The following is a 52,198-nucleotide window of genomic DNA, read 5'->3' as shown; positions in this document are numbered from 1 at the left end:
TGGCAGCCCGTAGGAACCGTATTGCTGAATCCTGATCGAGAACAACAGTACGATAAACAAGCAGCATGAATTAAAGGTCAGACGCGACAACCACCTTGAAAAACGCCGAGCAAGAGCAAGAGCAAGAGCAAGAGCAAGAGCAAGAGCAAGAGCAAGAGCAAGAGCAAGAGCAAGAAGTGTGAAGTTAGTTGTTTGACACTTAGTTTTATATTGGCTGTTCCCGCGATGGGATTGAGAGTTTAATTACACATTCAACTAGCGACAGCTGCGCCAGTCCAGGCGCCGCCCGTATCTTGCGCGATTTCAGGAGGCCGAGCGCAGGCCTTGCGGAGGGAGGCGACGGCCATGGATGGCCGTCGAGCACTGCGGGCCATGGATGGCCCGTCAGTGCGGTCCTCCCGGGAGCAAGGCCGGAGCGAGGGAACCCCGGAGCGAAGCGCAGGGGCCGGATGAATGAGCGCGCGGTTTTGCTTACTTTTGCCAAGACAAAAGTAAGTCGCCGCAAGGCGAAACAGCGATGTCAGCGTCGCCGCTGAAAAAGAATCCGAACACAACCCTAAAAACAACCAAGAACCAATCTAACATCAATAAAAAAACCCGCATCACTCTCGCGACACGGGCTCTTCAAAATCCAAACTCAAACCACCCAGATCACCGCTCCAGCAGAATCCGCAACATCCGCCGCAGCGGCTCCGCAGCCCCCCACAGCAACTGGTCGCCAACGGTGAAGGCCCCAAGATACTGCGACCCCATGTTCAGTTTGCGCAGCCGCCCAACGGGCACGTTGAGAGTCCCGGTCACACTGGTAGGACTCAGCTCCTGCATGCTGATCTCACGCTGGTTAGGCACCAGTTTCACCCAGGGATTATGCTGGCTGATCATGCCTTCGATATCCGCCAAAGGCACATCCTTGTTCAGCTTGATGGTCAGCGCCTGGCTGTGGCAACGCATGGCGCCGATCCGCACGCAGATGCCGTCGACCGGGATCGGGCTCTTGAAGCGACCGAGGATCTTGTTGGTCTCGGCCTGGGCCTTCCACTCTTCGCGGCTCTGCCCGTTCGGCAGCTCCTTGTCGATCCACGGAATCAGACTGCCGGCCAGCGGCACGCCGAAGTTGTCGGTCGGGAAGCCCTCGCCACGCATGGCCTCGGCCACCTTGCGATCGATGTCGAGGATGGCGCTGGCCGGGTTGGCCAGGTCATCGGCGACCGCCGCGTGGATACCGCCCATCTGCTTGATCAGCTCACGCATGTTCTGCGCGCCGGCGCCCGAGGCCGCCTGGTAGGTCATGGCGCTCATCCACTCGACCAGGCCGGCTTCGAACAGGCCGCCCAGGCCCATCAGCATCAGGCTGACGGTGCAGTTGCCGCCGATGTAGTTCTTGGTGCCCGCGTCCAGCTGCTGGTCGATGACCTTGCGGTTGACCGGGTCGAGGATGATCACCGCGTCATCCTGCATGCGCAGGGACGAGGCCGCGTCGATCCAGTAACCCTGCCAGCCCGCTTCGCGCAACTTGGGGAAGACTTCGTTGGTGTAGTCGCCGCCCTGGCAGGTCAGGATCACGTCGAGGGTCTTGAGCTCGTCGATGCTGTAGGCGTCCTTGAGCGGGCCAGTGTCCTTGCCCACGCTCGGGCCTTGGCCACCGACGTTGGAGGTGGTGAAGAACACCGGCTCGATCAGGTCGAAGTCCTGCTCTTCGAGCATCCGCTGCATGAGCACGGAACCGACCATTCCACGCCAACCGATCAGACCTACACGTTTCATCGCAACTACACCTTTGCTAAAAGTGGGCCGCCACCGGGAGTTTTTGGTGGCGGGCCAGAGAGATTACAGATTCCGCAGCGCTGCGACTACTGCGTCGCCCATTTCCTGCGTACCCACCTTGCGGCAGCCCTCGGAGAAGATGTCGCCGGTGCGCAGGCCCTGGTCCAGCACCCGGCTCACCGCCTGCTCGATCGCCTCGGCGGCGGCCGTCTGGTTGAAGCTGTAGCGCAGCATCATCGACACCGAGAGAATGGTCGCCAGCGGGTTGGCGATGCCCTGCCCGGCGATGTCCGGCGCCGAACCGTGGCACGGCTCGTACATGCCCTTGTTGTCGGCATCCAGCGACGCCGACGGCAGCATGCCGATGGAACCGGTGAGCATGGAAGCCTCATCCGACAGGATGTCGCCGAACATGTTGTCGGTCACCACCACGTCGAACTGCTTGGGCGCGCGCACCAGCTGCATGGCGGCGTTGTCCACGTACATGTGGCTCAGCTCGACGTCCGGGTAGTCCTTGGCCACCTCTTCGACCACTTCGCGCCACAGCTGGCTGGACGCCAGGACGTTGGCCTTGTCCACCGAGCACAGTTTCTTGCCGCGCACGCGGGCCATGTCGAAGCCGACACGGGCGATGCGGCGCACTTCGCTCTCGCTGTACGGCAGGGTGTCGTAGGCCTGGCGCTCGCCGCCTTCCAGCTCGCGCTGGCCGCGTGGCGCGCCGAAGTAGATGCCGCCGGTCAGCTCGCGGACGATGAGGATGTCCAGGCCGGAAACGATCTCGGGCTTGAGCGACGAGGCATCGGCCAGTTGCGGATAGAGGATGGCCGGGCGCAGGTTGGCGAACAGGCCCAGTTGCGAACGGATCTTCAGCAGGCCGCGCTCCGGACGGATGTCACGCTCGATCTTGTCCCACTTCGGGCCGCCCACGGCGCCCAGCAGCACGGCATCGGCCTGGCGCGCGCGCGCCAGGGTCTCGTCGGCCAGGGGCACGCCGTGCTTGTCGATGGCCGCGCCGCCGATCACGTCGTGGGTGAGGCTGAAGCCGAGCTGGAACTTGTCGTTGGCCAGTTCCAGCACCTTGACCGCCTCGGCCATGATTTCCGGACCGATGCCGTCACCTGGGAGAATCAGAATCTGCTTGCTCATGCGTTCCTCTATCCAATCAAGCGGCGCGCCTCGCAGGCGCGCCGAAGTACTTCAGTGTCCAATGCCCCTCTGCGCGGGGCAAGCAGTCAATCACGCGTCGCGGAACAACCAGGGCTGGCTGGCGCGGTGCTTGCCCTCGAACGCCTTGATCGCGTCGCTGTCCTGCAGGGTCAGGCCGATATCGTCCAGGCCGTTGAGCAGGCAGTGCTTGCGGAACGCGTCGATCTCGAACTTCAGCACCTTGCCGTCCGGGCGGGTCACCGCCTGGGCCTCGAGGTCGATGGTCAGCTGGTAACCCGGGTTGGCCTCGACCTGCTTGAACAGCTCGTCGACCTCGGCAGCGTCGAGAATGATCGGCAACAGGCCGTTCTTGAAGCTGTTGTTGAAGAAGATGTCGGCGAAGCTCGGCGCGATCACGCTGCGAAAACCATACTCATCGAGTGCCCATGGGGCATGCTCGCGGCTCGAGCCGCAACCGAAGTTCTCCCGCGCCAGCAACACGCTGGCACCCTGGTAACGCGCATGGTTGAGCACGAAGTCCTGGTTCAACGGGCGCTTGCTGTTGTCCTGGTAAGGCTGGCCGACGTCCAGGTAGCGCCACTCGTCGAACAGGTTGGGGCCGAAGCCGGTGCGCTTGATCGACTTGAGGAACTGCTTGGGGATGATCTGATCGGTGTCGACGTTGGCACGATCCAATGGCGCGACAAGACCGGTGTGCTGGGTAAAGGCTTTCATGCTGCGCTCCCTTGGATCAACTCGCGGACATCGATGAAGTGGCCGGTCACCGCGGCGGCGGCGGCCATGGCCGGGCTGACCAGGTGGGTACGACCACCGGCGCCCTGGCGGCCTTCGAAGTTGCGGTTGGAGGTGGACGCGCAGTGCTCGCCGCTCTCCAGGCGGTCCGGGTTCATCGCCAGGCACATCGAGCAGCCCGGTTCACGCCATTCGAAACCGGCCTCGAGGAAGATCTTGTCCAGCCCTTCGCGCTCGGCCTGGGCCTTGACCAGGCCCGAACCCGGCACCACCAGCGCCTGCTTGACGTTGGCGGCGACCTTGCGGCCCTTGGCGATCTCGGCGGCGGCGCGAAGGTCTTCGATGCGCGAGTTGGTGCACGAGCCGATGAACACACGGTCGAGCTTGATGTCGGTGATCGCCTGGTTGGCGGCCAGGCCCATGTACTTGAGGGCGCGCTCGATCGAGCCGCGCTTGATCAGGTCGGGCTCGGCGGCCGGGTCCGGCACGCGCTGGTCGACGGCCAGGACCATCTCCGGCGAAGTGCCCCAGCTGACCTGCGGCTTGATCTGCGCGGCGTCGAGCTCGACCACCGTGTCGAACACAGCATCGGCGTCGGACACCAGGCCTTTCCAGGCCTCGACGGCCTGCGTCCACTGCTCGCCCTTCGGCGCGTACGGACGGCCTTCGACATAGGCGACGGTGGTGCCGTCGACAGCCACCAGGCCTACCCGGGCACCGGCTTCGATGGACATGTTGCAGATGGTCATGCGGCCTTCCATCGACAGCTCGCGGATGGCGCTGCCGGCGAACTCCATGGCGTGGCCGTTGCCGCCGGCGGTGCCGATCTTGCCGATCACGGCGAGGACGATGTCCTTGGCGGTGACACCGGCGGGCAGTTCACCCTCGACGCGCACCAGCATGTTCTTCATTTTCTTGGCCACCAGGCACTGGGTGGCGAGCACGTGCTCGACCTCGGAGGTGCCGATGCCATGGGCCAGGGCGCCGAACGCGCCGTGGGTGGAGGTGTGCGAGTCGCCGCAGACCACGGTCATGCCCGGCAAGGTCGCGCCCTGCTCCGGGCTGATGACATGGACGATACCCTGACGCTCGTCATTCATCTTGAATTCGACGATGCCATATTCGTCACAGTTCTCATCGAGGGTCTGCACCTGAAGGCGCGACACCTGGTCGACAATGGCCTCGATACCGCCCTTGCGCTCCGGCGTGGTCGGCACGTTGTGGTCGGGGGTGGCGATGTTGGCGTCGATGCGCCAGGGTTTGCGGCTGGCCAGGCGCAGGCCTTCGAAAGCCTGGGGCGAAGTCACTTCATGGATGATGTGGCGGTCGATGTAGATCAAGGACGAGCCGTCATCGCGGCGCTTGACCTCATGAGCTTCCCAGAGTTTGTCGTAGAGCGTTTTGCCAGCCATCAGACTGTTCCTCATCAGCGTCTTTCTATGCCAAAGACCCCTTGGCTTGTACGGACGATGCTATGGCGATAGATTGAATAACTCAAATTCATAATTTTCATGCTTTGCATAACCATCAGGAATTCAAATAGATGGACCTGGCCAACCTCAGCGCCTTCATCGCCATCGCCGAAACCGGCAGTTTTTCCGGGGCGGGCGAACGCCTGCACCTGACCCAGCCGGCCATCAGCAAGCGCATCGCCGGCCTCGAGCAGCAACTGGACGTGCGCCTGTTCGACCGCCTGGGTCGCGAGGTCACGCTCACCGAGGCCGGCCGCGCCCTGCTGCCCCGCGCCTATCAGATCCTCAACGTACTCGATGATACCCGCCGCGCCCTGACCAACCTCACCGGGGCGGTGGGCGGTCGCCTGACCCTGGCTACAAGCCATCACATCGGCCTGCACCGCCTGCCGCCGCTGCTGCGTGCCTTTACCCGCCAGTACCCGGCGGTGGCCCTGGATATCCAGTTCCTCGACTCGGAGGCGGCCTACGACGAGGTGCTGCATGGTCGCGCCGAAATTGCCGTGATCACCCTGGCGCCCGAGCCGCACCATTTGGTGCGGGCCGTGCCGGTATGGGACGACGCCCTGGACTTCGTCGCCTCGCCCGAGCACCCGCTGGCCAGCAACGGTGCGGTCAGCCTGGCCGACGTGGCGCGCCATCCGGCGGTGTTCCCCGGCGGCAACACCTTCACCCACCATATCGTCCAGCGCCTGTTCGAAAGCCAGGGCCTGGTGCCGAACATCGCGATGAGCACCAACTACCTGGAAACCATCAAGATGATGGTGTCGATCGGCCTGGCGTGGAGTGTGCTGCCACGTACTATGCTCGATGAACAAGTGGCGCCCATCGCCCTGCCCGGCATACAGCTGTCACGCCAGCTAGGCTACATACTGCATACCGAACGCACGCTGTCGAACGCGGCCAGGGCTTTCATGGCCCTGCTCGACAGCCATGCAGGGTCCGCCTGACCGCTCGTCAGCACGGCATGACATCCACAAGGACGCGTTTTCCGCCAAAGGTCTGGTACCGATGCCCAAATCAGCAAACCGCTTTCCGCGCCTGCCACGCATCCCTGCGGCTGATCCCCAGGAGTCGGAGCTGGCCTGGCAGAACGCTCCCCAGCTGCTGGCCGCGCTCAACGGTGCGCGCCTGGGCGCCTGGCTGTGGGACATCGAGAGTGGCCGGGTGAGCTGGTCACGGGGCACCCAGGCACTGTTCGGCTTCGATCCGCAGCGCCCGCTACCCAACGACGTCGACTACCTGGACCTGCTGCCCGAGGAAGACCGCGCCCGCACCCGCCAGGCGTTCCAGGCCGTGGTCAACGGCGAGCCGGTGGAGCAGGCCATGCGCCACCGCATCCGCTGGCCCGATGGCAGCGTGCACTGGCTGGAGATCAACGGCAGCCTGACCCACGATCCCCATGGCCGGCCGCAGATGATCGGGGTCATCCGCGAGATCACCCGCCAGCGCGAGCGGGAAACCGCGCTGATCAACTCGGAAAAGCGCTTCGCCACCCTGTTCCACCTCAGCCCCAACGCCATCCTCCTGACCCGCCGCCACGACGGCCTGATCATCGAGGTCAACCAGCATTTCGAGCACATGTTCGGCTGGCCGGGAGCCCAGGTGGTCGGCAAGACCAGCCTGGAGCTTGGCCTGTGGGTCAATCCCGAGCAACGCCACCTGGTGATGGACGCCACCCGCGCCGGCAACGGCCCGTTCACCCTGGAAGTGCAGTTCCGCGCCACCAGCGGCAAGATCCACGACGGCATCCTCTGCACCCAGGGCATCGAACTCGAAGGCGTCACCTACCTGATCAGCACCTTCGTCGACACCACCGAGCGCAAGCGCGCCGAGCAGGCGCTCAAGGACAGCCAGGAGCGCCTCGACCTGGCCCTGGACTCGGCCCAGCTCGGCACCTGGGACTGGCATATTCCCAGCGGCATGCTCTACGGCTCGGCCCGCGCCGCCCAGCTACACGGGCTGGACCCGGTGCCGTTCCACGAGTCGTTCGAGGCGTTCTTCGAAGGCGTGCCCGAGCACGAGCGCAGCGTCATGCGCCAGGCCTACCGCAGCCTGCGCGAGGGGCCGGCGGGCAATTACCAGATCACCTACCGCGTGCAGCTGGACAACGGCGCCTCGCGCTATATCGAAAGCCGCGCCCGGCTGTACCGTGACGATCAGGGCAACCCACTGCGCATGGCCGGCACCCTGCTCGACATCACCGACCAGGTCGAGCGCGAACAGCGCCTGAGCGCCTCGGAAGAAAAGTTCGCCAGCCTGTTCCAGGTCAGCCCCGATCCGATCTGCGTGACCCGCCAGGACACCGGCCAGTTCATCGAGATCAACCCGGCCTTCAGCCAGACCTTCGGCTGGAACCCGGAGCAGATCCTCGGCCATACCGCCGAGGAGATCGGCCTGTGGGCCGAATCGGCCGAGCGCGCCCAGCGCATCGAGCGGGTAATCCGCGACCAGGCCCTGAGCAACGTGGCAGTGGTGGTCAACCACCGCAACGGCACGCCGCTGACCTGCGTGATCTCCAGCCGCCTGATCAGCGTCGACAGCCAGCCCTGCAGCGTCACCACCCTGCGTGACATCACCCAGCAGCAACGCGCCGAGGCGGCGCTCAAGGCCAGCGAAGAGAAATTCGCCAAGGCCTTCCACTCCAGCCCCGATGCCATCACCATCACCGAACGCCAGAGCGGGCGCTATGTGGAGGTCAACGACGGTTTCAGCCGGCTGACCGGCTACAGCCCCGAGGAAGTGGTAGGCCGCACGGTCTACGAGATCGGCATCTGGGCCGACGACAAGCAGCGCTCTGCCCTGCTCAACGAGCTGCGTGAGCGTGGCCGGGTGCATCACCGCGAGATGCTCGGGCGCAACAAGCGTGGCGACATCCTCACCGTGGAGGTCTCGGTGGAGCCGATCAGCCTCAACGAGACCGATTGCCTGCTGATCAACGCCCGCGACGTCAGCCTGCTGAAGAACGCCCAGGCGCAGATCCGCCACCTGGCCTACCACGACCCGCTGACCAACCTGCCCAACCGCGCCCTGCTGATGGACCGCCTGAGCCAGCAGATCGCCTTGCTCAAGCGCCACAACCTGCGCGGTGCGCTGCTGTTCCTCGACCTCGACCACTTCAAGCACATCAACGACTCGCTGGGCCATCCGGTGGGCGACACGGTGCTGAAGATCATCACCGCCCGCCTCGAGGCCAGCGTACGCCTGGAGGACACCGTGGCGCGCCTGGGCGGCGACGAGTTCGTGGTGCTGCTCAGCGGCCTGGAGGGCAGCCGTGAGGTGGTGGAGGCCCGGGTCCGCGAGCTGGCCGACACCCTGCGCGAGCTGCTGGCCGAGCCGATGTCGCTGGACGGCCAGCGCCTGCAGGTGACGCCGAGCATCGGCGTGGCGCTGATCCCCGACCATGGCGCCACCCCCGCCGACCTGCTCAAGCGCGCCGACATCGCCCTGTACCGGGCCAAGGACTCCGGCCGCAACACCACCCAGCTGTTCCACACCACCATGCAGAAGGCCGCCAGCGAGCGCCTGCGCATGGAGAGCGACCTGCGCCTGGCCCTGGCCCGGGGCGAACTGGCCCTGCACTTCCAGCCCCAGGTCGATGCCCGCGACAACCGCATCGTCGGCGCCGAAGTGCTGCTGCGCTGGCACCACCCGCAACTGGGCCAGCAGCCGCCGGCGCAGTTCATCCAGGTGCTGGAGGAAAGCGGCCTGATCCTCGAAGTCGGCAGCTGGATCCTCGACGAGGCCTGCGATGCTTGCGCGCGCATGCTCGCGGACGGCCTGATCGACGCCGACGACTTCAGCCTGTGCGTCAACATCAGCCCACGGCAGTTCCGCCAGAACGACTTCGTCGAACGGGTACTGCGCAGCCTCGACGACTACCGCCTGCCGCGGCGCATGCTGACGCTGGAGATCACCGAAGGCATCGTCATCCAGAACCTGGAGGACACCATCAGCAAGATGCGCGAGCTCAAGGGCTACGGCGTGAGCTTCGCCATGGACGATTTCGGCACCGGGTATTCCTCGCTCACCTACCTCAAGCGCCTGCCGGTGGATGCGCTGAAGATCGACCAGACCTTCGTGCGCGACGCGCCGGTCGACCCCAACGACGCCGAGATCGTCCGCGCCATTGTCGCCATGGCCCGCAGCCTGGAACTGGCGGTGATTGCCGAGGGGGTGGAGCTGAGCGAGCAACTGGAGTTCCTTGAGCGGCTGGGCTGCCACCTGTACCAGGGCTACCTGCACAGCCGGCCGCTGCCGTTGCCGGAGTTCCGCCAGATGCTGCTGGAGGCGCCGGCGGATTACTGACTACTCATGGTATTCAGGATTTACACGATCCCTGTAGGAGCGGCCTTGTGTCGCGAAAGGGGTGCGAAGCGCCCCCAGGATTCGTGTATCAAGCTGATATCGCCGGGGCTGCTTCGCAGCCCTTTCGCGACACAAGGCCGCTCCTACAGGGTCCGCACAAAACAAAAAAAGGGCACCCGAAGGTGCCCTTTCTTTCATCCCGCCGAACTCAGTTCAGCGCCGGCTTTTCGCCGTTGATCGGGATGCGCTTGGCCTTGGCTTCTTCCGGCACGATGCGCAGCAGCTCGATGCTGAGCAGGCCGTTGGCCAGGCCCGCGCCCTTGACCTCGATATGGTCGGCCAGGCGGAACGACAGCTTGAAGGCGCGCTGGGCAATGCCCTGGTGCAGGAAGGTGACGCCTTCGCCTGTGTTGTCGCGCTTGCCGCCGGTCACGGTCAGGACGCCTTTTTCGACCTGCAGGTCGAGGTCCTGCTCCTGGAAGCCGGCTGCGGCAACCACGATGCGGTAGTGGTCATCGCCATGCTTTTCCACGTTGTAGGGCGGGTAGCTGCTACCGGCCTCGTTACGGGCGGCGGCTTCGAACAGGTCGTTGAAACGGTCGAAACCGACGGAGTTGCGAAAAAGCGGTGCGAGAGAGAAAGCGGTAGTCATGGTCATTAACTCCTGAGATTCAGCAAGTAAAGTCACTACGCGACCCGACTTCGGCATCGCGTACTCAAGAGATATGTCCGGGCAAACGGCTTTCAAGGGCTGGCCTGAAAAATTTTACGACTGGGCATGGCTTCGTGGGAGCGGGCTTGCCCCGCGATAGCGCCAGCTCAGGCGACACAAGCCTCGACGGCCTGCATCTCCACCCCCAGCAACCTACTGATCCGCTGGCAGTCATCCTCCCGACGCAACTCGGCGAACAACGCCACCGCCTCGGGATAGCCACGGGTCAGCATCGCCAGCCACTGCTTCATCCGCCCCGGCGCGTAGCGCGGCGACAGTTTGTCCTGGGCCTGGCGCCAGAACTCGCGCAACAGCGGCAGCAACTCGTCCCAGCTCATCGGCTGGTACTCGACGCCATCGCGGGCCGCGGCAATCTGCAAGGCCAGGTCCGGGCGCGACACCAGCCCGCGCCCCAGCATGATGTCCTTGGCACCACTGACCTCGCGGCAGCGCCGCCAGTCGTCGACCGTCCAGATCTCGCCATTGGCGAACACCGGCACCGCGACCACATCCTGCACCCGCGCCACCCACTCCCAATGGGCCGGTGGCTTGTAGCCCTCTACCTTGGTCCGCGCATGCACCACCAGGTGCGCCGAACCGCCTTCGGCCAGCGCCCTGGCGCAGTCCAGCGCGCCGTCGGGACTGTCGTAGCCCAGACGCATCTTCGAGGTCACCGGGATATGCGCCGGCACCGCGCGACGCACCTCGCGGACGATGGCATGCAGCAGCTCGGGCTCCTTGAGCAGCACCGCCCCGCCCCGGGACTTGTTGACGGTCTTGGCCGGGCAGCCGAAGTTCAGGTCGATGACCGGCGCACCCAGCTCGCAAGCCAGGGCCGCGTTTTCGGCCAGGCACACAGGATCCGAGCCGAGCAGTTGCACGCGCATCGGCACGCCGGCGGCAGTGCGGGCGCCCTGGCGCAGCTCCGGCGCCAGCTTGTCGAACGACGACGCCGGCAGCAGACGGTCGCAGACGCGGATGAACTCGGTGACGCACCAATCGATGCCGCCCACCCGGGTCAGGACGTCGCGCAGGATGTTGTCGACCAGCCCCTCCATCGGGGCCAGGGCAATTTGCATTTCAGGGTCTCGCCACGAAAAAGGCGGCAGTCTAGCAAAAAACCGCCGCGCTTCAGCGGCCGGTCAGCGCCGGACCGTAGCCGTCGAGGAATTCCGCCGGCATGCGCTTGGGCTTGCCGCTGGACAGTTCGATGCAGGCGAAGGTGGTCTGCGCCCGCAACAGGGTCACGCCGTCACTCGGGCGCTTGAGCTGAAAGCGCCGGGTCATGCGCAGGCGCTGGTCCCAGTCGACGATCCAGGTGGCCAGCTGCAGCTCGTCGTCCTCGTAGGCGGCGGCGAGGTAGTCGATTTCATGGCGGACCACGGCCATCGCCCGGTCCAGCCGGCGATACTCGGCCAGGTCCAGCCCCAGGCGCTGGGAATGGCGCCAGGCGCAGCGCTCCAGCCAGGTGACATAGACGGCGTTGTTGGCGTGGCCGAGGCCGTCGATGTCCTCGCTGCCGACGCGTAGGTCGATGATGAATGGTGCTGCCAGATCCCAGCTCATGCCCGCTCCCGGTGTTCAGTGACGGGCAGAGTGTAACGGATGCTCAGGCGCTTTGCCGCGCGCGCTGGCTGGAGCGTGCCAACAGCTCCATCACCGCCTCGCCCAGCCGCGGGTCGGCCAGCACCCGCTGATGACCGCCCTCCTCCAGCAGCAGCAGGCGGCTGTCGAACCAGGCCTGGTGAATGACCGGCGCCTCGCTGGCCGGCACCACCGGATCGTCCTCGGCGTGCACCACCAGCCCCGGCATATCCAGCTGGTAGCCACTGACATCCAGGCGCGCCACCTGGACGCCGACATCACGCTCCACCTGGCGGATGAACGCGGCCCTGGCCCGGGCCGGCAGGCCAAGACGCCGGGCGAAGCCGCGCAGCACGCCAAGCAGGCGTGCCGGCGCGGCGATGCTGACCGCCGCATCAGTGCGCAGCCCCCATTGCAGGGCCAACAACAGGCTGGCGCCGCCCATGGAATGGCCAATTACCGCCCGCAACGGCGGCAGCTCGGCGGCGGCCTCCAGCAAGGCGCGAGCGAACGCCACCACATGCGCCTGCTCGCCGGGCGAGCGCCCATGGGCCGGCCCTTCCAGCGACACCACGGTGTGGCCGCTGTCGACCAGCCGCTCGATCAACGCCGCGAACTGAGTCGGGCGCCCTTCCCAGCCATGCATCAGCAACACCGTCGGCCCCTGTCCCCAGCGCAGCGCCGACAGCCCGAAACGCAGGGTGATGCGCTCGGCGCGGGCCAGCAGCGGCAGTTCCCAGGGCTTGGGCGGCAAGCTGCGCGGCGTCATGAAGGCACGGCGCATCTTGCCGGCGACATGCTCGGGGACCAGGTGGCCGAGGGTGCCATTGACGCCACGAATCCAGCTCAAAGTAGTCATCGCCTTGCTCCAGGGTCAGGTTGCTCAGATCACCGCCGACTTGGCGGCGCGCAGGATACGGTCGGACAGCTCGCCGTGGCCCAGGGCACGGGCCACGGCCAGGCCGCCCACCATCAGGGCGAAATCGGCAAGCGCCTTGTCGATGTCTTCGGGGCGATCGACCATCTGTGCGGTCATCAGCTCGATGTGTTCGGCCAGCACGTTGCGAAACGCCTCCGGCAGGCGTTGCATCTCGCTCAGTGCATTGGGGATCGGGCACGCCTGCACCTCGGAATCACGGTGCTTGCGCGACAGGTAGAAGGCCGCGACCAGGGCCCGGCGCTCTGCACCATCAAGGGCAGGATCGAGCTGGCCGAGCAAGGCGCGGCGCTCACCCAGCAACTGACTGAACGCCTCGAGCATGAGCTCGTCCTTGCTGTCGAAGTGGGCATAGAAGCCGCCGACTGTCAGCCCCGCGGCGCCCATGACCTGGCTGACGCTCGGCTCGGCCGGCCCCTGCTGGACCAGCGCGCAGCGGGCGGCATCGAGGATGCGTTCGCGGGTCTTGCTCTTCTTGTCGCTCATGGCTCACCTCAAAACATTATGGTCATCATATTATGCTCATAATATTTTCTGGCAAGCGGAATCTGCGGCCATTGATCGGCGCAGCGACATTTTTCGGGAGGCTTAAAAAACAAAAGGCCCATTCAATAATCGAATGAGCCTTATAAGTCCTGCAAAACGCAGGTAAAAAATTGGCGTCCCCTAGGGGACTCGAACCCCTGTTACCGCCGTGAAAGGGCGGTGTCCTAGGCCACTAGACGAAGGGGACTTTAACCTTCGTGCCGACTCGCTATTGCGAATCGTGGCGAATTGGTGGAGCTAAGCGGGATCGAACCGCTGACCTCCTGCATGCCATGCAGGCGCTCTCCCAGCTGAGCTATAGCCCCGAGTAAAACAAATGACTCATCGATCTGGATGATGAGCCATTCAACGCCCGCAAACGCGGGTAAAAGTGGCGTCCCCTAGGGGACTCGAACCCCTGTTACCGCCGTGAAAGGGCGGTGTCCTAGGCCACTAGACGAAGGGGACGTAACCTTCGTGCCGACCCGCTTTCGCGAATCGCGGCAAAATTGGTGGAGCTAAGCGGGATCGAACCGCTGACCTCCTGCATGCCATGCAGGCGCTCTCCCAGCTGAGCTATAGCCCCGGATTTCTAGCCTCGCGGCCCAGCGACATCATGTAACATCGCTTGTGCAAAACTGGCGTCCCCTAGGGGACTCGAACCCCTGTTACCGCCGTGAAAGGGCGGTGTCCTAGGCCACTAGACGAAGGGGACGAACCTTCTTACCTTCAAGACCCGTTTGCTGGAACCGGTCTTGCCTGACGGCCTTGGCCATCAGTCGGAATTTGGTGGAGCTAAGCGGGATCGAACCGCTGACCTCCTGCATGCCATGCAGGCGCTCTCCCAGCTGAGCTATAGCCCCACAATGTCGCTTTGAACCGAAGCGCTGGCTGGGTGCCTGGCGTTTCGTTTTCGTTCATCGCTGTGGACGGGGCGCATATTAAGATCGGATTGCAGGGCTGTCAAACGAATTTTTGAAAATATTCAAAATTTTTTTCACAGATAACAATCACTTACCGCCCTGCCCTGCTGAATCAGAGCGCCGCTCCCTTGTAGGAGCGGCCTTGTGCCGCGAAAGGACCGCAACGCGGTCCCACAATCTGTGCATTGACGCAGAATCGCCGGGGCCGCTTTGCGGCCCTTTCGCGGCACAAGGCCGCTCCTACAGGGGGCAGCGATAGCCGCCATCAGGCGATATTCGCCAGCAGCTTCTCCCACTCCTTGTTTTCCTTCTTCGACACGCCACCGAGCAGGTCGATGGCCTGGCGCAGGCGGTAGCGGGTCAGGTCGGGGCCGAGGATTTCCATGGCGTCGAGCACCGACACCGAGCTGGCCTGGCCGGTGATCGCGGCGAACATCAGTGGCATGGCATCGCGCAGCTTGAACTCCAGCGACTCGACCACGGCCTGGATGCAGCCGGTGATGCGGTCCTTTTCCCACTGGCGCAGGCTTTCCAGCTTCCACAGGATCAGCTGCATCACCTGGCGCACCTGGTCGGCCGACAGCTTCTTGCTCTCGAACAGCTTGGCGTCGAGCTTGAGCGCGCCTTCGAAGAAGAAGCCACCCAGCGGGGCGACCTGGCTGAAAGTCTCGACCCGGCCCTGCACGTGCGGGGCGATCTTCATCATGTAGTCGCTGTTGAACGCCCACTTCTGCACGCGCGCGGCGAACTCTTCCACCGGCAGCTCGCGCAGCCACTGGCCGTTCAGCCACGACAGCTTCTCGATGTCGAAGATCGGCCCGCCCAGGGAGATGCGCGACAGGTCGAAGTGCTCGACCATCTCGGCCAGCGAGAACTTCTCGCGCTCGTCCGGCATCGACCAGCCCATGCGGCCCAGGTAGTTGAGCATCGCTTCGGGCATGAAGCCCATGCGCTCGTAGAAGGTCACCGAGGTCGGGTTCTTGCGCTTGGACAGCTTGCTCTTGTCGGGGTTGCGCAAAAGCGGCATGTAGCACAGCTTGGGCTGTTCCCAGCCGAAGTATTCGTACAGTTTGATCAGCTTGGGCGCCGACGGCAGCCACTCTTCGCCGCGCAGCACGTGGGTGATGCCCATCAGGTGGTCGTCGACCACGTTGGCCAGGAAGTACGTCGGCAGGCCGTCGTTCTTCATCAGCACCTGCATGTCCATGCGGTCCCACGGGATCTCGACGTCGCCACGGAGCATGTCCGGCACCACGCAGACGCCTTCGTTCGGCACCTTCATGCGGATCACGTGCGGCTCGCCAGCGGCCAGGCGGCGCTGCACTTGCTCGTCGCTCAGCAGCAGGGCACGACCGTCGTAGCGCGGGGTTTCGCCGCGGGCCATCTGCTCGGCACGCATCTGCTCCAGCTCTTCTGCGGTGCAGAAGCAGTAGAAGGCGTGGCCGGCGTCAACCAGCTGCTTGGCGTACTTGGCATAGATCTCGCCACGCTCGCTCTGCCGGTACGGGCCGTGCGGGCCGCCGACATCCGGGCCTTCGTTCCATTCGATGCCGAGCCAGCGCAGGGCGTCGAAGATCTGCTGCTCCGACTCGCGGGTCGAGCGCAACTGGTCGGTGTCTTCGATCCGCAGGATGAACTCACCGCCGTGCTGCTTGGCGAAGCAGTAGTTGAACAGGGCGATGTAGGCGGTGCCGACATGGGGGTCGCCAGTGGGCGATGGCGCGATACGCGTGCGAACGGTGGTCATGGAGAGTCTCGAACAAAGAGAAACAAAGGCGGGATGTTAGCAGGGAGCGGGCACCGGGCTCCAGCAATGGCGTGATCGTCACTTGTGAGGGTGCCGCCGGCCACTGTTATATTTGCTTACATTTTTGCAACGACAGCCTCCCATGCCCACTCCACTCAAACGTCGCCTGCTGGTCTTCATCACCCTGGTGCTGCTGGTAGGCCTTGCCTTCCTGGCCCACTGGTACTTCAAGGGGCGCTTCTACGAGAGCACCGACAACGCCTACGTGCAAGGCGAGATCACCCGCATCTCCAGCCAACTGGGCGCGCGCATCGACGAGGTGCGGGTCGAGGACAACCAGCATGTGAGCAAGGGCGACCTGCTGGTGCGCCTGGAAGCCGCCGACTTCGAACTGGCCGTCGAGCGCGCCCGCGCCGCCCTGGCCACCCGCGAGGCGGAACTGGCCCAGGCGCGCAGCCGCCTGACCCAGCAAGGCAGCCTGATCGCTGCCGGCCAGGCCCAGGTCGCCGCCAACCAGGCCACCCTCGACCGCTCGCAGCTGGACCTCAACCGCGCCCAGGCCCTGCGCAAGCCCGGCTTCGTCTCCGAAGAGCGGGTCACCACCCTGTCGGCGGAAAGCCATGTCGCTCGCTCTCAAGTAGACAAGGCCCAGGCCGACCTCAAGGGGCAGCGCCAGCAGGTCGACGCCCTGAACGCCGAACTCAAGCGCCTCGACGCGCAGATCGCCAACGCCCGCGCCGACCTGGCCCAGGCCGAGCTGAACCTGACCCGCTGCGCGATCCACGCGCCGATCAGCGGCACCATCGGCCAGCGCAGCGCCCGCAACGGCCAGGTGGTGCAGGCCGGCGCCTACCTGCTGTCGATCGTCCCCGACGAGGACATCTGGGTGCAGGCCAACTTCAAGGAAACCCAGATCGGCCGGATGCACCCCGGCCAGCGCGCCGAATTGCTGTTCGACAGCTACCCCGACACCCCGATCGAAGGCCGCGTGAACAGCCTGTTCGCCGCCTCCGGCGCGCAGTTCAGCCTGCTGCCGCCGGACAACGCCACCGGCAACTTCACCAAGGTGGTGCAGCGCATTCCGGTCAAGCTGACCTTCGCCGCCGACAACCCGCTGCATGGGCGCATCCGCCCGGGCATGTCGGTCACAGCCACGGTCGACCTGCGCGATGGGGATGCGGATGGCCGGTGACGCGCTGCTGCGCCCCACCGCGGAGCCGACCCGGCGCGACTGGATCGCGGTGATGAGCGTGATGCTCGGCGCCTTCATGGCGGTGCTGGACATCCAGATCACCAACTCGTCACTCAAGGACATACAGGGCGCGCTGTCGGCAACCCTGGAAGAAGGCTCGTGGATCTCCACCTCCTACCTGGTGGCCGAGATCATCATGATCCCGCTGACCGCCTGGCTGGTGCAGCTGCTCTCCGCCCGGCGCCTGGCGGTGTGGGTGTCGCTGGGTTTTCTGGTGTCGTCGCTGCTGTGCTCGATGGCCTGGAACCTCGAGAGCATGATCGTGTTCCGCGCCCTGCAGGGCTTCACCGGCGGCGCGCTGATCCCGCTGGCCTTCACCCTGACGCTGATCAAGCTGCCCGAACACCACCGCGCCAAGGGCATGGCCATGTTCGCCATGACCGCCACCTTCGCCCCCTCCATCGGCCCGACCCTGGGCGGCTGGCTGACCGAGAACTGGGGCTGGGAATACATCTTCTACATCAACATCCCGCCGGGGCTGGTGATGATTGCCGGCCTGCTCTACGGGCTGGAGAAAAAGGAGGCGCACTGGGAGCTGCTCAAGAGCACCGACTACGCCGGCATCGTCACCCTCGGCCTGGGCCTGGGCTGCCTGCAGGTGTTTCTCGAGGAGGGGCATCGCAAGGACTGGCTGGAATCGAGCCTGATTGTCAGCCTGGGCAGCGTCGCCCTGCTCAGCCTGATCCTGTTCGTGATCCTGCAGTTCTCCCGCCCGAACCCGCTGATCAACCTGCGCATCCTCGGCAACCGCAACTTCGGCCTGTCGAGCATTGCCAGCCTGGGCATGGGCGTCGGCCTTTACGGGTCGATCTACCTGCTGCCGCTGTACCTGGCTCAGATCCAGGGCTACAACGCCCTGCAGATCGGCGAGGTGATCATGTGGATGGGCGTGCCGCAGCTGTTCCTGATCCCGCTAGTGCCGCAATTGATGAAGGTGATCCCGCCCAAGGTGCTGTGTGCCCTGGGCTTTTGCCTGTTCGGCGCGGCCAGCTTCGGCTCCGGGGTGCTCAACCCGGACTTCGCCGGCCCGCAGTTCAACCAGATCCAGGTGATCCGCGCCCTTGGCCAGCCGATGATCATGGTGACCATCTCGCTGATCGCCACGGCCTATATCCAGCCCCAGGACGCGGGTTCGGCGTCGAGCCTGTTCAACATCCTGCGCAACCTGGGCGGCGCCATCGGCATCGCCTTGCTGGCGACGCTGCTGGATGCGCGGACCAAGGAGTATTTCGACTACCTGCGCGAGGCACTGGTACCGAGTAACCCCCAGGTGGCGGAGCGGATGGCGCAGCTGGCCGAACGGCTGGGCAGTGATAGCGCGGCACTGGGCAAGCTGTCCGAGATTACCCACCAGCAGGCCTTGATCATGGCCTACAACGATGCCTTCCATTTTGTCGGGATCGGGCTGGCGGTGAGCATGTTGGCGGTGTTGCTGACGCGCACGTTGCCGCAGGGGTTGAAGGCGGGTGAGGCGCACTGAGGAGGCTCATATCACTGTAGGAGCGGCCTTGTGTCGCGAAAGGGGCGCGCAGCGGCCCCAGGTTCTGAGCCACCATCGAAATTGCCGGGGCTGCTGCGCAGCCCTTTCGCGACGCAAGGCCGCTCCCACAGGGGGACAGTTCCCTGCGCGACAGCGCAGCCCGACGGGCTGGACGATCTCCTACAGGGGTTGTGCAGGGGTTTAGCTGGCCAACAGCCGCTCGCGCAGCTTGCCGATCTCGTCGCGCAACTGCGCGGCGGCCTCGAATTCCAGGTCGCGGGCGAACTGGAACATTTTTTCTTCCAGCTGCTTGATGCGCTTGGTGATCTGCGCCGGGGTCTGCAGCTCGGCCTCGTAGCGCTCGGCCTCCTCCGCCGCCTTGGCCATGCCCTTGCGCTTCTTGCTACGTGCTCCCGGTACCGTGGCACCTTCCATGATGTCGGTGATGTCCTTGACCACACCCTTGGGCACGATGCCATTGGCTTCGTTGAACGCCACCTGCTTGGCCCGCCGCCGCTCGGTCTCGTCGATGGCGCGCTGCATGGAGCCGGTGATGTTGTCGGCGTAGAGGATCGCCTTGCCGTTGAGGTTGCGCGCTGCGCGGCCGATGGTCTGGATCAGCGAGCGCTCGGAGCGCAGGAAACCTTCCTTGTCGGCGTCGAGGATCGCCACCAGCGACACTTCGGGCATGTCCAGGCCCTCGCGCAGCAGGTTGATCCCCACCAGTACGTCGAAGGTGCCCAAGCGCAGGTCGCGGATGATCTCGACCCGCTCGACGGTGTCAATGTCCGAGTGCAGGTAGCGCACCCGCACATCGTGATCGGCCAGGTAATCGGTGAGGTCCTCGGCCATGCGCTTGGTCAGCGTGGTGGCCAGCACCCGCTCGCCCAGGGCCACGCGCTTGCCGATCTCCGACAGCAGGTCGTCCACCTGGGTGAGCGCCGGGCGCACCTCGACCTGCGGGTCGACCAGGCCGGTGGGGCGCACCACCTGTTCCACCACGCGGCCGGCGTGTTCGGCTTCATAAGGGCCGGGCGTTGCGGAAACGAAGATGGTCTGCGGGCTGACCGCCTCCCACTCGTCAAAGCGCATCGGCCGGTTGTCCAGGGCCGACGGCATGCGGAAACCGTACTCCACCAGCGTCTCCTTGCGTGAGCGGTCACCCTTGTACATGGCCCCGACCTGGGGAACGCTGACGTGGGACTCGTCGATCACCAGCAGCGCGTCATCCGGCAGGTAGTCGTAGAGCGTGGGCGGCGGCGCACCGGCCGGGCGCCCGGAGAGGTAGCGCGAGTAGTTCTCGATGCCGTTGCAGTAGCCCAGTTCGAGAATCATTTCCAGGTCGAAACGGGTGCGTTGCTCAAGCCGCTGGGCCTCCACCAGCTTGTTGTTCCGGTGCAGAAATTCAAGGCGCTCCTTGAGCTCCTCCTTGATGCCCTCCACCGCTTCCAGCAGCGTCTCTCGAGGGGTCACGTAGTGGCTCTTGGGGTAGAGGGTGAAGCGCGGCAGCTTGCGGATCACCTCGCCGGTCAGCGGGTCGAAGGCGGCGATGTTCTCCACCTCGTCGTCGAACAGCTCGATGCGGATCGCTTCCAGGTCCGATTCGGCCGGGAAGATGTCGATCACATCGCCGCGCACGCGGAAGGTGGCACGGGCGAAGTCCATCTCGTTGCGGGTGTACTGCAGGTCGGCCAGGCGCCGCAGCAGGGCGCGCTGGTCGAGCTTGTCGCCGCGATCGACGTGCAGGACCATCTTCAGGTACGTCTCGGGGCTGCCCAGGCCGTAAATGCACGACACGGTGGTGACGATGATCGCGTCGCGCCGCTCCAGCAGCGCCTTGGTCGCCGACAGGCGCATCTGCTCGATGTGATCGTTGATCGACGCGTCCTTCTCGATGAAGGTGTCCGACGACGGCACGTAGGCTTCGGGCTGGTAGTAGTCGTAGTAGGAGACGAAGTACTCCACCGCGTTGTTCGGGAAGAACGCCTTGAACTCGCCGTACAGCTGCGCCGCCAGGGTCTTGTTCGGGGCCAGCACCATGGTCGGGCGCTGCACCTGCTGGATGACGTTGGCGATGCTGAAGGTCTTGCCCGAGCCGGTCACCCCGAGCAGGGTCTGGTGCGACAGCCCTGCGTCGATGCCCTCGACCATCTGGCGGATGGCCTCGGGCTGGTCGCCGGCCGGCTGGAATCGGGTGACGAGCTGGAACTCGGACATGACGGACCTCGTGAATGTCGCGGCAACTGTAAATTTAGCCAGTAGTCTATACCCAAATGCGCGCCCCAGGCGCGGGATTCAAGCCCGACCTGTGAACGTTCATGTCTATGGACCGGGCAATTCGACCAATGGTCGAAAAATATTTGCGCAAACAGCCGGAAAAGCTGCGCCAGACTGTCGCAGTGACCGGTCGGTATCACTATACTGACTCCCCGTTTGTGCACCGCTTCAGTGCCTTCGGCTGGAGCGTGCCCCCCTATCACTCTCCTATCAGAGCCAAGGTAACAATGAGCCTGTTTTCCGCTGTCGAGCTGGCACCCCGCGACCCTATCCTGGGCCTCAACGAAGCATTCAACGCCGACCCACGCACCGACAAGGTGAACCTGGGCGTGGGCGTCTACTGCAATGAGGAAGGCCGCATCCCGCTGCTGCGCGCGGTGATCGAAGCCGAGACCGCCCGTGCCGCCCAGCACGCTTCGCGCGGCTACCTGCCGATCGACGGCATCGCCCAGTACGACCAGGCCGTGCAGAAGCTGATCTTCGGCGCCGAATCGCCACTGCTGGCGGCCGGGCGCGTGGTCACCGTGCAGGCCGTGGGCGGCACCGGTGCGCTTAAGATCGGCGCCGACTTCCTCAAGCGCCTGCAGCCGGGCGCCGTGGTCGCCATCAGCGACCCGAGCTGGGAAAACCACCGCGCGCTGTTCGAGAGCGCCGGCTTCCCGGTACAGACCTACCGTTACTACGACGCCGCCAGCCAAGACGTCAACCGCGCCGGCATGCTCGAGGACCTGAACGCACTGCCGAGCGGCTCGGTCATCGTCCTGCACGCCTGCTGCCACAACCCAACTGGCGTCGACCTGTCGCTGGACGACTGGAAGAACGTTCTGGAAGTGGTCAAGGCCAAGGGCCACATCCCGTTCCTGGACATGGCCTACCAGGGTTTCGGCGCCGGCATCGACGAAGACGCCTTCGCCGTGCGCCTGTTCGCCGAATCGGGTCTTGAGTTCTTCGTTTCCAGCTCGTTCTCCAAGTCGTTCTCGCTGTACGGCGAGCGCGTCGGCGCGCTGTCGATCGTCACCGCCTCGAAGGACGAGAGCACCCGCGTGCTGTCGCAGGTCAAGCGCGTAATCCGCACCACCTACTCCAACCCGCCGACCCACGGCGCCAGCATCGTCGCCGCCGTGCTCAACAGCCCCGAGCTGCGCCAGATGTGGGAAACCGAGCTGGCCGAGATGCGCGAGCGCATCCACGGCATGCGCAAGCAGATGGTCGAGCTGCTGGCCGAGTATGGCGCCAAGCGCGACTTCAGCTTCGTCGGTCGCCAGTGCGGCATGTTCTCCTACTCGGGCCTGACCGTGGAGCAAGTGGCGCGCCTGAAGAACGAGTTCGGCATCTACGCCCTGGACACCGGCCGCATCGCGGTCGCCGCGTTGAACCAGAGCAACATCCACGTGGTTACCAAGGCCATCGTCGAAGTGCTGTAACTGCTTGATTGTCTTGGGGGAAGCTTGACTTCCCTCAAGCAATGGGTAAGATACGCGCAGATTCCGCGATAGCTCAGTCGGTAGAGCAAATGACTGTTAATCATTGGGTCCCTGGTTCGAGTCCAGGTCGCGGAGCCAAACACTGAAAACCTCCAGATGCGCAAGCACTGGAGGTTTTTTCTTTTCAGGATCCGCCGCTTGTTTTCCGACTGCCCTGGACTATCGTCTGCCTGCGCACCCCGCGCAGCAACGACAGGGAGTCAACATGGACACCGTTCGCAATGCCCAGCAAGCCGTGGAAGTGGTTGCCGATCAATCCATCCTCGCCGCGCAGCAGAAGACGTTCGCGGTAGGCGGCTGCATCGTCGAGAATGCCACCGGCAAGGTGTTGAAGGCCATGCACAACAATGTGCTGATGCCCTACCCCGACAGCACCGCACAACCCCCGTTCCTGCCTCATGATCCGACAGCCCACGGCGAACGCCAGCTGGTGCAGTGGTACTACGACAATCGCCAGGCCCTGAACCTGCCGCCGCCCGGCGCGCTCACCGTGGTCACTACCCTGGATCCCTGCGCGATGTGCGCAGGCTCGCTGCTGACCGCCGGTTTCAATGTAGCGGTCAGCGCCATCGACACCTATGCCGGGGTCAACTACAACAGTCAGTTCGACTTCCCGACTCTGCCGCCGGAAGTGCGCCAGAAAGCCCAGCAAACCTGGGGCTACTACGCGGTAGACAAGCCTATCGATCGGCAGTACCAGGGCTCGACAGGCCCCGTCTTCGCGAATCAAACCATCGACGCGCGGGTATTCAGCCTGACCGGCTCGATCTTCGACGCCAGCGTCAACACGGTACGCGATGCGAGCAACAACAGTGGCCTGGCGCCTGACAAGCTGAAGAACCCGGCATCGCTGCCGGCCAACAGCGCGGTGCGCAAGGCATTGACCGAACTCAGCCCATGGGCATTGACGGTCAAGTTCGACAACCCGCGCATGCCGGGCGCGGCCTTGGCCAAGCCCCTGACGGAAACCGCTCGCCATGCCGACACGATGAATGCCGTGGCCTTGCTGGATCCGTTCGGCAACCTGCTGGCCTGCCTTGGCGGCCAGGAAAAGCAGTCGCCCATCCGCACGGCGTTCATGGAAACCACACGCCGTTATGCCCTGATGCGCTGGCAGTTGATGAACAGCAACGACCCGCAGGTCCGCGCCGAGGCGCAGCAGTACCTCACCCATCCCAAGTACGGCACGTTCGTCTTCCTGTACATCCCTGATCCGCGCACCAGTGAAGCAGTGATGACCTTCGGTGCGTATGGCTCGACCATGGAGGGGCCTGTGCCGCAGTCGTTCCCGTCCAACCTGCAATATGTGCTGCTGCACCCAGGTGTGACGCCGCAGGCCGTGGCGCAGCTGGCGCAGAAGCTGCCGCCCTTCTACACCCAGAGCGTTCAGGTCGCCCCCAGCCAGGTGCTGGACGACGCCCTGATCCAGGCTGCAAAGGGCGCGCTGTAACCCCTCGTTCACTTATTGGGACAGGGGCTCGGTCACTGGCCGCCCCTCGTCCACCAGGCTCCAGACCAGCAGTTTGGCCGGTTGGGTCTTGCTGGCATTGCGCGACACGCTGTGCACGGTGCCCGGCGCCTCGTACCAGAACTCGCCGGCCTTGTAGGTTTTCTCCGGTTCGTCGTTGAGCTTGGAGGTCACCGCCCCTTCCAGCACATAGGCCATGACCGCTCCCGGATGCTGATGGGCGGGCGACGCCTGGCCGGGGCCATAGCTGACCGTGAGCATCACGGCTTTCTTGCCGGGGGCGTTGGTGGGGAGCTGCTCTTGGAGAATCTTGACCTGGTCGGGCTTCTCGCCGTGGGCCCAGGTGGGTGACAACGGGGCGAGCAGGCCTAATGTCAGTAGGGCAATGGGCAGACGGATGGATCGCATGGGGTTTCTCCTGAGGGGTAATCTACCAGCAGGTTAAGCCCAGGGTTGTGAGGGACAAATGGCCAATTCGCGGAAAAAACGGGAGGCCGATTCCCGGTTTATCGTTTTTGCCGTTGCCGTTGCCGTTGCCGTTGCCGTTGCCGTTGCCGTTGCCGTTGCCGATCAAAAGTCTAGCGCCATACCCAACTAGCGACAGCTGCGTCAGCCCAGGCGCCGCCCGTACCTTCGCGACTTCAGGAGGCCGAACGCAGGTCTTGCGGAGGGAGGTGACGGGCATGGATGCCCGTCAAGCGCTGGGGCTCAGGATGGGCCCTGCAGCGCGGTCCTCCCGGGAGCAAGGCCGGAGTGAGGGGACCCGGAGCGCAGCGGAGGGCCGGATGAATGGAGCGCAGCGTTTTTTGGTTACTTTTTGTCGCGTTTGACAAAAAGTGACTCGCCGTAATGGCGAAAAGGTGACTATGCGTCGATATCGTAAATGAATGCGCTTACACCTGTAGAAACCCACACAGATCGCATTTGACTTTGACTTTGACTTTGACTTTGACTTTGACTTTGACTTTGACTTTGACTTTGACTTTGACTTTGACTTTGACTTTGACTTTGACTTTGACTTTGACTTTGACTTTGACTTTGACTTACAGAGCGTGTGTTTTTAAAGCTATATGCGCATTCATTTGCGATGTCGACGCATAGTCACCTTTTCGCCTTTACGGCGACCTTCTTTTGCACGCGGGCAAAAGAAGGCAAAAACCGCTGGCTCCATTCATCCGGCCCCTACGCTTCGCTCCGGGGTCCCCTCGCTCCGTTCTTGCTCCCGGGAGGACCGCGCTGAACGCCCCATCCTGGGGCGCAGCGCTTGACGGGCATCCATGCCCGTCACCTCCCTACGCAAGAACTCCGCTCGGCCTCCTGAAGTCGCAACTGGCGTCGCCTGAACCATCGCGCACTTAGAAGCAAGATCAAGATCAAGATCAAGATCAAGAAATATGAGTTGATGGCTGGGCTATTGTAGTTGTAATGATATGGAAATTCAGAAGCAAGTATTAGACATTACGTCCAATCGGATAAAACTCACCCCGACTCCAAACCCCAAGCCAAACTTCCCCATCAATCTCCCGTGCCACCGCCAGCTCCACCAACTGATAGAACACATTACGATGAATCAACGCTTCGAGGTTGCTGCGCATCAGCACATACGGAGAAGGCTCCTGGGTAACCGGATCAAGCTCGACCCGCAGCGGATGATCAGGCCCAGCCTCGACCTGATCGTCAACATTGCTGGTAAACCGCAGTACCTGCTGCTCCCCACTGCCCTCGACATCCAGCAGCACGGCAACAAACGGCGCGTCATCGACCCGGATCCCGACCTTCTCCACCGGCGTGACCAGGAAGTAGTCGTCCCCGTCACGCCGAATGATGGTGGAGAACAACCGCACCATCGGCTTGCGCCCGATCGGCGTCCCCAGGTAGTACCAGGTCCCGTCCCGGGCGATCCGCATGTCGATGTCACCGCAGAAATCCGGGTTCCACAGGTGCACCGGGGGCAGCCCCTTGTGCGCGGGGATCTGCGCCAGCAGATCGTTGGCCTTGCCGGAATCGCTCATGACGCGCTCGCTCAGTTGCTCATGCCCAGAAGACTACGAGCGTACTCGCGCATCGGCGCGGCAAGCAAATCCTGCGGCGTGTTGTCGTGGAACGTCAACAAACCGCCGCGGCTCTTGATGCGCGCGGTGTCGATCAGGTAGCGGGTGCTGGTCTCGATCAGCATCATCTGCACCACGCCACGGTCCCAGCCCAGGCGATCGACGGCCTGCTCGTCATACCATTCGTCACCGTTGCCGATGCGGTCGTCGGTGCGGGCGAAACGGGTGTACAGCACATAATCGGCACCCACCGCGCGGGCCTCGGCGATCGCATCTTCCAGACCCAGCGGGCCCTGGGCACGGCGCACCAGCGGGAAGTACTCGACGAAGCTCTTGAAGGCCTCCTCGGCCACCGCATTCTGCCGTGGCACCGGCCCCTTGCCCGGCGGCACGAACGCGCCCTGGCCGATGAAGATGAACGAGTCCGGCTGCAGACGGATCGACAGGGTACGGGTGGTGTCGCTGTGGTCCAGCAGGCCCGCATCACTCATGTGGTAACGGACGCCCTCGCCCATATCGCTGACATTCATGCAGCCGCCCAACGCCATCAGCGCCAGCAGCAAGACCAGGCTACGCATCTTTCCTCCAGAAACCGGTGACGAAAAACCGGCGAATAGCCGCAGGATGCAGCTTTTGCGCCAGAGTCAGCCGCCGATCACCTTCATCACCATCACATCGCCGGAAAACGCCACATCCTGCTTGTCCGCCAGGGCCTTCACCAGCAGCCGCTGCAGCGCCGGAAGTGCCTGATGGCGGGGCTTGTCGAGCAGGTCGCCGACAAAGTGACGGTTACTCGACGACAGGCAGCCATGCAGCCAGCCGGTGGACGACAGGCGCAGGCGCGAACAGGTGCGGCAGAACGGCACGCTCTCGTTGGCGATCACGCCGAAATGGCCCTTGCCGGGAATGCGGTAGCGCAGGGCCGTGGCATCCAGCGGGCGCGGCGCCTGCTCATAGCTGTGTGACTGACCGATCAAGGCCAGCAATTGCTCAAGGCCGACGAACTGCTGCAGGAAGGCATTACCGTCGCGTGCCAGGTGGCCCATGCGCATCAGCTCGATGAAGCGCAGCTCATAGCCGCGTTCGAGGCAGTAGTCGAGCAAAGGCAGTACCTGGTCGAGGTTCTGCCCGCGCATGGGCACCATGTTGACCTTGATCGCCATGCCCGCGGCGCTGGCCTGCTCCATGCCCGCCAAGACGCTGGCCAGGTCGCCACCCCGGGCGATCCGGCGAAAGGCTGTGGCGTCGAGGGTGTCGAGCGAAACGTTGAGCCGGCGAATGCCGGCATCACGCAGCAGCGGCAGCTTGCGGATGAGCAACTGGCCGTTGGTGGTCAGGCTGATATCTTCCAGCCCCAGGCCCGCCACCGCGCCGAGAAAGGCTTCCAGTCGCGGGCTGACCAGCGGCTCGCCGCCGGTGATGCGCAGCCGTTCGACCCCGGCCGCCTCCACCAGATAAGCCACGCCTCGGGCCAGGGCATCCGCCGTGAGCTCGTCCTGCGCCGCGACCAGGCGCTTGCCATCGGGCACGCAGTAGGTGCAGGCATAGTTGCAGGCAGCAGTCAGGCTGACGCGCAGGTTGCGAAAGCGCCTGCCTTGACGATCGACGATCATGGATGACTCCGGCATGGAAGATTCTGGCGGGCAAAACCTGACTCAAAAATCAGGTTTTTGCAAGCCTTCCCGTCGAAGCCTGGAGGGAAAGCGCCCACCGGATGTGCGGCGGGCGCTGCTTGAACGGCTTTAGTTCGCGGCTTCCGGGTCGCGCTTGCGCTTGTTGCCCATGCGCACGCCGATGTCCATGAGGAACTGGAAGAAACCTTCCTGATCCTCGAGCACATTGCTCCAGAACGGGGAGTGGTACAGCGCCACCGCGCCATGGACCAGCGCCCAGGCCGCACAGTAGTGGAAGTACGGCGGCACGTCCTCGAGCTTGCCCTCGCTGATGCGCCCCTTGATCAGCTGGGTGAGGCGATCGAAGTTGGAGGCGCGGATGCTGTGCAACTGCTCGACCATTTCCGGCACCTGGTTGCCCTTGACCACCTTCTCTTCCAGGCGGTCGAACAGCCGGTAGCGCTGCGGGTCGCGCATACGGAACTCGAAGTAGGCACGCGACAGGGCTTCCTTGTCGCGGTCGACGTCAGCCGAATGCAATAGCGCGTTCAGGTCGCGCTCGTAGTCGAGCATCAGGCGCAGGTAGATCTCCGCCTTGGACTTGAAGTGCTTGTAGATCGTGCCTTTGCCGATGCCCACGGCGTCGGCGATCATCTCGACGGTGACGCTGTCTTCACCCTGTTCGAGAAACAGCTTGAGCGCCGTGTCGAGGATCTCTTGTTCGCGACGGCGAAACTCACGGACCTTGCGAGGTTCTTTCTGCATAAAGAAGGACTGGGATGACAATCGAAGCGGATTATTATGCCTAACTGGCGGCAAATTGCACGGATCTTCCAACCATGTCTGTGTTTCTTGATGAGTTCGAGCAGGCGCCGGGCCTGTGCTACCTGAATCACGCGGCGATCGCCCCCTGGCCGCGCCGGGCCGCCGAGGCCGTGGCGCGCTTCGCCCGCGAAAACGTGCGCCTGGGCGCCCGCGAGTATCCGGCCTGGCTAGCCACCGAGCGGCGCCTGCGCGAGCGCCTGGCACACCTGCTGAATGCGCCCAGCACCGGCGACATCGCCCTGGTGGGCAACACCTCCCAGGCGCTGTCGCTGGTGGCCTTCGGCCTGGACTGGCGGCAGGGTGACCAGGTCGTCATCAGCAATGAGGAGTTCCCCTCCAACCGCGTGGTCTGGCAGGCCCTGGCCGACCGTGGGGTCGAGGTTGTCGAGGCAAGCCTGGCCGGCGCCGACCCGGAAGCGGCGCTGATCGCCGTCTGCGGCCCGCGGACGCGGTTGCTGGCGGTCAGCGCCGTGCAGTTCGCCAGCGGCCTGCGCCTGGACCTGGCACGCCTGGGCGCCGCCTGCCGCCCGCGCGGCGTGCTGTTCTGCGTCGACGCGATCCAGCAGATCGGCGCCCTGCCCTTCGATGTGCAGCGCTACCAATGCGACTTCGCCATGGCCGACGGCCACAAGTGGATGCTCGGCCCCGAGGGGCTGGGGGTGTTCTATTGCCGCAGCGAGCTGCGCCGACAGTTGAAGCTGCATGCCTATGGCTGGCACATGCTGGATCATCTCGGCGACTTCGAGCGCCGCCAGTGGCAACCGGCGCGCAGCGCGCGGCGCTTCGAGTGTGGCAGCCCGAACATGCTCGGCGCCTGCGCGCTGGAGGCCAGCCTGTCGCTGCTGGAGGAGGTTGGCATGACGGTGGTCGCCGAACAGCTGGGGCAGCGGGTCGAGCAGTTGCATCAAGGGCTGACGACCATCCCCGGGGCGCAGTTGCATAGCCCGGATGATCCTTCACGGCGGGCCGGCATCGTCAGTTTCAGCCTGGATGGTCATGCCAACACCGACATTTATCGGGCCCTGAGCAAAAACGGGGTGATGTGCGCCGTACGCGGCCCCGGGGTACGGTTTTCCCCACATTTCTATACCGACCGCCGCCTGATCGAAGAAGTACTGCGACAGGTCCGACAGATTGCCATGCGTTGAACGCGCAAGGGACTGCGGACGTATTCCAAATCTGTTTAAAAAACGATCAATCACTGCTGGCGGGGCGCCAATCCTGGCCAATACTTGAAGTGTTGGCGCGGCGCATCCCCCCAAGTGTCGTGCCGATAAAGGTGCCCAGGGACCGTGTGCCTTTGTTTTACTCCTAATGGTCTTAACCCGGATTCCCCCCCCAGAACCCGGGTTTTTTTTGCCCGGTTCGGGAGCAAGCGCACAGCGACCTCAGGCCACCCTTGCCAGCGGGAACAGTCGCTTGAAGTTGCTGGTCGTCTGCGCGGCCAGCTGCTCGTAGCTCACCCCACGCAACGACGCCACATACTCGGCCACTTCCCGCACGTACTGCGGCAGGTTCGGCTTGCCGCGATGCGGGATCGGTGCCAGGTACGGCGAGTCGGTCTCCACCAGCAGGCGATCCACCGGTACCTGCCGGGCCACCTCGCGCAGGGCGTCGGCATTGCGGAAGGTGACGATGCCGGACAGCGAGATGTAATAGCCCAGGTCCAGCGCGGCCTTGGCCATCGGCCAGTCCTCGGTGAAGCAGTGCAGCACCCCGGCCTGAGGCAGGCTGGCCTCGCGCAGCAGCGCCAGGGTGTCCTCACGGGCCGCCCGGGTGTGCACGATGACCGGCTTGCCGGTCTGGCGCGAGGCCTCCAGGTGCAGGCGGAACGAGGCCTGCTGCAACTCGGCGGCCTCCGGCTCGTAGTGGTAGTCCAGCCCGGTCTCGCCGATGGCCACCACGTGCGGGTGAGCCAGTTCGCGTAACAGCCACTCCAGGGCCGGCGTCTCGCCCGGCGCCAGGTCGAGCGGGTGCACGCCCACCGAGCAATCCACGTCGGCGTAGCGCTCGCTCAGCGCCTTGACCGCGCCGGCGTTCTCGGCGCTCACGCCGATGCACAGGAAGTGCCCTACCCCCCGCTCACGGGCCGCCTGCAGGGCGGCGTCGAGGGAGCCCTGGTGGGCGCTCAGGTCGAGACGGTCGAGGTGGCAATGGGAATCTACGAGCATGGGAACACGACACACATGAATGAACGGTGGAAATCAGCGCATGCCCGGCAGTTGCACCCAGTGGGCGAGCAAGGCTTCGAGCAGCAGTACACGGTTGAGGTTGGCCTTGCCCAGCACCTTCTGGCGCTGCTCGAGGATCCACGCCTGGACCTCCAGCACCTTGCCCTGGCGGCTCTTCTGCGCCAGGTACTGCAGCACCTTGCGCATGTCGGACAAGCCTAATCCTTCCTCATCCTGGGTCAACTGGTAGCGCAGGATCAGGTGCGACCAGTCGCAGAACCAGTCGAACAGCAGCAGCAAGGGCACGTTGCTCCAGGCCTCGGCCAGCTGGCTGGGGGACTGTTGCTGCTTGAGCAGCTTCTTCACCCCCTCGGTCACCAGCGCCCGCTGCTCGCGCACGCCCTGGGCCTGCAGGCTCACGGCCATCAGCGGCGAACCGGCGGCCAGGGTCAGCAGCTCTTCGCGCTCTTCCTCGGCGCTGTCGACAAGGGCGCCGGCCAGCCAGGCGCGGCTCTGCTCCAGGCTCGGCTGCGGGCAGACGACCTGCTGGCAGCGGCTTTTGATGGTCGGCAACAGGCGGCTGGGCTGGTGGCTGACCAGCAAAAGCACGGTATCGCCGGAAGGCTCCTCCAGGCTCTTTAGCAGGGCGTTGGAGGCATTGATGTTCATCGCCTCCACTGGCTCGATCAACACCACCTTGCGCCCGCCCTGCTGGGCGGTCTGCACCACGAACGACACCAGATCACGCACCTGGTCGATCTTGATCGGTTTGTCGGCCTCCTCCGGCTCCAGCACGAAGTTGTCCGGGTGGCTGCCGGCCTTGAGCAACAGGCACGACTTGCACTGGCCGCAGGCGTCCAGCCCCTGCGGCTGCTGGCACAGCAGCCGCGCCATCAGGCGCTCGGCCAGGGCACGCTTGCCGATGCCCTGGGGGCCGTGCAGCAAGTAGGCATGGGCATGCTGGGCGCGCCCGGCCAGTTGCTGCCAGAGCGCCTGCTGCCAGGGGTAGGCATCAGCCACGGCAACGCTCCAGGATGCCCGGCACCAGGGCGTTGATGGCCTGCTGCACTGCGTTCAGCGGCTGTGCGGCGTCCAGCAGCCGGTAGCGCTGCGGCTGCTGGCCGGCACGCTGCAGGTAGGCCTGGCGCACCGCCTCGAAGAAGGCCTGGCCTTCCTGCTCGAAGCGATCCAGCCGGCCACGGGCCGCGGCGCGGGCCAGGCCCACCTCCACCGGCAGGTCGAATACCAAAGTCAGGTCAGGACGCAGCTCGCCCTGGACGAAGGCCTCGAGGATGGCGATACGCTCCACCGGCAGGCCGCGGCCGCCGCCCTGGTAGGCGTAGGTGGCGTCTGTGAAGCGATCGCACAGCACCACGGCGCCACGGGCCAGCGCCGGGCGGATGACTTCGGCCAGGTGCTGGGCACGGGCGGCGAACATCAGCAGTAGCTCGGTGTCGACCGCCATGCGCTCCTCGCTCGGCGCCAGCAGCAGTTCGCGGATGCGCTCGGCCAGCGGCGTACCGCCGGGCTCACGGGTCATGACCACATCGACGCCCTGCTCGCGCAGGCGTGCCGCCAGGTAATCGCGATTGGTGCTCTTGCCGGCGCCTTCAGGGCCTTCCAGGGTGATAAACAAACCGCTCACGAGTGTTCCTTAGTGTCTTCTGGCACCGACGTGTCAGCCGGCGCGGATTCATCGGTGGGGGCCGGCGCGTCGCTTTCCGGCGCGGGCGCAGGGGCCGCCTCCGGAGCCGCCTGCGGCTCGGGCGTCGCCGGCTCGGCCTGCGGCGCGGGGCTGGAGCGGTAATCCGCCCGACGCTTGAGCTGGAACTCGCGCACCGCGCTGTTGTGATCGTCCAGGTCGTCGGAGAACACATGGCTGCCATCGCCGCGGGCGACGAAGTACAGGCTTGAGCCATCGCTCGGATTGAGCGCGGCATGGATTGCCTCGCGCCCGACCATGGCGATCGGCGTCGGCGGAAGACCGGTCATGGTGTAGGTGTTGTAGGGGGTCGGCTCGCGCAGGTCGGCGCGGGTGATCTTGCCGTTGTAGCGCTCGCCCATGCCGTAGATCACGGTCGGATCGGTCTGCAGCATCATGCCCAAGCGCATGCGCCGCACGAACACGCCGGCGATCTGCCCGCGCTCCTGGGGAATGCCGGTTTCCTTCTCCACCAGCGAGGCCATGATCAGCGCCTGGTACGGGTCGCGATACGGCAGGTCGCTGCTGCGCTCGGCCCACTCCTTGGCCAATACTTCGTCCAGGCGCATGTAGGCCTGCTGCAGCAGTTCGACATCGCTCATGCCGCGCACGAAGCGATAGGTGTCGGGGAAGAAGCGGCCTTCGGGGAACACGCCGGTGTGGCCGAGCTTGTCCATCACCTCGGCATCGGACAACCCCTCGACGGTGTGCTTGAGCTTTTCATGCTTGGCCACCGCGGCACGCACCTGGCGGAAGGTCCAGCCCTCGACCAGGGTGATGTTGTACTGCACCACATCACCGCGCTTCCAGGCGTCGAACAGCTGCCCCACGGTCATGCCCGGGGTCACGCGGTACTCGCCGGTATGCAACGGCGTACCCGTCATGTTGAAGCGCCAGTAAAGGCGCAGCCACAGCGGATCGTCGAGCAGGCCTTCGCTCTGCATGCGATAGAACATACGGTTGGGCGTCGTGCCGTTGGGCACGTCGAGCATGCGCTCCTGCGCCACTTGCAGGGGCTGCTCCAGGACCGAGTTGACCTTCCAGGCGGCCCAGCCCAGTGCCAGGCCGGCGAGGATCAAGCTCATTTCCAGCAGCAGCAGGAATTTGCGTCTCACGAATCAGGTATCCAGTAACGTACGGGCAACGGCCTGCAGTTTACGGGTGAGCGGCCCGGCCGGCCAGTTCAACGCGGCGAATTCACGCACGGGCCAAATGCCGTAGACACTGTTGCAGACGAACACTTCGTCGGCCTGCTCCAGCGCCTCCAGCGGCAAGTCCCGCACCTGGGTGGCAATGCCCAGCAACGCCGCCTGCTCCAGCAGCGCCGCGCGCATCACCCCGGCCACGCCGCAACGGCTCAGCTCGGCGGTCAGCAGCACGCCGTCACGCACCAGGAACAGGTTGCTGTACACCCCTTCGATCACTCGTCCTTGGCCATCACGCATCAAGCCTTCGGCAAACGCCGGATCCTGCCATTCGGCACGGGCCAGCACCTGCTCGAGGCGGTTGAGGTGTTTGAGCCCGGCCAGCAGCGGTTGTTCCGCCAGCCGCGTCTGGCAAGCGTACAGACGCACGCCCTGTTCGGCATGCTCGGCGGGATAGGCCGGCAAGGGGCTGCCCTGGAGGATGCGCCGCGCCTGGGCGCCAGCCGCCGGGGCATAGCCACGCTGGCTATCGCCGCGGGTCAGGATCAGCTTGGCGACGCCCTCGCCCAGCAACTGGGCGAATTGCAACAGTTCATTGCGAACCAGCGTCAGGTCGGCCTCGATCGCCAGGCGCTGGCAACCCAGCGCCAGACGGTCGAGGTGCAGGGCCAGCAGGCTGGGCCTGCCGCCGCGCACGGCGATGGTCTCGAACAGGCCATCGCCGTAGGCCAGGCCACGATTCTGCAGATTGACCGCAGCCGCGTCCTGGCCATCTATCCAGCTGTGCATCAGTCGGCGAACCGACGGAATACCAGCGAGCCGTTGGTGCCACCGAAGCCGAACGAGTTGGACAGCACCACGTCGATCGGCATGCTGCGCGCCTGGTGCGGCACGAAGTCCAGGTCGCAGCCTTCGTCGGGCTCGTCCAGGTTGATGGTCGGCGGCGCCATCTGGCTGTTGATCGCCAGAACGCTGAAGATCGCCTCCACCGCGCCGGCGGCGCCGAGCAGGTGGCCGGTCATCGACTTGGTCGAGCTGACCGCCAGCTTGTAGGCATGCTCGCCGAACACGCGCTTGATCGCGGCCACTTCGGCCACATCGCCGGCCGGCGTCGAGGTGCCGTGGGCGTTGATGTAGCTGACGTCCTCAGGCTGGATGCCGGCATCGCGCAAGGCGTTGGCCATGCAGCGGGCGGCACCTTCGCCGGAATCGGGCGGCGAGGTCATGTGGTAGGCGTCACCGCTCATGCCGAAACCGACCAGCTCGGCGTATATGGTGGCGCCACGGGCCTTGGCGTGCTCCAGTTCTTCGAGCACCAGGGCGCCGGCGCCGTCGGACAGCACGAAGCCGTCACGGCCCTTGTCCCACGGACGGCTGGCACGGGCCGGCTCGTCGTTGCGGGTCGACAGCGCGCGGGACGCGCCGAAGCCACCCATGCCCAGGCCGCAAGCAGCCATTTCGGCGCCACCGGCGATCATCACGTCGGCTTCACCGTAGGCGATGTTGCGCGCAGCCATGCCGATGCAATGGGTGCCGGTGGTGCAGGCGGTGGCGATCGCGTAGTTCGGCCCTTGCAGACCCAGGTGGATCGACAGGAAGCCGGAGATCATGTTGATGATCGAACCCGGCACGAAGAACGGCGAGATCCGGCGCGGCCCTTGCTCGTGCAGGGTCTTGCTGGTCTCTTCGATGTTGGTCAGGCCACCGATGCCCGAGCCCATGGCCACGCCGATGCGCTCGCGGTTGGCGTCGGTGATCTCCAGGCCGGCGTTGCGCACCGCCTGGAAGCCGGCCGCCAGGCCGTACTGGATGAACAGGTCGAGCTTGCGGGCCTCCTTGGCCGACAGGTACTGCTCGACTTCGAAGCCCTTTACCGAGCCGCCAAAACGGGTGGAGTAGGCAGACAGATCCGTATGCTCGATCGGACCGATGCCACTGCGGCCAGCCAGAATGCCCTGCCAGGTGCTCGGTACATCGGTACCCAGTGGCGACAGCATACCCATACCAGTGACCACGACGCGTCTACGCGACACAGTACTCTCCTCATTTCCAAATTACAGAGTCTCTTGCCAGTGCACTGGCGCGGCCAATGGCCTGGCAACAGACTCCGCTGATTGCAGGGCTTGCAAAGAAAAAACCGCACGCCGGCGACGGCAGTGCGGTTTTTCCCGACAAGTAGCGTCGACTGAAACGTCTTAGGCCTGGTGGGCGTTGACGTAGTCGATGGCAGCTTGAACGGTAGTGATCTTCTCGGCTTCTTCGTCAGGGATTTCGGTCTCGAATTCCTCTTCCAGAGCCATCACCAGCTCAACGGTGTCAAGCGAATCGGCACCCAGGTCCTCAACGAAGGAAGAGGTGTTCTTCACTTCATCTTCCTTGACGCCCAGTTGCTCGGCGACGATTTTCTTGACGCGTTCTTCGATGGTGCTCATACCTAGTTTTCACTCCTAATGGACATATGTCAGGCAGCTGGCCGGTGACCAAGTTTATAGGAAGACGCCTGCTTTTCAAGCGTAACGCGCCTTCCACCAGGCCACCGGGCCCTCTGCCCGGAATCTGGTTGCAGCTTTATAACGGATTTTAGGCTCGCAGTATGACTCTTTTTTGAAGCAATCCGTCACATTGAGTTGCGGTTTTTACATGTACATCCCGCCGTTCACCGGCACGGTGGCGCCGGTGACATAGGCTGCGCCGTCGGAAGCCAGGAAGGAAACCACTTTCGCGATCTCCTCGGCCTGGCCCAGGCGGCCCAGCGGAATCTCTTTCTGCAGGGCCTCGCGCTGCGCTTCGGGCAGCTCGCGGGTCATGTCGGTGTCGATGAACCCCGGGGTCACCGAATTGACGGTGATGCCACGCGAGCCCACTTCACGGGCCAGGGCACGGCTGAAGCCCTCCAGGCCAGCCTTGGCGGCGGCGTAGTTGGCCTGGCCGGCGTTGCCCATGGCACCCACCACCGAGCCGATGCTGATGATACGACCCCAGCGGGCCTTGGTCATGCCGCGCAGCACGCCCTTGGACAGACGGTAGAGGCTGTTGAGGTTGGTGTCGATCACGTCGAACCACTCGTCGTCCTTCATCCGCAGCATCAGATTGTCGCGGGTGATGCCGGCGTTGTTGACCAGGATGGCCGGTGCGCCGAACTGCTCGCCGATGGCACCCAGCACCGCGTCCACGGACTCGGCGCTGGTGACGTTCAGCTCAAGGCCGGTGCCATTGATGCCATGCTCTTTCAGGGTGGCGGCAATGCGCTCGGCGCCGGAAGCGGTGGTGGCGGTACCGATCACGGTCGCACCCTGGCGGCCCAGCTCGAGGGCGATGGCCTGGCCAATACCACGGCTGGCGCCGGTGACCAGTGCAACTTTACCTTGCAGGCTCATGCAAGCTTCTCCGAATTCAGGCCAGCGCCGCACGGGTGGCGGCGACGGCGTCTGGGGTGTTGAGGTTGTAGGTGGTCACGCCGTCGGCGCAACGCTTGTTCAGGCCGGCCAGGACCTTGCCCGGGCCGCATTCGACCAGGTTCACCGCACCGCGCTCGGCCAGGGCCTGCACGCATTCTACCCAGCGCACCGGCTGGTACAGCTGTGCCAGCAGATCGTGCTTGAGTGCATCGAGGTCGGCGGCGATGGCGGCGGTGACGTTCTGCACCACCGGGATCTGCGGGGCCTTCCATTCGATGGCGTTGACCGACTCGGCGAAACGCTCGGCGGCCGGCTTCATCAGCGCGCAGTGCGACGGCACGCTGACCGCAAGCGGCAGGGCGCGCTTGGCACCGGCCTCTTTGCACAGCTCCATGGCGCGATCCACCGCCGCCTTGTTGCCGGCGATCACCACCTGGCCCGGCGAGTTGAAGTTCACCGCACTGACCACCTGGTCTTCGGCGGCCCTGGCGCAGATTTCGACCACGACCGCGTCGTCCAGGCCGAGGATCGCGGCCATGGCGCCGTGACCGGCGGGCACGGCCTCCTGCATCAGCTGACCGCGACGCTCGACCAGGCGCACGGCGTCCTTCAGCGACAGGCTGCCGGCGGCGACCAGGGCGCTGTATTCACCCAGGCTGTGACCGGAGACGTAGGCAGGCTGCGCGCCACCCTCTTCCAGCCACAGGCGCCACAGGGCGATCGAGGCGGTCAAAATGGCCGGCTGGGTCTTGTCGGTCTGGTTGAGTTGTTCTTCCGGGCCTTCCTGGACCAGCTTCCACAGGTCGTAGCCCAAGGCCTCGGACGCTTCCTTGAAGGTCTCGACGATTACCGGTTTTTCGGCGCCCAGCTCTTTGAGCATGCCCAGCGACTGGGAACCTTGACCAGGAAAGACGAATGCGAGGGATGCAGACATTGAACAAGCCCTTATGATCTTGTCGTCGGATAGGGTGCGCCGGGCCGTGGGCCGGGCGCGCAATCTGAAAGCTTGGATGGATACACAGACCAAGCGGTCACATTTAAGCACTTCATCGGCGATATGCCTAAGGTCTTTGCTTGTCTGTGCCGGCCCTTTCGCGGGTAAACCCGCTCCCACAGGATTGCCACAGGCCTGAAGGTTGCAGGGCACCTGTGGGAGCGGGTTTACCCGCGAAGAGGCCGGCGCAGGCTACGGCAGCAAGTCCTCCAGACGCCCGTGCAGGCGTTGTGGCAGGTTCTCCTGGATCTCGATCAGCGCCCGCTGGATCGCACTCTGCAACCCCTGCACGCCCGCCGAGCCGTGGCTCTTGATGACGATGCCCTGCAACCCCAGGAAGCTTGCGCCATTGTGTCGCGCCGGCGCCAGGTCGGCCTGCAGGCGCTTGAGCAGCGGCATCGCCATGGCACCCGCCGCCCGCGCCAGCAGCCCGCCACGGAACAACGCCTCGATGCGCGCACCGATCATGGTCGCCAGTCCTTCGCTGGACTTGAGCAGGATATTGCCGACGAAACCGTCGCACACCACCACATCCGCCTCGCCACGGTACAGCCCGTCACCCTCGACGAAGCCGATGTAGTTCAGGCCCCGGGCGCCCTGCAGCAGACTGGCGGCCAGCTTGACCTGCTGGTTGCCCTTGATGTCCTCGGTGCCGATATTGAGCAGTGCCACCCGTGGCCGATGCACGCCCAGGGCCTGGGCGGCCACCGAGCCCATCACGGCGAACTGGTAGAGGTTTTCCGCGCTGCAATCGACATTGGCGCCGAGGTCGAGCAACTGACAGTAGCCTGCCTGGGTCGGGATCGCCGCCACCATCGCCGGGCGATCGATACCGGGCAGGGTCTTGAGCACTAAGCGCGACAGCGCCATGAGCGCACCTGTGTTGCCGGCACTCACGCAGGCCTGGGCCTTGCCATCACGCACCAGTTCGAGGGCGACGCGCATCGACGAGTCCGGCTTGCCCCGCAACGCCTGCGATGGCCGCTCGTCCATGCCGATCACCTCGCTGGCCGCGACAATCTGCAGGCGCGCGCGATCCGCAGCCGCAAGGCCGCTGACGAGATCTTCAAGGAGGGAGGGTTGACCGACGAGGGTCAGGTGCAGCGAGGGGGTAGCCGAAAGGCAGGCAATGCTAGCCTGGACAATGTTGCGGGGACCGAAGTCCCCGCCCATTGCGTCGATCGCGATGATCTGAGCGGACAAGGATTACTCGTCGGCGCCCTTGTCGATCACTTTGCGACCACGGTATACGCCTTCTGGCGATACGTGGTGACGCAGGTGTACTTCACCGGTGCTCTTCTCTACCGACAGAGCTTCTGCCGACAGGGCGTCGTGCGAACGGCGCATGTCACGGGCAGAGCGGGATTTTTTGTTCTGCTGAACAGCCATAATTGATTAACTCCTAAACGTTTGGGTCACGCTTTAACTGCGCCAATACACTGAACGGGTTGGACCGCGATACCTCGTCCTTGCTCGGCTCGGGCTCATCGAGTCCCGCCGGCTGCTGGCATTCTTCCGGATGATGAGCAGGCACGATCGGCAGGGCGAGCAGAAGCTCTTCCTCGACCAACGCCTGCAGATCCAAAGGATCTTCGCCCAGTTCCAGCACGTCATAGCCTTTCGGCAACGACTGGGTGTTCGCACCCTCCTTCACCACGGCGTATGTGCATTCGCTGTGGATCGGCAGGGTGACCAGCTCAAGACAACGCTGGCAAACCATCTTGACTTCGACATCCAGCGCGCTGTGGATAACCACCACGTGCTGTTCATCTCGTTCAAAATCGAACTTCGCCTGCACCGTACCGACATTGTCGGAAAGCGGGTCGCAGAGTCTTTCCAAATCAGCGAGTTGCAGCGAACCTTCGAGGGTTACGCCACGATCAGCCAATTTGCGCGGGTCAACGTGAGGTGGAATCGGGTCATTCAACATAGGCGCAGCATTCTAGGGATGCACCCCCTCCCTGTCAAAGGAAATTAGGTGCCATCTCGCATGTTAGAATTCGGGGTAATTGCCCAGGAGTCTACCATGCTTCCCTTGTTACTGGCTTCCAGCTCTGCGTACCGCCGCGAACTGCTCACCCGCCTGCGCCTGCCCTTCACCTGGGCGAGCCCCGACCTTGACGAACGGCGCCTCGATGGCGAACCCGCCGTCGAGCTGGTCCGCCGCCTGGCCCGACAGAAGGCCGAAGCCCTGGCCGCCAGCCACCCCGACCACCTGATCATCGGCTCCGACCAGGTGGCGGTGCTGGGCGAGCAGATCCTCGGCAAGCCCCACACCTTCGAACGCGCCTGCGAGCAGTTGCTGGAGGCCAGCGGGCAGCAGGTCACCTTCCTCACCGGACTGGCACTGCTGAACACCGCCACCGGCCACTGCCAGGTCGATTGCGTGCCGTTTACCGTTACGATGCGCGAGCTGGATCGGGAGCGCGTGGAGCGCTACGTGACGACCGAGCAGCCACTGGACTGCGCCGGCAGCTTCAAGGCGGAGGGGTTGGGGGTCAGCCTGTTCCAGAGCACCCATGGCTGCGATGCCACGAGCCTGATCGGGCTGCCGCTGATTAGACTGGTGGACATGCTGCACAAGGAAGGCGTGCAGGTGCCTTGAGGATCAGCACTCTCGAGGTTTTGCGTTTTTTGGGATTTAACCGCTCCAATTCAAGATTGCTGGGGTCGCCTTGCGACCCTTTCGCGACACAAGGCCGCTCCTACAGGGGATCGCGCTCTTCTGTAGGAGCGGCCTTGTGTCGCGAAAGGGCTGCAAAGCAGCCCCGGCAAGCTCAAGCCGGGCGCCAATTATCAACACCTTGAAAGTCCCGGGCTTGCCCCGCGATGAATGCCACGCCGACTTCAGCTCAACGCAGCGAAGGCCCCTGGAAGCCCATGTACAGCGCCAGCCGCTCAGCCACGCTGGCACCGATGCGCTTGGAGAAGCGATCGAACGGCGACTCCTGCACAGTGAAGTCCACCAACTCCTTCTCGCCCACGATATCGCGGGCGACATAGCTGGCACTGCCCAGCCCATCCACCAGCCCCAGCGCCTTGGCCTGCTCACCGGACCAGATCAGCCCGCTGAACAGCTCCGGATGCTCCTTGTCCTTCAATCGCTCACCCCGCCCCTGCTTGACCATGGCGATAAACTGGCGATGGGTGGTGTCCAGCACACCCTGCCAGAACGCAGTCTCCTCGGGTTTCTGCGGCGAGAACGGATCAAGGAACGCCTTGTGCTCGCCAGCGGTGTAGGTGCGACGCTCCACCCCCAGCTTGTCCATGGTCCCGACGAAACCATAACCGGCCGCGGTGACACCGATGGAGCCGACCAGGCTGGCCTTGTCGGCATAGATCTCATCGGCGGCACTGGCGATGTAGTAGGCACCGGACGCCCCCAGGTCGGCGATCACCGCATACAGCTTGATGGCCGGATACTCGGCGCGCAGGCGACGGATCTCGTCATACACGTAACCCGCCTGCACCGGACTGCCGCCCGGGCTGTTGATGCGCATGACCACGGCTTTGGTCTTCGAGTCCTTGAACGCTTCGCGCAGACTCTTGACGATGTTGTCGGCACTTGCCGACTCCTGGTCGGCAATCACTCCGCGCACCTCGACCAGCGCGGTATGGTTGCCGCTGCGCGAGGCCGCCTTGTCCACATCCATCAAGGGCGTGAACAGGAACAGGATGCCGAACAGGTAAACGAAGGTCAGCAGCTTGAAGAAGATCCCCCAGCGCCGCGCCCGACGCTGCTCCTGGACACCGGCCAGCAGGGTCTTCTCCAGCAGCTTCCAGCTCTTGCGCTCCTCGCCGGACTCTTCGGGCTCGGGCGCCTTCCATTCGTCAGTCATGCTCACCTACCTTGGAAATTGATCTGCGAAGGCCCTGCCAGCCATTCGCGCAACTGGGAAAAGTGCTCGATGCACACTTGCGGGCCGAATTCGGCCAGGGCCTGCAGCGACATGGCGCCGTAGCCCACCGCCACCGAATGCATGCCGGCATTGCTGGCCATCTGCAGGTCGAACGCCGAATCTCCGACCATCAACGCCCGTCCGGGTTCGACCCGGCAATGGGCGAGAATCTCTTCGAGCATCAGCGGATGCGGCTTGCCACGGGTTTCGTCGGCCGCCCGGGTGATATCGAAATAGCCTTCCCAGCCATTGGCCTTGAGCACCCGGTCCAGGCCGCGCCGCGCCTTGCCAGTGGCCACCGCCAGACGATACCCCTCGGCACGGAACGCTTCCAGCGACTCGACCACGCCATCGAACAGCGGCGACGGCTGCTGGTCCAGCGCCATGTAGACGTCGGCGTAGTGCTGACGGAACGCCTCCACCTGAAGCGCATCGAGGCGCGGGTACAGGGTGGAGATCGCCTCCCCCAACGCCAGGCCGATGATGCCCTTGATCGCCTCGTCGCTGCTGGCCGCCTCGCCGGCGCGCCCGGCCGCCACGTTCATGGCCTCGACGATGCGTCCGATAGAGTCGGCCAGGGTGCCATCCCAGTCGAAGATCAGCAGGTCATAGCTTTTATTCATGGCTCAGGACGCCAGCCGCTCGATGGTCTTGGCCCACATCTCGTCTACCGGCGCCTCGAGCTTGAGCTCGCCCCCGTCGGGCAGCGGCACGGTGAGCTGGTAGGCGTGCAGGAACAGACGCTTGCCGCCCAGCTCGCGGATCTCGCGACTGAAGTCTTCGTCGCCGTACTTGCTGTCGCCAGCGATCATGTGCCCGGCATGCAAGGTATGCACGCGGATCTGGTGGGTACGCCCGGTGATCGGCCGCGCCTCGACGATGGTGGCAAATTCACCGAAACGACGCAGCACACGGAACATCGTCAGCGCGTCCTTGCCCTCGTCGCTGACCTCGACCATGCGCTCGCCGGAACGCAGGTTGCTCTTCTGCAACGGCGCGTTGACCTGCTTCTTCGAGGTCGGCCAATGGCCGCGCACCAGCGCCATGTAGCGCTTGTCCACACCATCGCCGCGCAGGGCGGCGTGCAGGTGGCGCAGCATGCTGCGCTTCTTGGCGATCATCAAAAGGCCCGAGGTGTCGCGGTCCAGGCGATGCACCAGCTCAAGCTCCTTGGCGTCCGGGCGCAGCTGGCGCAGCGCCTCGATCACGCCGAAGCTCAGGCCGCTGCCGCCGTGCACGGCGATGCCGGCCGGCTTGTTCATCACGATCAGCGCCTTGTCCTCGTAGACAATGGCGGCCTCCAGGCGCTGCAGCAGCCCCTGGGCCACAGGCGCCGGCTCGTCGCGTTCGGGCAGGCGCACCGGCGGCACCCGCACGATATCGCCGGCCTGCAGCTTGTACTCAGGCTTGATCCGGCCCTTGTTGACCCGCACCTCACCCTTGCGCAGGATGCGGTAGACTAAGGTCTTGGGCACGCCCTTGAGGGCCGTGATGAGGAAATTGTCGATGCGCTGGCCGGCAAGCTCCGGCGGGACTTCGATCAGCTGAACGCCGGAAGTCGGGGGGGTATTGGTCGTCATGGCGGGATCATAACAATTTTTTATGGAATTGAAGCACTTAATCATTGCTGCTATAGTCGCGAACGCCGCCAAAAGCGGCAGGCCAGCGGCACCAGGCTCTACGCCGGCCCTGACCATCGCAATTCCCGAGGACGCGAGGCCGTCCTACGGAGCGTTCGCCAGTTTAACTAAATGCCTGGAATCGCCACCAGCGCTGTGTAGAGAAGACCGAAAAAAAACGACAAGTGCGGTGTTTCACCTGCTTACCCGATTCTTTTCGCCGTACCTCTGCCCGCCACCGTCGTTTCCGCGCATTCGGGCGAATGCTTCGGAAATACCTGCCTTGGATATGTTATGGCGCCAGCCCGGAACCGGGCTGGCGAAAAATGCAACCCGTTGCGGATTCAGCGCGCGGCAGCACCGAATTTTCAAGGGATACGTGCAGGGTGGAGATGTACAGCCCTCGGACCGTGTGGCACCGAACCCGCCCCAGCGCCCCACTCAACGGGCGATGAGCGGACAAGGTCCTGAACAGACGCCTTCGTGGCGTCCACGGACGACCGGTTGATTCCTCCTCCTGACTGAGTGCACCAGGCCCGCTCGATTGATTCGGATAACCTTCGAAAAGCTCGACTGGTCTTTTGGCACCGCAAAACAGGACGCGTCGTCGCGACAACGGCAGGCTGGGCAACCGGCTGGTGCCGAACGTCGCCAGACACGGGGGTGGCCCGCCACCCTTTGCGCACCTTGGCACCGACCCTGAGAAGTCGTGTGTGCCGCACGCCGTTTCCGGCAGCCCGGAAACCGACGGTACAACATGAAAAGAATGCTGATTAACGCAACTCAGCCCGAAGAGTTGCGTGTAGCCCTGGTGGACGGCCAACGTCTCTACGACCTGGACATCGAGTCCGGCGCCCGTGAGCAGAAAAAGGCCAACATCTACAAAGGCAAGATCACCCGGATCGAGCCCAGCCTCGAAGCCGCCTTCGTCGACTTCGGCTCCGACCGTCACGGCTTCCTGCCGCTGAAGGAAATCTCCCGCGAATACTTCAAGAAAGCCCCTGAAGGCCGGGTCAACATCAAGGAAGTCCTGAGCGAAGGCCAGGAAGTCATCGTCCAGGTCGAGAAGGAAGAGCGCGGCAACAAAGGCGCCGCCCTGACCACCTTCATCAGCCTGGCTGGCCGTTACCTGGTGCTGATGCCCAACAACCCGCGCGCCGGCGGCATCTCCCGCCGCATCGAAGGCGAAGAGCGCAACGAATTGCGCGAAGCGCTGAACGGCCTGACCGTTCCGGGCGACATGGGCCTGATCGTGCGCACCGCGGGTCTGGGCCGCAGCAGCGAAGAAATGCAGTGGGACCTCGACTACCTGCTGCAGCTGTGGACCGCCATCAAGGAAGCCTCGCAAGACCGCGCCGCGCCGTTCCTGATCTACCAGGAAAGCAACGTCATCATCCGCGCCATCCGCGACTACCTGCGCCAGGACATCGGCGAAGTGCTGATCGACAGCATCGACGCCCAGGAAGAAGCCCTGACCTTCATCCGCCAGGTGATGCCGCAGTACGCCAGCAAGGTCAAGCTATACGAAGACAGCGTGCCGCTGTTCAACCGCTTCCAGATCGAAAGCCAGATCGAAACCGCCTTCCAGCGCGTGGTCGACCTGCCGTCCGGCGGCTCGATCGTCATCGACCCGACCGAAGCCCTGGTGTCCATCGACATCAACTCGGCGCGCGCCACCAAAGGCAGCGACATCGAAGAAACCGCCCTGCAGACCAACCTGGAAGCGGCCGAAGAGATCGCCCGCCAACTGCGCCTGCGTGATATCGGCGGCCTGATCGTCATCGACTTCATCGACATGACCCCGGCCAAGAACCAGCGTGCCGTCGAAGAACGCGTACGTGAATGCCTCGAGGCCGACCGTGCCCGCGTACAGGTAGGCCGCATCTCGCGCTTCGGCCTGCTGGAAATGTCCCGTCAACGCCTGCGTCCATCGCTGGGCGAAAGCAGCGGCATCGTCTGCCCGCGCTGCTCCGGCACCGGCATCATCCGTGACGTCGAGTCGCTGTCGCTGGCGATCCTGCGCCTGATCGAGGAAGAAGCGCTGAAGGACCGCACCGCCGAAGTGCGCGCCCAGGTACCGATCCCGGTGGCCGCCTTCCTGCTCAACGAGAAACGCAACTCGATCACCAAGATCGAACTGCGCACTCGCGCACGCATCATCATCCTGCCGAACGATCACCTGGAAACCCCGCACTTCGAAGTCCAGCGCCTGCGCGACGACAATCCGGACGTGCTGAACAACCAGTCCAGCTACGAGATCGCCTCGACCGAGACCGAAGAAGCGCCGCAGCCGACCGCCACCCGCACCCTGGTGCGCCAGGAAGCCGCGGTCAAGACCGCGCCGGCCCGCGCCAACGCCCCGGTTCCGGCCACCCCTGAAGAGCAGCCAGTCGCCGCCACGCCGGTCTCCGCACCAACCGTCGCCGAGCCAAGCCTGTTCAAGGGCCTGGTCAAGTCGCTGGTCAGCCTGTTCGCCGGCAAGGAAGAGCCTGTCGCCGCCCCGGCCGCTACCGAGAAACCGGCCGCCGAACGTTCGCCACGCAACGAAGAACGTCGCAACGGTCGCCAGCAGAGCCGCAACCGCAACGGCCGTCGCGAGGAAGACCGCAAGCCACGCGAAGAGCGCGGCGAGCGCGCCCCGCGTGAAGAGCGTCAGCCCCGCGAAGAGCGTGCCCCGCGTGAAGAACGTGCGCCACGTGAAGAGCGTCAACCACGACAGCCGCGTGAAGACCGCCGTGGCAACCGCGAAGAGCGCGTGCGCGAACTGCGCGAGCCGCTGGACGCCGCACCGGTCGCCCGCGAAGAACGCGCCCCGCGTGAAGAGCGTGCACCACGCGAAGAACGCGTAGCCCGTGAAGAGCGCGCCCCACGCGAAGAGCGTGCACCGCGTGAAGAACGCGCTCCTCGCGAAGAGCGCGCACCGCGTGAAGAACGCGCTCCTCGCGAAGAGCGTGCACCGCGTGAAGAACGCGCCCCACGCGAAGAGCGTGCACCGCGTGAAGAACGCGCCCCTCGTGAAGAGCGTGCGCCACGTGAGGAACGCGCCCCACGCGAAGAGCGCCAACTGCGCCCTGAGGTGCAGGCCGCCGAACAGGCCGTGGAGCTCGCCGAGGAGCAACTGCCGAACGAAGAGCTGCTGCAGGACGAGCAGGAAGGCGCCGATGGCGAGCGTCCACGCCGCCGTTCCCGTGGCCAGCGTCGTCGCAGCAACCGTCGTGAGCGCCAGCGCAACGCCAATGGCGAGCTGATCGACGGCGGCGACGAAGACGCCGGCGAAGAGCAGCCACAACAGCACCAGGCCACCGAGCTGGGCGCCGAACTGGCAGCCGGCACTGCCGTCATCGCTGCCGTTGCCACCAGCAACATCAGCGCCGACGCCGAGGCCGAAGCCAACCAGCAGGCCGAACGCGCCAGCGCCGCTGTCGCCGAGACCCAGGTGGAAATCACCGAAGTCGTGGCTGAGCAGGTCGCAATCGCCCCGGTGGTCGAGCAGCCTGTCAGCGAGCCAGTGGTCGCCGCCGAGCCGAGCATCGAGCCTGTCGTAGAAGTGGCGCCGCAGCCTGTGGTTGAAGAAGCCGCCATCGAGCAGCCGACCGCCGTTGTCGAGGCAGTTGTCGAGCCTGCAGCGGTCGTGGAAGCCCCAGTGGTGGAAGCGGGCGAGATCGAGAAGGCACCGGTTGCCGAAGTGGTCGAAGCCCAGGCGCCAGTCGCCGAGCAGACGGCTCCGGTGGTCGAAGCCGTCGAAGCCCAGCCTGAAGTGGTCGAAGCCCCGGTGGCCGAGCCTGCGCCAGCCGTGGTTGCCGAAGAAGCGCCGGTCGAGCCGTCCACCATCATGCTGCCGAACGGCCGTGCGCCGAACGACCCGCGTGAAGTGCGTCGCCGCAAGCGTGAAGCCGAAGCAGCCGCTGCTGCCCTGGCCGCCGCCGCCCCGGCCGAAGCCCTGGAAACCGCTGATGAGCACAAGCCTCATCACGGTTGATAGCCTCGGCTGAATGAAAAAGCCCCGCCAGTGCGAACTGGCGGGGCTTTTTCTTTGTCGGTGCGGATGACACCGACCTTACTCATAACCTATAGATTTAGCAGGGCCCTGTGGGAGCGGCTTTAGCCGCGAACACCGGCGAAGCCGGTGCCATCCACCGCGTCGCTTGCTTCGCGGCTAAAGCCGCTCCCACAGGTTGCGCGCCGGCCGCCTGATCAGTACAAGTTTGGCTCCATCTCCAGCTCGACCCCGAAGCGCTCGAGGATATCCGCCTGGATACGCCGCGCCAGCGCATGCAACTGCGCCCCGCTCGCCTGGCCGTAGTTCACCAGCACCAGCGACTGCAAGCGGTGCACCCCGGCATCGCCATCGCGATAGCCTTTCCACCCCGCCTGCTCGATCAACCAGCCGGCCGCCAGCTTCACCTGGCCATCAGCCTGGGGATAGGCCACCACGCCAGGATGCCCGGCACGGATACGCTCGGCCAACGCAGCGGGCACCACGGGGTTCTTGAAGAAGCTCCCGGCGTTACCCAGCTCAGCCGGATCCGGCAGCTTTTCCCGACGGATACTGCAGATCGCATCGCTGATCGCCTGCGCGGTCGGCTGCTCGACGCCCTGCTCCGCCAGGCGCTGACGCACCGGGCCGTAGTCCAGATGCGCCTGCAAGGTGCGGTTCAAGGCAAAGCGCACGCGCACAATCAGCCAGCGCCCGGGGTTGCGCTTGAACAGGCTGTCGCGATAACCGAACGCGCAGTCCTCCAGCGAGAAGTCCCGCAGCTCGCCGGTCTCGCGGTCCAGCGCGGTCAAGCCGGCGAACACATCCTTGATCTCCACGCCATAGGCACCGACGTTCTGCATTGGCGCGGCGCCCACGGTGCCGGGGATCAGGCTGAGGTTTTCCAGCCCGCACAAGCCCTGCCCCAGGCTCCACTGCACGAAGGGGTGCCAGGGCTCGCCGGCCTCGGCCTCCACCACCACCCGCTCGCCGTCGTCGCTGAGCAGGCGTCGGCCACGGCTGGCAATGTGCAGCACCAGGGCCTCGACATCGCGGGACAGCAGCAGGTTGCTGCCGCCGCCAATCACCAGCACCGGCACCTGCCGCTCGGCGGCCTGGGCCAGGGCCTGGCGGACTTCGTCGTCGTCATGGGCCTGGGTGAAGTAGCGGGCACTGACATCGATGCCGAAGGTGTTGTAGGGCTTGAGCGACACGCGCTCCTGCCAGTACGCCGTCATAACCGCCCCTTGATTTCCACGACCAACTCGCGGCAGGCCGCCTCGATCAGGTCCAAGACCTGCTCGAAGCCTTCGGCGCCGCCGTAGTAAGGATCCGGCACTTCGTCCAGGGCCGCGCCATAGCGGCGCAGGAACAGGTCGAGCTCGCCCTTGGCGTTGTGCGGGCGCAGGGCCTGCAGGTTGCCCAGGTTGCTCTTGTCCATGGCCAGGACCAGGTCGTACTCGGCAAAATGCGCCGCCTTGACCTGCTGGGCGCGCTGGCGCGACAGGTCGTAGCCACGGGCCAGGGCGGCCTTGCAGGTACGGCTGTCGGGCGCCTTGCCGACATGCCAGTCGCCGGTGCCGGCGGAGGCCACCTGCACCACATCACCCAGGCCTGCGGCCTCGAGCTGGTGGCGCAGCACGCCTTCGGCGGTCGGCGAGCGGCAGATATTGCCGAGGCAGACGAACAAGACGCGCATCAGGCCTCCAGCAAGCGCCGTACGCGCTCCAGGTCTTCAGGGGTGTCCACGCCCACGGCCGGTGCCTCGATGGCGTCGGCGACATGGATGCGCACGCCGTGCCACAGGGCGCGCAGCTGCTCCAGCGACTCGGTCTGTTCGAGCCAGCACGGGCCCCAGGCGACGAAGTCCTGGAGGAAACCCACGCGGTAGGCGTACATGCCGATGTGACGGCGATAAGGCACGCCCTCCGGCAACTGCTCACGATCCTTGGCAAAGGCATCACGCGCCCAGGGCAGCGGGGCGCGGCTGAAGGTCAGGGCCAGGCCATGTTTGTCGCTGACCACCTTGACCGCATTGGGATTGAAGATGGTTTCTGGCGCGTGGATCGGCTCGGCCAGGGTGGCGATGCCGGCTTCCGGGTGCGCCGCCAGGTTGGCCGCCACCTGGTCGATGATCACCGGTGGAATCAGCGGCTCGTCGCCCTGCACGTTGACCACGATGGCATCGGCGGCCAGGCCCAGCTGGGCAGCCACCTCGGCCAGGCGATCGGTGCCCGACTCGTGGTCGGCGCGGGTCAGCAGCACTTCGGCACCGAACGCCCGGCAGGCCTCGACGATGCTGGTGTCGTCGGTGGCGATGACCACACGACTGGCGCCGCTCCTGCGCGCCTGCTCCCACACATGCTGGACCATCGGCTTGCCGGCGATCGGCAGCAACGGCTTGCCCGGCAGGCGCGTGGAGCGCAGCCGGGCGGGGATCACCACGGTGAAGTCCAGGCTCATTTGTCCAGGCGCTCTTCGTCGGTCAGGGTGCGTGCCTCGCTTTCCAGCATCACCGGGATGCCGTCGCGGATCGGATAGGCCAGGCCCGCGCCCTTGCTGATCAGCTCGGTCTTGTCGGCGCTGAGCTTGAGCGGGCCCTTGGTGATCGGGCAGGCCAGGATATCGAGCAGTTTGGTGTCCATGGAGGTGTCCTTGCGACGGAAAATGAAAAAAGGCTCAGGGGCGGCCGGACAGCAGGCGGTCGAGCTGGGCGTCGAACCAGGCGCTGAAGGCGGGCGTCGGCACGGCGTCGACCGCCAGGTACCACCAGTCGTCGGCGGCGAAGGGCCGGCATTTCACCGCATCCTTCTCGGTCATCACCAGAGGCAGCGGTGGGCTGAACGACAGCACTTCACGGCTGTAGGGCGCATGGTCGGCGAAAGGGTGCGGCACCGGCTGCCAGTGTAGCCCCAGCAGGGTGTTGAAGAAACGTTGCGGATTGCCGATGCCGGCCACGGCGTGCAGCGCCTGGCCAGCCGGGAACAGGTCAAGGTCGCGGCGCTCGCCGCTGCGCAAGTTGATCAGCGCTGACGGTTGCAGGCGGAAGGCAAAGCCATCGTCGCGATCAGCCTCGGCGCCGTTGAACAGCACAGCGTCCGCCTCGCCCAGCCGCTCGGCCGGTTCACGCAACGGGCCAGCGGGCAGGCAGTGGCGATTGCCCAGGCCACGGGCGGCGTCGATCAGCACCAGCTCCAGGTCACGGGCCAGGCGGTAATGCTGCATGCCGTCGTCGCACAGGATCAGGTCGGGCGCGTCGCTGGCCAGCAAGGCCTGCACGGCGCGGGAACGGTCAGGGTCGATCACCAGCGGCACGCCGGTGCGCTGGACGATCAGCAAGGGCTCGTCGCCGGCCTGTGGCGCAGGCTGGTCAGCCTGGACACGCCAGGGATAGTGCGGCGGCTTGGCGCCATAGCCACGGCTGACCACGCCGACCTTGAGCCCCTGCCGGCGGCAGTGCTCGATCAGCCAGAGGATCATCGGCGTCTTGCCGGTACCGCCGACGGTGATGTTGCCCACCACGATCACCGGCACCGGGGCACGGTAGCTGGGGCTTTCACCACTGAGGAAGCGCGCGCGCTTGCGCGTCACCACGCGCCGGTACAGCGCCTCCAGCGGGCGCAATACGGCAAGTGCCGGGTGCCCGGCGTACCAGGCGGCGAGCAGACGGTCGGCGAAGGCCATCAGGGCTTGCCCTGCGCGGCCTCGACGGTGGTCATGCGCAACTTGCTGAAGCCGAGCTTGCCGGCCGCGTCCATTGCAGTGATCACAGCCTGGTGCGGGGTCTTGCCGTCGGCGCTGATGGCCAGCGGCAGGGTGATGTCACCGCCGGACTCCTTTTCGATCGCCTCGGTCAGGGTGTCCAGGTCGCTCTTGGGCAGCAGGTGGTTGTTCACCGAGTACACGCCGTCGGCGCTGATGGAGATCTCCACCAGCTTGCCCTGGTCGGCCGGTGGCTGCTCGGCGCTGCTGGCCTCGGGCAGCTCGACGCGCAACTGGGTCTCGCGGGTGAAGGTGGTGGTGACCACGAAGAACAGCAGCAGCACGAACACCACGTCGATCAACGACGCCAGGTTGATATCGACGTTCTCGCGCTGGCGATTGCGCCGGAACTTCACGCCTTGCCTCCGGCCACTTCCACTTCGCGGTCGCCCTGCAGCACTTCCACCAGCTTGATCGCCTCCTGCTCCATGCCCACCACCAGTTCGTCGATGCGGCGAAGCAGGAAGCGGTGGAAGAACACCGCCGGGATACCGACCATCAGGCCGGCCGCGGTGGTGACCAGGGCCTTGGAGATACCCCCGGCCAGGACGGCAGCGTTGGCGGTCATCTGCGAGCCCATGAAGGCGCTGAAGATGTCGATCATGCCCAGCACGGTGCCCAGCAGGCCCAGCAGCGGGGCCATGGCGGCGATGGTGCCGAGGGTGCTGATGTAACGTTCCAGCTCGTGGATGACCCGCGAGGCGGCCTCCTCGATGCACTCCTTCATGATCTCGCGGCCGTGGCGCGAGTTGGCCAGGCCCGCGGCAAGGATCTCGCCCAGCGGCGAGTCGGCGCGCAGGGCCTTGAGCTTGTCACTGGTGAGTTGTTTGTCCTTGATCCACATCCACACCTGGCCCAGCAGGTGCGGCGGGGTGACACGGCTGGCGCGCAGGGTCCACAGGCGCTCGACGACGATCGCCATGGCGACGATGGAGCTCAGGATGATCGGCAGCATCATCCAGCCACCGGACTTGACCAATTCCCACACAGTTAGCATCCCCTCGGAAAAAGGCCGCCACTCTACCATAGGACCGCCTGGGGCTCATCTGCCGGAGGTCAGGGAATTCCTGTGTTGACCTGGCGAGCCCCGGGGCTGCTTTGCAGCCCTTTCGCGACATAAGGCCGCTCCCACAGGACTGCGCGATCCCTGTGGGAGCGGCCTTGCGTCGCGAAAGGGGCGCAAAGCGCCCCCGGCTCAATCCTCGATGGAG

At 64.8% G+C, this 52,198-nt stretch carries 47 protein-coding genes and 7 tRNA genes; 10 read left to right on the top strand and 44 right to left on the bottom strand.

The window, feature by feature from the left end; genetic code table 11:
* Positions 1-651: 651 nt before the first annotated feature.
* The 4 genes from asd to leuC all read right to left on the bottom strand — a co-directional run bounded on the left by asd (position 652) and on the right by leuC (position 5,075).
* A complete protein-coding gene (gene asd / locus DMX06_RS22065; RefSeq protein WP_110739342.1) occupies positions 652-1,764 on the bottom strand; it encodes an aspartate-semialdehyde dehydrogenase in 1,113 nt (370 codons plus the stop codon).
* Between the two features lie 63 nt (positions 1,765-1,827).
* Positions 1,828-2,910 carry a 3-isopropylmalate dehydrogenase gene (leuB, locus tag DMX06_RS22060; RefSeq protein ID WP_050704730.1) on the bottom strand — a complete coding sequence of 361 codons (1,083 nt, stop codon included), beginning with the start codon at positions 2,908-2,910 and terminating at the stop codon, positions 1,828-1,830.
* A 90-nt stretch (positions 2,911-3,000) separates the two neighbouring features.
* The gene (gene leuD, locus DMX06_RS22055; protein WP_110739341.1) at positions 3,001-3,645 is read right to left on the bottom strand and encodes a 3-isopropylmalate dehydratase small subunit; all 645 of its coding nucleotides are present in this window, start codon (positions 3,643-3,645) and stop codon (positions 3,001-3,003) included.
* Entirely contained in the window at positions 3,642-5,075 is a 1,434-nt protein-coding gene (leuC, locus tag DMX06_RS22050; RefSeq protein WP_110739340.1) for a 3-isopropylmalate dehydratase large subunit, read from the bottom strand. Before leuC ends, leuD begins: the two co-directional genes overlap by 4 nt.
* A gap of 131 nt (positions 5,076-5,206) precedes the next feature.
* Between leuC and DMX06_RS22045 the strand changes: the two genes are divergently transcribed.
* Complete coding sequence (locus DMX06_RS22045; protein WP_110739339.1) at positions 5,207-6,085, top strand: LysR family transcriptional regulator; 879 nt, start codon at positions 5,207-5,209, stop codon at positions 6,083-6,085.
* A gap of 61 nt (positions 6,086-6,146) precedes the next feature.
* A complete protein-coding gene (locus DMX06_RS22040) occupies positions 6,147-9,443 on the top strand; it encodes a PAS domain S-box protein (protein WP_110739338.1) in 3,297 nt (1,098 codons plus the stop codon).
* 208 nt (positions 9,444-9,651) lie between these two features.
* Here the strand turns inward: DMX06_RS22040 and DMX06_RS22035 are convergent, their stop codons facing one another.
* The 12 genes from DMX06_RS22035 to gltX form a co-directional block, all read right to left on the bottom strand.
* Positions 9,652-10,095 carry an Hsp20 family protein gene (locus DMX06_RS22035; protein WP_050704726.1) on the bottom strand — a complete coding sequence of 148 codons (444 nt, stop codon included), beginning with the start codon at positions 10,093-10,095 and terminating at the stop codon, positions 9,652-9,654.
* A 167-nt stretch (positions 10,096-10,262) separates the two neighbouring features.
* A complete protein-coding gene (locus DMX06_RS22030; protein ID WP_110739337.1) occupies positions 10,263-11,234 on the bottom strand; it encodes a tRNA dihydrouridine synthase in 972 nt (323 codons plus the stop codon).
* A 52-nt stretch (positions 11,235-11,286) separates the two neighbouring features.
* A complete protein-coding gene (locus DMX06_RS22025; RefSeq protein ID WP_110739336.1) occupies positions 11,287-11,721 on the bottom strand; it encodes an acyl-CoA thioesterase in 435 nt (144 codons plus the stop codon).
* Positions 11,722-11,764: 43 nt separating this feature from the next.
* Positions 11,765-12,598, bottom strand: a complete 834-nt coding sequence (locus tag DMX06_RS22020) for an alpha/beta fold hydrolase (protein WP_110739335.1) — start codon at positions 12,596-12,598, stop codon at positions 11,765-11,767.
* 24 nt (positions 12,599-12,622) lie between these two features.
* A complete protein-coding gene (locus tag DMX06_RS22015) occupies positions 12,623-13,162 on the bottom strand; it encodes a TetR/AcrR family transcriptional regulator (protein WP_110739334.1) in 540 nt (179 codons plus the stop codon).
* Between the two features lie 171 nt (positions 13,163-13,333).
* Positions 13,334-13,409 (bottom strand) — tRNA-Glu (locus DMX06_RS22010).
* Between the two features lie 42 nt (positions 13,410-13,451).
* Positions 13,452-13,527: transfer RNA gene (locus tag DMX06_RS22005), tRNA-Ala, on the bottom strand.
* 66 nt (positions 13,528-13,593) lie between these two features.
* Positions 13,594-13,669, bottom strand: a tRNA-Glu gene (locus DMX06_RS22000).
* A 42-nt stretch (positions 13,670-13,711) separates the two neighbouring features.
* A tRNA-Ala gene (locus tag DMX06_RS21995) sits at positions 13,712-13,787 on the bottom strand.
* 53 nt (positions 13,788-13,840) lie between these two features.
* A tRNA-Glu gene (locus DMX06_RS21990) sits at positions 13,841-13,916 on the bottom strand.
* A gap of 72 nt (positions 13,917-13,988) precedes the next feature.
* A tRNA-Ala gene (locus DMX06_RS21985) sits at positions 13,989-14,064 on the bottom strand.
* 325 nt (positions 14,065-14,389) lie between these two features.
* Positions 14,390-15,871, bottom strand: a complete 1,482-nt coding sequence (gltX, locus tag DMX06_RS21980) for a glutamate--tRNA ligase (RefSeq protein ID WP_110739333.1) — start codon at positions 15,869-15,871, stop codon at positions 14,390-14,392.
* Between the two features lie 142 nt (positions 15,872-16,013).
* Between gltX and DMX06_RS21975 the strand changes: the two genes are divergently transcribed.
* Positions 16,014-17,063, top strand: a complete 1,050-nt coding sequence (locus DMX06_RS21975; protein WP_110739332.1) for an HlyD family secretion protein — start codon at positions 16,014-16,016, stop codon at positions 17,061-17,063.
* A 49-nt stretch (positions 17,064-17,112) separates the two neighbouring features.
* Positions 17,113-18,603 (top strand): MDR family MFS transporter, encoded by a 1,491-nt coding sequence (locus DMX06_RS21970; RefSeq protein WP_181427877.1) that lies wholly within the window; start codon positions 17,113-17,115, stop codon positions 18,601-18,603.
* Positions 18,604-18,804: 201 nt separating this feature from the next.
* Here DMX06_RS21970 and uvrB read toward each other — a convergent pair whose 3' ends face one another.
* On the bottom strand, positions 18,805-20,820 hold the full coding sequence (gene uvrB, locus DMX06_RS21965; RefSeq protein WP_110739330.1) for an excinuclease ABC subunit UvrB: 2,016 nt from the start codon (positions 20,818-20,820) through the stop codon (positions 18,805-18,807).
* Positions 20,821-21,107: 287 nt separating this feature from the next.
* On the opposite strand from uvrB, the gene DMX06_RS21960 reads away from it, so the two are divergent.
* The 3 genes from DMX06_RS21960 (at position 21,108) to DMX06_RS21950 (ending at position 23,814) form a co-directional block, all read left to right on the top strand.
* On the top strand, positions 21,108-22,304 hold the full coding sequence (locus DMX06_RS21960) for an amino acid aminotransferase (protein ID WP_110739329.1): 1,197 nt from the start codon (positions 21,108-21,110) through the stop codon (positions 22,302-22,304).
* Positions 22,305-22,366: 62 nt separating this feature from the next.
* A tRNA-Asn gene (locus DMX06_RS21955) sits at positions 22,367-22,442 on the top strand.
* Between the two features lie 127 nt (positions 22,443-22,569).
* The gene (locus tag DMX06_RS21950; protein WP_110739328.1) at positions 22,570-23,814 is read left to right on the top strand and encodes a nucleoside deaminase; all 1,245 of its coding nucleotides are present in this window, start codon (positions 22,570-22,572) and stop codon (positions 23,812-23,814) included.
* Between the two features lie 12 nt (positions 23,815-23,826).
* Here DMX06_RS21950 and DMX06_RS21945 read toward each other — a convergent pair whose 3' ends face one another.
* The 5 genes from DMX06_RS21945 to DMX06_RS21925 all read right to left on the bottom strand — a co-directional run bounded on the left by DMX06_RS21945 (position 23,827) and on the right by DMX06_RS21925 (position 28,261).
* Entirely contained in the window at positions 23,827-24,240 is a 414-nt protein-coding gene (locus DMX06_RS21945) for a cupin domain-containing protein (RefSeq protein WP_110739327.1), read from the bottom strand.
* Between the two features lie 1,043 nt (positions 24,241-25,283).
* On the bottom strand, positions 25,284-25,844 hold the full coding sequence (locus DMX06_RS21940) for a DUF1285 domain-containing protein (protein WP_110739326.1): 561 nt from the start codon (positions 25,842-25,844) through the stop codon (positions 25,284-25,286).
* Between the two features lie 11 nt (positions 25,845-25,855).
* Positions 25,856-26,461 carry a DUF4823 domain-containing protein gene (locus tag DMX06_RS21935; protein WP_028691000.1) on the bottom strand — a complete coding sequence of 202 codons (606 nt, stop codon included), beginning with the start codon at positions 26,459-26,461 and terminating at the stop codon, positions 25,856-25,858.
* Positions 26,462-26,527: 66 nt separating this feature from the next.
* Positions 26,528-27,496: a GTP 3',8-cyclase MoaA gene (locus DMX06_RS21930; RefSeq protein WP_110739325.1), complete on the bottom strand. Its 969-nt coding sequence runs from the start codon at positions 27,494-27,496 to the stop codon at positions 26,528-26,530.
* A 129-nt stretch (positions 27,497-27,625) separates the two neighbouring features.
* Positions 27,626-28,261, bottom strand: coding sequence for a TetR/AcrR family transcriptional regulator (locus DMX06_RS21925; protein WP_110638337.1), 636 nt, complete (start codon positions 28,259-28,261; stop codon positions 27,626-27,628).
* A gap of 74 nt (positions 28,262-28,335) precedes the next feature.
* Here DMX06_RS21925 and DMX06_RS21920 point away from each other — a divergent pair, with 74 nt between their 5' ends.
* Positions 28,336-29,469: an aminotransferase class V-fold PLP-dependent enzyme gene (locus tag DMX06_RS21920; protein WP_110739324.1), complete on the top strand. Its 1,134-nt coding sequence runs from the start codon at positions 28,336-28,338 to the stop codon at positions 29,467-29,469.
* A 240-nt stretch (positions 29,470-29,709) separates the two neighbouring features.
* Here DMX06_RS21920 and DMX06_RS21915 read toward each other — a convergent pair whose 3' ends face one another.
* From DMX06_RS21915 to DMX06_RS21860, 12 genes are all read right to left on the bottom strand, one after another.
* Positions 29,710-30,492: a TatD family hydrolase gene (locus DMX06_RS21915; RefSeq protein ID WP_110739323.1), complete on the bottom strand. Its 783-nt coding sequence runs from the start codon at positions 30,490-30,492 to the stop codon at positions 29,710-29,712.
* Positions 30,493-30,525: 33 nt separating this feature from the next.
* Entirely contained in the window at positions 30,526-31,512 is a 987-nt protein-coding gene (locus DMX06_RS21910; RefSeq protein ID WP_110739322.1) for a DNA polymerase III subunit delta', read from the bottom strand.
* A complete protein-coding gene (gene tmk / locus DMX06_RS21905; protein ID WP_110739321.1) occupies positions 31,505-32,137 on the bottom strand; it encodes a dTMP kinase in 633 nt (210 codons plus the stop codon). Before tmk ends, DMX06_RS21910 begins: the two co-directional genes overlap by 8 nt.
* Entirely contained in the window at positions 32,134-33,309 is a 1,176-nt protein-coding gene (mltG, locus tag DMX06_RS21900) for an endolytic transglycosylase MltG (RefSeq protein WP_110739320.1), read from the bottom strand. Before mltG ends, tmk begins: the two co-directional genes overlap by 4 nt.
* Before the next feature lie 3 nt (positions 33,310-33,312).
* Complete coding sequence (gene pabC, locus DMX06_RS21895; RefSeq protein WP_110739319.1) at positions 33,313-34,128, bottom strand: aminodeoxychorismate lyase; 816 nt, start codon at positions 34,126-34,128, stop codon at positions 33,313-33,315.
* The gene (gene fabF / locus DMX06_RS21890) at positions 34,128-35,372 is read right to left on the bottom strand and encodes a beta-ketoacyl-ACP synthase II (protein ID WP_028690991.1); all 1,245 of its coding nucleotides are present in this window, start codon (positions 35,370-35,372) and stop codon (positions 34,128-34,130) included. The genes pabC and fabF overlap by 1 nt, the downstream gene beginning before the upstream one ends.
* Positions 35,373-35,534: 162 nt before the next feature.
* A complete protein-coding gene (gene acpP, locus DMX06_RS21885; protein ID WP_028690990.1) occupies positions 35,535-35,771 on the bottom strand; it encodes an acyl carrier protein in 237 nt (78 codons plus the stop codon).
* Positions 35,772-35,975: 204 nt separating this feature from the next.
* Positions 35,976-36,716: a 3-oxoacyl-ACP reductase FabG gene (gene fabG, locus DMX06_RS21880; RefSeq protein ID WP_023630496.1), complete on the bottom strand. Its 741-nt coding sequence runs from the start codon at positions 36,714-36,716 to the stop codon at positions 35,976-35,978.
* A 16-nt stretch (positions 36,717-36,732) separates the two neighbouring features.
* Positions 36,733-37,671, bottom strand: coding sequence for an ACP S-malonyltransferase (gene fabD, locus DMX06_RS21875; protein ID WP_110739318.1), 939 nt, complete (start codon positions 37,669-37,671; stop codon positions 36,733-36,735).
* Between the two features lie 252 nt (positions 37,672-37,923).
* The gene (gene plsX / locus DMX06_RS21870) at positions 37,924-38,934 is read right to left on the bottom strand and encodes a phosphate acyltransferase PlsX (protein WP_110739317.1); all 1,011 of its coding nucleotides are present in this window, start codon (positions 38,932-38,934) and stop codon (positions 37,924-37,926) included.
* Positions 38,935-38,937: 3 nt separating this feature from the next.
* Positions 38,938-39,120, bottom strand: a complete 183-nt coding sequence (rpmF, locus tag DMX06_RS21865) for a 50S ribosomal protein L32 (RefSeq protein ID WP_028690987.1) — start codon at positions 39,118-39,120, stop codon at positions 38,938-38,940.
* Positions 39,121-39,133: 13 nt separating this feature from the next.
* A complete protein-coding gene (locus tag DMX06_RS21860; protein ID WP_023630499.1) occupies positions 39,134-39,661 on the bottom strand; it encodes a YceD family protein in 528 nt (175 codons plus the stop codon).
* Positions 39,662-39,757: 96 nt separating this feature from the next.
* Between DMX06_RS21860 and DMX06_RS21855 the strand changes: the two genes are divergently transcribed.
* Positions 39,758-40,336: a Maf family protein gene (locus DMX06_RS21855; protein WP_110739316.1), complete on the top strand. Its 579-nt coding sequence runs from the start codon at positions 39,758-39,760 to the stop codon at positions 40,334-40,336.
* Between the two features lie 247 nt (positions 40,337-40,583).
* Here DMX06_RS21855 and DMX06_RS21850 read toward each other — a convergent pair whose 3' ends face one another.
* Genes DMX06_RS21850 through rluC form a run of 3 tightly spaced genes read right to left on the bottom strand, consistent with a single transcriptional unit; the run spans position 40,584 to position 43,210 of the window.
* Complete coding sequence (locus tag DMX06_RS21850; RefSeq protein ID WP_110739315.1) at positions 40,584-41,570, bottom strand: S49 family peptidase; 987 nt, start codon at positions 41,568-41,570, stop codon at positions 40,584-40,586.
* A 2-nt stretch (positions 41,571-41,572) separates the two neighbouring features.
* Positions 41,573-42,253, bottom strand: a complete 681-nt coding sequence (locus DMX06_RS21845) for an HAD family hydrolase (protein ID WP_110739314.1) — start codon at positions 42,251-42,253, stop codon at positions 41,573-41,575.
* A 3-nt stretch (positions 42,254-42,256) separates the two neighbouring features.
* Positions 42,257-43,210, bottom strand: a complete 954-nt coding sequence (gene rluC / locus DMX06_RS21840) for a 23S rRNA pseudouridine(955/2504/2580) synthase RluC (RefSeq protein WP_110739313.1) — start codon at positions 43,208-43,210, stop codon at positions 42,257-42,259.
* Positions 43,211-44,006: 796 nt separating this feature from the next.
* On the opposite strand from rluC, the gene rne reads away from it, so the two are divergent.
* On the top strand, positions 44,007-47,228 hold the full coding sequence (gene rne / locus DMX06_RS21830) for a ribonuclease E (RefSeq protein ID WP_110739312.1): 3,222 nt from the start codon (positions 44,007-44,009) through the stop codon (positions 47,226-47,228).
* Between the two features lie 215 nt (positions 47,229-47,443).
* Here rne and murB read toward each other — a convergent pair whose 3' ends face one another.
* The 7 genes from murB to DMX06_RS21795 are packed head-to-tail and all read right to left on the bottom strand — an operon-like array spanning position 47,444 to position 51,975.
* A complete protein-coding gene (murB, locus tag DMX06_RS21825; RefSeq protein ID WP_110739311.1) occupies positions 47,444-48,463 on the bottom strand; it encodes a UDP-N-acetylmuramate dehydrogenase in 1,020 nt (339 codons plus the stop codon).
* Positions 48,460-48,924, bottom strand: coding sequence for a low molecular weight protein-tyrosine-phosphatase (locus DMX06_RS21820; protein ID WP_110739310.1), 465 nt, complete (start codon positions 48,922-48,924; stop codon positions 48,460-48,462). The genes murB and DMX06_RS21820 overlap by 4 nt, the downstream gene beginning before the upstream one ends.
* Entirely contained in the window at positions 48,924-49,688 is a 765-nt protein-coding gene (gene kdsB, locus DMX06_RS21815) for a 3-deoxy-manno-octulosonate cytidylyltransferase (protein ID WP_110739309.1), read from the bottom strand. Before kdsB ends, DMX06_RS21820 begins: the two co-directional genes overlap by 1 nt.
* A complete protein-coding gene (locus DMX06_RS21810) occupies positions 49,685-49,870 on the bottom strand; it encodes a Trm112 family protein (RefSeq protein ID WP_011532874.1) in 186 nt (61 codons plus the stop codon). The genes kdsB and DMX06_RS21810 overlap by 4 nt, the downstream gene beginning before the upstream one ends.
* Positions 49,871-49,904: 34 nt before the next feature.
* Positions 49,905-50,909 (bottom strand): tetraacyldisaccharide 4'-kinase, encoded by a 1,005-nt coding sequence (gene lpxK / locus DMX06_RS21805; protein ID WP_110739308.1) that lies wholly within the window; start codon positions 50,907-50,909, stop codon positions 49,905-49,907.
* Positions 50,909-51,343 carry an ExbD/TolR family protein gene (locus tag DMX06_RS21800; protein ID WP_110739307.1) on the bottom strand — a complete coding sequence of 145 codons (435 nt, stop codon included), beginning with the start codon at positions 51,341-51,343 and terminating at the stop codon, positions 50,909-50,911. Before DMX06_RS21800 ends, lpxK begins: the two co-directional genes overlap by 1 nt.
* Entirely contained in the window at positions 51,340-51,975 is a 636-nt protein-coding gene (locus tag DMX06_RS21795; protein ID WP_138221286.1) for a MotA/TolQ/ExbB proton channel family protein, read from the bottom strand. Before DMX06_RS21795 ends, DMX06_RS21800 begins: the two co-directional genes overlap by 4 nt.
* Positions 51,976-52,198 lie beyond the last annotated feature (223 nt).

This window comes from Pseudomonas mosselii (assembly GCF_003205295.1).
Classification (GTDB): Bacteria; Pseudomonadota; Gammaproteobacteria; order Pseudomonadales; family Pseudomonadaceae; genus Aquipseudomonas; species Aquipseudomonas mosselii_B.
Note: the sequence above shows the minus strand (reverse complement) of the source record. Positions and strands in the feature narration are given on the sequence as shown.

Excerpts from the sequence above, each read along its gene's own strand:
- asd (WP_110739342.1), bottom strand. The coding sequence starts at position 1,764 with ATGAAACGTGTAGGTCTGATCGGTTGGCGTGGAATGGTCGGTTCCGTG.
- leuB (WP_050704730.1), bottom strand. The coding sequence starts at position 2,910 with ATGAGCAAGCAGATTCTGATTCTCCCAGGTGACGGCATCGGTCCGGAA.
- leuD (WP_110739341.1), bottom strand. The coding sequence starts at position 3,645 with ATGAAAGCCTTTACCCAGCACACCGGTCTTGTCGCGCCATTGGATCGT.
- leuC (WP_110739340.1), bottom strand. The coding sequence starts at position 5,075 with ATGGCTGGCAAAACGCTCTACGACAAACTCTGGGAAGCTCATGAGGTC.
- DMX06_RS22045 (WP_110739339.1), top strand. The coding sequence starts at position 5,207 with ATGGACCTGGCCAACCTCAGCGCCTTCATCGCCATCGCCGAAACCGGC.
- DMX06_RS22040 (WP_110739338.1), top strand. The coding sequence starts at position 6,147 with ATGCCCAAATCAGCAAACCGCTTTCCGCGCCTGCCACGCATCCCTGCG.
- DMX06_RS22035 (WP_050704726.1), bottom strand. The coding sequence starts at position 10,095 with ATGACTACCGCTTTCTCTCTCGCACCGCTTTTTCGCAACTCCGTCGGT.
- DMX06_RS22030 (WP_110739337.1), bottom strand. The coding sequence starts at position 11,234 with ATGCAAATTGCCCTGGCCCCGATGGAGGGGCTGGTCGACAACATCCTG.
- DMX06_RS22025 (WP_110739336.1), bottom strand. The coding sequence starts at position 11,721 with ATGAGCTGGGATCTGGCAGCACCATTCATCATCGACCTACGCGTCGGC.
- DMX06_RS22020 (WP_110739335.1), bottom strand. The coding sequence starts at position 12,598 with ATGACTACTTTGAGCTGGATTCGTGGCGTCAATGGCACCCTCGGCCAC.
- DMX06_RS22015 (WP_110739334.1), bottom strand. The coding sequence starts at position 13,162 with ATGAGCGACAAGAAGAGCAAGACCCGCGAACGCATCCTCGATGCCGCC.
- gltX (WP_110739333.1), bottom strand. The coding sequence starts at position 15,871 with ATGACCACCGTTCGCACGCGTATCGCGCCATCGCCCACTGGCGACCCC.
- DMX06_RS21975 (WP_110739332.1), top strand. The coding sequence starts at position 16,014 with ATGCCCACTCCACTCAAACGTCGCCTGCTGGTCTTCATCACCCTGGTG.
- uvrB (WP_110739330.1), bottom strand. The coding sequence starts at position 20,820 with ATGTCCGAGTTCCAGCTCGTCACCCGATTCCAGCCGGCCGGCGACCAG.
- DMX06_RS21960 (WP_110739329.1), top strand. The coding sequence starts at position 21,108 with ATGAGCCTGTTTTCCGCTGTCGAGCTGGCACCCCGCGACCCTATCCTG.
- DMX06_RS21950 (WP_110739328.1), top strand. The coding sequence starts at position 22,570 with ATGGACACCGTTCGCAATGCCCAGCAAGCCGTGGAAGTGGTTGCCGAT.
- DMX06_RS21945 (WP_110739327.1), bottom strand. The coding sequence starts at position 24,240 with ATGCGATCCATCCGTCTGCCCATTGCCCTACTGACATTAGGCCTGCTC.
- DMX06_RS21940 (WP_110739326.1), bottom strand. The coding sequence starts at position 25,844 with ATGAGCGATTCCGGCAAGGCCAACGATCTGCTGGCGCAGATCCCCGCG.
- DMX06_RS21935 (WP_028691000.1), bottom strand. The coding sequence starts at position 26,461 with ATGCGTAGCCTGGTCTTGCTGCTGGCGCTGATGGCGTTGGGCGGCTGC.
- DMX06_RS21930 (WP_110739325.1), bottom strand. The coding sequence starts at position 27,496 with ATGATCGTCGATCGTCAAGGCAGGCGCTTTCGCAACCTGCGCGTCAGC.
- DMX06_RS21925 (WP_110638337.1), bottom strand. The coding sequence starts at position 28,261 with ATGCAGAAAGAACCTCGCAAGGTCCGTGAGTTTCGCCGTCGCGAACAA.
- DMX06_RS21920 (WP_110739324.1), top strand. The coding sequence starts at position 28,336 with ATGTCTGTGTTTCTTGATGAGTTCGAGCAGGCGCCGGGCCTGTGCTAC.
- DMX06_RS21915 (WP_110739323.1), bottom strand. The coding sequence starts at position 30,492 with ATGCTCGTAGATTCCCATTGCCACCTCGACCGTCTCGACCTGAGCGCC.
- pabC (WP_110739319.1), bottom strand. The coding sequence starts at position 34,128 with ATGCACAGCTGGATAGATGGCCAGGACGCGGCTGCGGTCAATCTGCAG.
- acpP (WP_028690990.1), bottom strand. The coding sequence starts at position 35,771 with ATGAGCACCATCGAAGAACGCGTCAAGAAAATCGTCGCCGAGCAACTG.
- fabG (WP_023630496.1), bottom strand. The coding sequence starts at position 36,716 with ATGAGCCTGCAAGGTAAAGTTGCACTGGTCACCGGCGCCAGCCGTGGT.
- fabD (WP_110739318.1), bottom strand. The coding sequence starts at position 37,671 with ATGTCTGCATCCCTCGCATTCGTCTTTCCTGGTCAAGGTTCCCAGTCG.
- rpmF (WP_028690987.1), bottom strand. The coding sequence starts at position 39,120 with ATGGCTGTTCAGCAGAACAAAAAATCCCGCTCTGCCCGTGACATGCGC.
- DMX06_RS21860 (WP_023630499.1), bottom strand. The coding sequence starts at position 39,661 with ATGTTGAATGACCCGATTCCACCTCACGTTGACCCGCGCAAATTGGCT.
- DMX06_RS21855 (WP_110739316.1), top strand. The coding sequence starts at position 39,758 with ATGCTTCCCTTGTTACTGGCTTCCAGCTCTGCGTACCGCCGCGAACTG.
- DMX06_RS21850 (WP_110739315.1), bottom strand. The coding sequence starts at position 41,570 with ATGACTGACGAATGGAAGGCGCCCGAGCCCGAAGAGTCCGGCGAGGAG.
- DMX06_RS21845 (WP_110739314.1), bottom strand. The coding sequence starts at position 42,253 with ATGAATAAAAGCTATGACCTGCTGATCTTCGACTGGGATGGCACCCTG.
- rluC (WP_110739313.1), bottom strand. The coding sequence starts at position 43,210 with ATGACGACCAATACCCCCCCGACTTCCGGCGTTCAGCTGATCGAAGTC.
- rne (WP_110739312.1), top strand. The coding sequence starts at position 44,007 with ATGAAAAGAATGCTGATTAACGCAACTCAGCCCGAAGAGTTGCGTGTA.
- murB (WP_110739311.1), bottom strand. The coding sequence starts at position 48,463 with ATGACGGCGTACTGGCAGGAGCGCGTGTCGCTCAAGCCCTACAACACC.
- DMX06_RS21820 (WP_110739310.1), bottom strand. The coding sequence starts at position 48,924 with ATGCGCGTCTTGTTCGTCTGCCTCGGCAATATCTGCCGCTCGCCGACC.
- kdsB (WP_110739309.1), bottom strand. The coding sequence starts at position 49,688 with ATGAGCCTGGACTTCACCGTGGTGATCCCCGCCCGGCTGCGCTCCACG.
- DMX06_RS21810 (WP_011532874.1), bottom strand. The coding sequence starts at position 49,870 with ATGGACACCAAACTGCTCGATATCCTGGCCTGCCCGATCACCAAGGGC.
- lpxK (WP_110739308.1), bottom strand. The coding sequence starts at position 50,909 with ATGGCCTTCGCCGACCGTCTGCTCGCCGCCTGGTACGCCGGGCACCCG.